The following is a 54,400-nucleotide window of genomic DNA, read 5'->3' on the forward strand; positions in this document are numbered from 1 at the left end:
CGGGCGCAGGGTTTCTGGAGCGCCTGCGGTTATGCCGAGGTGCGTACCCGTGACGGCATCGAACTGGGCCGCTTGCGGCACCGGGTGCGGATCATGATCAAGCCGCTGGCCGAGGACTCGCTGGCCGACTACCTGGCCCTGATGCCCCGCGATCGGCGCGAGGAGCAGGCCCAGGCCACTCCCTACCTGAACTAAACATGCCCCTGCCAGTCCCATGGGGCATCTTTGAGCGACTGGGGAAACACCATGAGAATTGATCTTGCAACGCTCTGCGCCGCGGCGTTGGCTGCGAGCCTGCCCGTGCTGGCGCAGGCGGCCGAGCCCAGGGTTGCCGAGCCGGCCTACCAGAGCCAGGTGGCCCGCTACCAGTGCGAGGGCAACGTGCGTATCGATGCGTCCTACCTGAACATCGACAACGGTTCCTCGTTCGCCACGCTGTATTACAAGGAACAGCTGATTCCCATGCACATTGCGCGTGCGGCCTCTGGAGCGCTGTACGTGGCGGATGACGAGCAGAACAGCTTTCGTTGGCACACCAAGGGCAAGGGTGGCGTGCTGTCGTTCCTCGAGGCTGACCACACCGCCACGGAGCAGGTCTTGCTCAAGGACTGCCAGGAGCTCGACCAGGACTGAACGCCCGGTGTCGGCTTTTGCTCCAGGCAAAAAAAAGCCCGCGGGGAGGCGGGCGAACGTAGTTGCTTGAATGAGCGAGGCGACTATACACAGCGTTTTTGTGTGCCTGGGTGAAACAAGTTTCATCTTCCACCCGGGCCTCGAGCTTGCGCCATCCAGCGTTGCGCCGGTGCATGGGTGTGGTTTTCGCTTCAGCCCCGGCCCGGTAGGGCCCGCAGCTATGCGATCCGAGCTCGGCGCGGGTGGTTAGGGGCGCCTTCAGGCATTGACGAGCAGAGGCTCGTTGTTTTGTCGGCAAACCCCGGGCTGCCGCCGGATCTGTTCTAACCTGAATCAGCGAGTCAAAAATCCCTTCAGGAAGAGAGGTGGGCATGGCAACACAACAGCAACGCCCTTACGAGCGGGAACGCAGCGACGAGACGGCGCAGTACGAGGTTGAACACAAGGAGCCGCCTCCGCAGACCTGGAAGCATCCAGACGATGGCAAAAGCCTGTCGGAACTGGATGAAGAGCGTCCCTTGAAACCCTGACCCACAGCCCCGCCATCGAGCGGGGCTGACGTTTGTGGCGGGGCCTGGCCGGAGCTCTGTTACCATCCGCGGTTTTGCCGCCCCGGCGTGCCGGGGCCGGTGGTTCGTTCAAGGGAGAAACACATGATTGTCACCACCACCGCGCATATCGAAGGCCGGGAAATTGCCAGCTACCTGGATATCGTCAGCGCTGAATCCGTCCACGGCATCAACGTGGTTCGCGACCTGTTCGCCGGCATGCGCGACTTTTTTGGCGGCCGCTCCCAGACCCTGGAGCGCGCGTTGAAGGAAGCACGGATCCAGGCCACCGACGAAATCAAGGAGCGCGCTCGGCAGTGCAACGCCGACGCGGTGGTCGGCGTGGATTTCGAGATCAGCATGCCCGCGGGCCGCGGCGGCATGGTGGTGGTCTTCGCCACCGGCACCGCAGTCAAGCTCAAGTAGCTTTCAATCCCGCCTTCAATCCGGCTTTCAATCCAATCAGGCGCTCAAGGTGCGATCGGGCTGCACAGCTCCACCAGGGTGCCGTCCGGGCAGCGCACATAGGACACCGTCTGCCCCCAGGGTTTGCTAGTGGGGGCGGCCAGTTCCCGGGCGCCCTGTTCCAGGGCCCGGGCATGGGCGGCGTGCACATCGCGGGTGACCAGCCCCAGCTCCATGCCCAGCGGCTTGGGCGAGGAATGAGCGGCGATGTGGCCCCCCTGGAAATTCATCTCTGCCAGCCCGTGATCGGCAAAGGCCAGGGTGGTGCTGCCGGTTTCCAGCTCGCCATAGGTGCCGGATTCGTGGAGAAAGCGCCGTTTGAAACCGAAGGCCTGTTCGAAGAAACACAAGGAACTTTCGACATCGGGCACGTAGATGATGGTGTATCCGAGCTGCATGGTTTGACACTCCCTGTCCAAGGATTAAGAGGGCGCGAATTTAGCACGAAGTTGCCGTCGCGCAGGGCCTCGGTTGTAAACCTCTGTTTCATTGTTGCTGCGCCCTCAGGTGCCAGCCCGATGCTGACCATTGCCACTCGTGGGTTGGCGCCAGGGCCTGGATAAAGTCCTGGTCGTGAGAGGCCACCACCAGGGCGCCGGGAAAGTCTCGCAGGGCACATTCGAAGGCCTGTACCGACTCCAGGTCCAGGTGATTGGTGGGCTCATCGAGCAACAGCAGGCGGGCCGGGCGGCCTCCCCACAGCGCCAGGGCCAGGGCGGCTTTCAAGCGCTCGCCGCCACTCAGTTGCGCGCAAGGTTGCAGCACTCGTCGGGCGTCCAGTTGCAGGCGCGCCAGCCGGGTCCGCAGGGCGCTTTCCTCCAGTGGCGTGGCGGTGGTGCCCAGTTGCTCAAGCAGCGAGCGCAGGGGGTCGAGCTGCAGCAGGTGCTGGTCCAGGTAGGCGCTGGCCACGCTCACCTGGCACTCGCCGCTCAGAGGCTGCAACTGGCCGGCCAGCAGCTTGAGCAACGTCGACTTGCCGCAGCCGTTGGGGCCCACCAGGGCGATGCGCGCCGGGCCGTTGACGTTGCAGGTCAGCACGCTCGCCGGGGCCCGAGGGTCGAGCCAGGGCAGTTGCGCCTGCCGCAGGTTGAACACCGGCTGGCCGGCTTGCAGGGTGGTGGCGGGCAGGGTGAGCAGGGTCGGTTGCTGCGGGCCGACCCGGGCATAGGCATCGCGCACCTGCTCGTCGAGGGCGCTCTTGTGCCCCTGATGGGCATGGCGCACCTGGCCCATGATGTCGCGCGCGGCGCCGAGCAGCTTGGCCCGCTCGAAGCCGGAGACGTTGGCGGTCTTGGCGTAGCGGCGGGATGCCGCGGCGTGGCGCTGGATGGTGTCATGTTCGCGTTGCAGGCGCTTTTGTTCGCGGCTGCGCTGGGTGCGGGCATGTTCCAGCGCGGCCTGGGCCGCCTCGTCGTGGGCCTGGCGCTGCGCCTGGTACAAGGCGTAGTTGCCGCCGTAGACCTGGGCGCCCAGGGGGCCGAGCTCGACGATGTGTTGCACCTGCATCAGCAGTTGGCGGTCATGGCTGACCAGGATCAGGCCACCGCGCCAGCCTTGCAGTTGCTCGGTCAGCCAGTGGCGGCCGTGGCGGTCCAGGTGGTTGCTTGGCTCGTCGAGCAGCAACAGGTCGGCGTTGCTCAGCAGGGCGCCGATCAGCACCACGCGAGCCAGTTGCCCGCCGCTCAACGTGGCCGCCGGGTGCTCTGGCGCCACCTGCTCCAGGCCGGCGTCGTCCAGGGCCTGGCGCAGGCGCTGCGCCAGGTCCCAGCGGTCATCCACCTCGTGCAGGTCTTCGAGGCTGGCGGTGCCGGCGGCCAGGCGCTCCAGGGCGCACAAGGTCTGGGCGAGGCCGGCGACCTGGGCCACGCTCTGGCCTGGCTGCACCTGCGGGTCCTGGGGCACATAGGCCAGCCTGGCGCTGTGGCAGATGCTGCCGGAAGAGGGTTGCAGCTCGCCGGCGATCAGGCGCAGCAGCAGGGATTTGCCCACGCCATTGCGCCCGACGATGGCCGTGGGCTGGCGATCGAAACTCAGGTTCAGGGCATCGAGCAGGGTTTCGCCATTGGCGAATTGGTAGGTCAGCTGGTTCAGGGAAACCAGTGCGGGCAGCCGGGTGACGTGAGTCATCAGCACCTCCGGAAAATGTGGCAACAGGCCAATGAGCGCTTGCAGGGCTCATCGCGAATACATTTTTGGAAGGCTTAGTGGTTCACGTCGGCAATCGTCCTGGGACGGGAAAGAAGGGGCGTAGCCTAACGGCGCAATTATCTGCCTGGCAAGTGCGCTGATTCGCCGGTGGCCGCTTTCAGGCTGCTTGCCACCCTGTTTCAGGCGTCGCAGAAAGCTTATCGAGGCAGCAGGCTCTTCTTTGTTGGCTACGCCAGGACCGCCACCGCCTTGATCTGCGCCCAGAGTTGCTGCCCGGGGTGCAGTTGCAGTTGATCCCGGGAATAACGGGTAATGCGCGCCAGCAACGGGCTGCCGGCCGCGTCCAGGCGCACCAGCACATGAGCGGCGTTGTCCGCCGGAATCTCGTCGCGCACCGTCACCGGCAGGCGGTTGAGGATGCTGCTGTGCCCGCTGTCCTCCAGACTCAGGCTGACGTCCCGGGCCTGGACCTTGAAGCGCAGGGCTTTGCCCGGCGCCAGGGGGTGATGGGCCACGCGCATGTTCAGCAGGCTGCCGGGCAGTTGCAGGGTCAGCAGTTGATAGACCGGGTCGTATTGGCTGACCCGGCCTTCGATCACCACGCCTGCGTCGTCGCCCAGGGCCAGCGGCAGGTCCAGGCGGGCCAGGGTCTCGCCCACCGGGCCGCTGGCCAGGGCCCGACCATCGCTGAGCAGGACGATGTGGTCGGCCAGCCGCGCCACTTCATCCTGGGAGTGGCTGACGTACAACACCGGGATATCCAGCTCGTCGTGCAGACGCTCCAGGTACGGCAGGATCTCGCTTTTGCGTTTCGAATCCAGGGCCGCCAGGGGTTCGTCCATCAGCAGCAGCCGCGGGCTGGTGAGCAGGGCGCGGGCGATGCCGATGCGCTGGCGTTCGCCGCCTGAAAGATGCTGCGGGTGGCGCTGCAGCAGATGGCCGATGCCCAGCAGCTCGGTGGCCTGGGCCATGTCCACCCGGCGCTGCGCCTTGGCAATGCGTCGCAGGCCGAACTCCAGGTTGGCCTGTACGGACAGATGCGCGAACAGGCTGGCCTCCTGGAACACATAGCCCAGGGAGCGCTTGTGCGGTGGGACGAACAGCTTGCGCGGGCTGTCCTGCCAGATTTCGTCGTTGATCTGGATCCGTCCGCGGCCGGCCTTTTCCAGGCCGGCGATGCAGCGCAGGCAGGTGGTCTTGCCCGAACCGGAGTGCCCGTACAGCGCGGTCACGCCGCGTCCGGGCAATTGCAGGTCGAGGTCCAGGGTGAAGTCGTGGTAGCCCAGGTGCAGCTTGACGTGAATGCTCAATGGCTCAGCTCCAGCCGGCTTTGGTCTTGCGGCTGGAGTACAGCGCCAGCAGCACCAGGAACGAGAACACCAGCATGGCTCCGGCCAGCCAGTGGGCCTGGGCATATTCCATGGCCTCGACGTGATCGTAGATCTGTACCGAGACCACTCGGGTCTTGTCGGGGATGTTGCCGCCGATCATCAGCACCACGCCGAACTCGCCGACCGTGTGGGCAAAACCGAGAATCGAGGCGGTGATGAAGCCCGGTCGCGCCAGGGGCAGGATCACCGTGAAAAAAGTGTCCCAGGGGTTGGCGCGCAAGGTTGCGGCCACTTCCAGGGGGCGGCTGCCAATCGCCGAAAAGGCATTTTGCAGCGGCTGTACCACGAAGGGCATGGAGTAGATCACCGAGCCCAGCACCAGCCCGGCGAAACTGAACGTCAGGGTGCCCAGCCCCAGGGACTGGGTGAACTGGCCGAAGAAGCCATTGGGCCCCAGGGCCAGCAGCAGGTAGAAACCGATCACCGTGGGCGGTAGAACCAGAGGCAGTGCCACCACCGCGCCGATGGGGCCGCGCAACCAGGAGCGGGTGCGCGACAGCCACAAGGCTATCGGAGTGCCGACCACCAGCAGGATCAGCGTGGTCAGGGACGCCAGCTTGAGGGTCAGCCAGATGGCGGAAAAATCGGCACTCGACAGGCTCATTTACAGTTGATAACCGTAGGACTTGATCACCGCGGCAGCTTTTGGCCCCTTGAGGTAGTCAACCAGTGCCTGGGCGGCCGGGTTGTCCTTGCCCTTGTTGAGGATCACCGCGTCCTGCTTGATCGGGTCGTGCATCGCCGCCGGGACGATCCAGGCCGAACCGCTGGTGAGCTTGCCGTCCTTGTAGATCTGCGACAGCGCGACGAAGCCCAGCTCGGCGTTGCCAGTGGAGACGAACTGATAGGCCTGGGTGATGTTCTGGCCTTCGACGATCTTGCCCTTGACCTGTTCGGTCAGGCCCAGCTTGGCCAGCACCTGGGTCGCGGCCAGGCCATACGGCGCGGCTTTCGGGTTGGCGATCGACAGGTGCTGGTATTGGTTGTCCTTGAGCACCTGGCCTTTGGCGTCGACGTAGCCGTCCTTGGCCGACCACAGGGCCAGGGTGCCAATGGCGTAGGTGAAGCGCGAGCCCTTGACGATGTCGCCTTCGCTTTCGAGTTTTTGCGGGGTGCTGTCGTCGGCGGAGAGGAAGACCTCGAAAGGCGCGCCATTCTTGATCTGGGTATAGAACTGCCCGGTTGCGCCGTAGGCGGCCACCAGCTTGTGCCCGGTGTCTTTCTCGAAGTCGGCGGCAATCGCCTGGATCGGCGCGGTGAAGTTGGCGGCCACGGCCACCTGGACTTCAGCGGCCTGGGCCGAACCCAGGGTGAAGACTGCAAGCAGGGTGGCAAGGCAAGTCGGGGCAAAACCTGAGGCGCGAAGGTTCATCAAACAGCTCCATTGGGGGCGGATGCGTTGGGCAGTGAGTGATTGGAAGGCGTCTGCACCAAGGCGAGGGGGAATCGCTATATAGCGGAATATATAGCGATTTGTCGATGAACGAAACTCTGCGGCTGGTCCTCGTTGCACGGGCCGCGACACCGATCGCGGCCCGGGTGAATCAGCGCTTGCGCAGTTGCGCCAGGGCTTGCTCGGCCAGGTGCAGGGTCAGTTCGTAGGTCGGCAGTTCCACGCCCAGGCGCAGGGCCTGGCCGGACCAGAGGTTGGCAAAGTCCGCTTCGTCCTTGGCGCGCAGCGGCATCAAGGCGCCGCCAGCGCGAGGGAAGGCCGGCGCCAGTGAGCTGATGGGGCCGATTTCGCGCATGACCCGGTTGACGATGCCCCGGGCCGGGCGCCCGGTGAACAGGTTGGTCAATGCGGTCTGGCTTTCCTTGGCATGGCGCAGGGCATGGTGGTGGGCGGCGCTGACCTTGGCTTCCGGGGTGAACAGGTAGGTGGTGCCCAACTGCACTGCCGATGCGCCCAGCGCCAGTGCCGCGACAATCCCCCGGGCATCACCGATACCGCCGGCGGCAATCACCGGCACCTGCACGGCGTCGACGATCTGCGGCACCAGGGCCAGGGTGCCGACCTGGCTGTTGAGGTCGTCGCTGAGGAACATGGCCCGATGGCCGCCGGCTTCGTAGCCCATGGCGATGATGGCGTCGCAGCCACGCGCTTGCAGCCAGAGCGCTTCATCGACGGTGCTGGCCGAGGACAGAATCTTCGCCCCGGTGGCCTTGACCCGGGCCAGCAGCGTCGGCTCCGGCAGGCCGAAGTGGAAACTCACCACCTCGGGCCGCAATTCCTCGACCTGTTGGCAACTGCTTTCATCGAAGGGCGCGCGGTTGCTGACCGGGGTCGGGGCGTCGAAGTCCACCCCCAGCTCCTGGTAGTAGGGCTTCAGGGCGTCCTTCCAGCGGGCTTCCCGCTCGACATCGACAGCGGGCATCGGGTGGCAGAAGAAGTTCAGGTTCAGCGGATTGCCGGTGGCGGCGCGGATGGCCTGGACTTCCTGACGAATCTGCTCGGGGCTGAGCATGGCGCAGGGCAGGGAGCCCAGGGCGCCGGCCCGGCAGGCGCCGATCACCATGGCGGAGCCGGTGGCACCCGCCATGGGCCCTTGAATGATTGGCAGGTCGATGCCCAGCAGGTCTAACAGGCGGCGATCAGTCCATTGGCTCATGTGCAAGAATTCTCCGTCGGCAGGATTAGACAATGAAGCCCGTGGTTTTTAGCAGGAGAAGGCGTCTCGAGGCCAGCTGACTTTTTCCATGCGGGCTCAATCCCGGGCATTTGCAACCGATTCAGGGGCTGCTGTCGGTGCTATCGATCCGGCGCTAGACTGCGCCGATATTTTTCCCCATCGCCCCCCTAAGGAAGGCTGACCATGGATGTAAAACGGCGCGAAGTTCTGCCATTCACTGTTGCAGGCCTGCAAGTACGTACCCTCAACGCTGCGGAACGACAGGCTGACAGCGCCCGGATCGGGCCGATGTGGCAGCGTTTCTATGTCGAGGGCCTGTTCGACAAGATCGGCCCCCGCCAGACCGACTCGTTCGTCTATGGCGTCTATTCCAACTACGAGTCCGATGCCAGCGGGCATTTCGATGTGACGGCCGGCGTGGCGCTGAGTGGCGACTGCGCCGAGTACCCGAGCGTGGCGATCCAGGGCGGCGAGTATCTGGCATTCAGTGCCAGGGGCGCGATGCCCGACTGCGTGATTCAGGCCTGGGGGCTGATCTGGGCCTATTTCCAGGACAACCCGCAGGTCCGTCGCGCTTTTGCCACGGATTTCGAGGTCTACAGCAGCGCCGATTCCGTGGCGATCTACATCGGCATCGAGGCTTCGGACGCGGCTTCGCGCTCGAGCAACTGACGTTTGCGCTCCACTCCCCAACGGTAGCCCGAGAGGCTGCCGTCGCTGCGCACCACCCGGTGGCAGGGGATGGCCACGGCCAGGCTGTTGGCCGCGCAGGCCTGGGCCACGGCGCGCGTGGCCTTGGGCGCGCCGATGCACTGGGCGATCTCGGCGTAGCTGGCGGTACTGCCCGGCGGGATGTTCCTCAGGGCCTGCCACACCCGCTCCTGGAACACCGTGCCTTGCAGGTCCAGGGGCAGGTCCAGGCCAATGGCCGGGGCTTCGATAAAGCCCACCACCTGGGCGATCAAGCGTTCGAAGTCGCGATCGGCGCCGATCAGGTTGGCCCGGGGGAATTTGTCCTGCAGTTGCTCCAGCAGCGGGCCGGGCTCGTCGCCCAGGAGAATGGCGCACACCCCGCGCTCGCTTTGCGCCACCAGGATTGCCCCGAGGGAGCACTGGCCCAGGGCGAAGCGGATATCGGTGTTGGGGCCACCGGCGCGGTAGTCGCTGGGCTTCATGCCGAGCAGGTGGTCGGCGGTTTCGTAGAAGCGACTGTTGGAGTTGAAGCCGGCGTCGTACAGGGCAGCGGTGACCGATTGGCCGTTTTCCAGATGGGAACGCACTTTGCGTGAGCGCTGGGCGTTGGCATAGGCGCGCGGGGTCAGGCCGGTGGCGGCCTTGAACACGCGGTGGAAGTGATAGCTGCTCATGCCCGCATGCTGTGCCAGTTGCCCCAGGCTGGGGGGCGTTTCGGCGTTCTCGATCTGCCGGCAGGCCAGTGCCACCAGCGTCGCGTGATGCGCGGCAACCTGGGTCTGGTCGCTGGCCAGGCGCTTGCTCGGTCGATAACCGGCGGCTTCGGCTTGCTCGGCGCTGTCGAAGAACTCGACATTCTCTGCCTTGGGCAAGCGCGACAGGCTGCTGGGGCGGCAATAGACGCCGGTGGTGCGCACGGCGTAGACGAAGCTGGCGTCGGCGCTGGCATCGCGCTTGAGCACGGCTTGCCAGCGCGGGTCCTGTTCGGTGCGGTGTTTGCGTGACGAAGCGGTCATGGTCGGTACTCGGTAAGCGGTGGCGGCCAGGTTAACCAGGGGCGGGCGGCTCGGCACTCCGGGTCTTGCGCTCGAATTGCCCGGGTCAGCCGGCCTGGCGCAAGGTCAGGTTGATCCGTTGCCTGCCCAGTAGCGGGTGCTGGCCGTCCTTGAGGGCCAGCACCCCGTGATAACGCAGGCGGTCCACGCCGCCCCACACCACCACATCACCATGCAGCAGCGGCACTCGCTGAGTTTTGCCGTTGCGCTGCTGGCCGCCAAAGAGAAAGGTCGCCGGCAGGCCCAGGGATACGGAAACGATGGGGGCCGTGTAGTCGCGCTCGTTCTTGTCCTGGTGCAGGGACATTTTCGCTCCGGGCCGGTAGCAATTGATCAGGCAGGAGTCCGGGGCGAACCCCGGGAAGCCAGCAGCCTGCGCCGCCGCTTCGGCCAGCTCGCGGAACACCCCGGGCATGGCCGGCCAGGGCCGCTGGCTCTGCGGGTCGATGGGGCTGTAGCGATAGCCGTGGCGGTCGGTGGTCCAGCCCAGTTGCCCGCAACTGCTGAGGCCGACCGACATGGTGAAGCCGCCAGGGGTCTGCATCTGGCGAAAGGGCGCTGCGCCAAGTACGGCATGGAGTGGCGGCAACAGCGCTTCGATCCAGGGCAGGGCGAAGCCGCGCAAGACCCTCGATTGCGGGCCCAGCAGCTCGATGCGGGCCGGCTGTTGCAGGTCGCTGTCACTGAACAGGCCGAGGTTGGCGGGGCCGCCATCACTACAGTGCATCGTGAAAAATCACTCCAAGGGTATGACGCTGGCCACTGTGAACACGACTGACGCCGTGGCGCAAGGTCACCCGATAGGGGCCGCGCGCTCCGGCTACCGGGCGATGATGCACGGCGAATACCAGGCCATCACCCTGCTTCAGACCAATGACCTGCGGCCGTGATTGCATGCGCGGGCGCTGTTCGGTGAGCACCAGTTCGCCGCCGCTGAAATCGGTTCCCGGCTGCGAGAGCAGGCAGGCCACTTGCAGAGGAAATACGTGTTCGCCGTACAGATCCTGGTGCAGGCAGTTGTAGTCCCCAGGGCCATATTGCAGGAGCAACGGGGTTGGGCGACGTTGCCCGGCGCCATGGCAGCGCTGGATGAACGCGCCGTGCTCCGGCGGATAATGCACGTCGATGTTCATCAGGCGGTTCCAGCGGTTGGCCTGGTCGACAAGGCGCGGGTAGAGCAATTGGCGCAACTGCGCCACCGGCTCCGGTAGCGGATACCCGAAGTACTGATACTCGCCTCGGCCGAAACCATGGCGGGCCATGATGACTTTCGAACGAAACAGCCCGGGGTGCTGGTAAAGGCGGCTGATGGCCTGGCACTGCTGCACCGTCAGCAGGCCTTCGAGCCGGGCGCAGCCGTCCTCGTCAAGGGCCTGCTCGATGCGGGCCCAATCCAGGTGTTGCAGGCGATCATGGAGCGATGAGGCGGGCATGGCGAGAGTGTCCTGGGCAGTAGAGAGCCCGGCCAGTCTGCGGCTCGGGTGCCTGCTGGACACTCCGTTGCTTGCGCTTGAATCGGTCGCGGGGAATGGCCTCTACAGCGCCTTGCTGACGCTGACGTCGCTGATGACATCGTCGGATTGGCCATGCAGCGCCTCGAGGGCGGCCCGGGCTTCTTCTTCGGAGCCGGTTTGCAGTTGGGCGAATTCGAAGCGGCGCTCACCATTGAGCTTGTATTTGATGACGTACTTGGTGGTCTGGGGCACGGGGCTACCTGTTGTCGCGAGGGGAGGGCTTAGCGCAGTTTCGAGCTGGAACGACGAATGATGCGGATCGAATGCGTCAGGTTCGGCTTGCGGGTCACACTGATGGCCCGGCGGTTGACGGTATCGATGGTGATGTTCCAGAAGCCGGTGCTGGGCGCGGTGATTTTCGCCGGAAACTTGTCGAAGGCGCCGCCGTGGTAGGTGTGGCGGCCGCCGTTCTTGAAGCTACGGAAGTTGGCGTCGCTCATCAGGCGAATGTTGCAGACCTGGGAGCATTCGATGACGACAATGTCGTCTTCGTTCAGGTGCTCGCGCTGGTGGATGAATTTCATGGGCGCCTCCAGAAGGGCTATAGCTACAAAAGCAAAAAACGTTTGCGTGGGCGATGGCGCAGTTTATCAGGAGCCACGGGTTATTATTCGGTGCCGGCATCGGGCTTTGACAATTTAAAACAGTTATTTGGATTTTTATCGGCGATAAAGCCGTGCCTTCGGAGAAAAACAGCGTCTTTGCTGTCGGAGGGACTTTCTTGGAGATTTCATATGAAGCGCTGGGTGTGGGTTCTGGTCTTGGCAATCGGCGGTTGCGCAAGCGTCTCGGATATTAACCAGACGCCGCCGACCCTGAGCGTGATTTCCGGCAAGAAGCCTCAGGAGTACGCCAAGTGCCTGAGCGACAAGCTTTCCGCCAGCCGTGGCGCGCTGCAGGTCGAGCCACACAAGGATGGTTTTCGGGTGATAGTGCCGCAGAGCCTGTCATCGGCTCCGGCGGCGGTGTTCTACATCGAAGGGCGCTCTGGCGGCAGCAGCATCAAGCTGCACGAGCAGATGAACAACAACCCCTTGCGGCCTCAGGATGTACGCAAGGCCGGTGAGGCCTGTATCTCCGGTTGAGGCTTGTTTCTTTCAGATGGCCGCCAGCGTTGCCCCTGCTTCCATTCTCCAGGCGTTGCCGCAGCCCCGGGTAGCGTCAGCAACGTCGGTCTTTCGCAGCCTCTTGTGCCAGTAGAAGCCTTGTTTCCCTGCGGCGATTAGCCGCTTTTTTTCGCCTGAAAAAACCTTGTCTCGCGCTTCGGTATTCGATAGGCGCGGGCCAATTTCGCGTTGTCCCGGTGGATCAATTGCCCTACTATTTGTGCGCTTATGCCATGCAGGTCTAAGCATATAACTAGAATAATGGAGTTCATATGATCCCACTGGATCGAATGCTATTGAGTGGCCTGATGCTGCTGTTTGTGCAAACTGCCCATGCCGTGGATGGGCAGAAAGTCTTCACCCAGGGGGGTGCTCAGCCGGGGGCGACGGCCTGTCTGGCCTGCCATGGCGCCGATGGCATGGGGTTGGCGCCGGCCGGGTTTCCACGCCTTGCCGGCTTGCCAGCGGGCTATCTCAGCAAGCAACTGCATGATTTTCGCAGCGGTGTGCGCAGCAACCCGGTGATGCAGCCGTTGGCCAAGGCCTTGAGCGAAGAGGAAATCACCGCGGTGACTACCGCCCTGGCCGCAATGCCTGCGCCGAAGCTTTCTCCCGTCAGCCGCAGCCAGGCCGCGACCGGTGTCGGCGAACGCCTGGCGCTGCGTGGCGCCTGGGACCGGCAGGTGCCCGAGTGCGTCAGTTGCCACGGCCCGGGTGGCGTGGGCGTCGGCAGCGCCTTTCCACCCCTGGCCGGGCAACCGGCCAGTTACCTGGTGGCACAACTGAACGCCTGGCGCGAGGGCACTCGGCACAACGACCCCAATGACCTGATGGGGCATATCGCCAAATCCTTGAGCGCCGAAGAAGTGGCCGCAGTGGCGGACTACTTTGCAACCTTGAACGCTCAGGAGGCGCGCCCATGAAGCATCTATTGATTCCAGGGGCACTGTTGAGCGTGCTCGCGACCCAGGTGCAAGCGGCCACCATCGCCATGGAAGACCAGTCGCAGATCCCCGCGCCAAGCGCTTCGGCCCATGTCGAGTACTTCAAGGCACCGGCTGAAAGCGAACTGCCGGACAACGCCTACGGCAAACTGGTGCGCGAAGGTTACGCATTGTTTGTCGATACCAAGCGCCTGGCGCCGAAGTTCGTCGGCAATGGCCTCAATTGCAGCAACTGCCACCTCGACCAGGGGCGCCTGGCCAACTCGGCGCCGCTGTGGGGCGCGTACCCGATGTACCCGGCCTATCGCAAGAAGAACGACAAGGTGAATACCTTTGCCGAACGCCTGCAGGGCTGCTTCCAGTTCAGCATGAACGGCGGCAAGCCGCCGGCGGCGGACAGCCCGGAGATTACCGCGCTGTCGGTGTACGCCTACTGGCTGGCGAGCAAGGCGCCGCTGGGCGTCGAGTTGCCCGGACGCGGTTATCCCGACATAGCGCAGCCGGCCAAGGGCTACGACCTGAAGCAGGGCGCGGCGGTGTATCAGGCGCAATGTGCGGTCTGCCACGGCGACAATGGCCAGGGCCAGAAGGCGGGCGCGGATTACGTGATGCCGCCGCTCTGGGGCAAGGACTCCTACAACTGGGGCGCCGGGATGCACCGGATCAACACCGCGGCCTCCTTCATCAAGCACAACATGCCGCTGGGCAAGGGCGGCAGCCTGAGCGATCAGCAGGCCTGGGACGTGGCGGCTTTCGTCAACAGCCATGAGCGGCCACAGGACCCGCGCCTGGTGGAGGGTTCCATCGAGAAGACCCGGGTCAAGTTCCATGCCAATGACGGGGTAAATTTATACGGTCAGACGGTAGAAGGCGTGCTGATAGGCCAGGGCATCCGATAAACTATCGCCCATTGTCACCGGTGCCGTCCGGGCTCACGCCCTGGCGGCATCGATTTTTTGGGAGAAAGCATGAAGCGGGAAGACGTCAGGGAAAAGCATGCAGAGGGCTTGATCTCTGCCACCCATGTGATTCAGAACCCGGCCAATTCGGGTGAGTGGATTGTATTTTTCAAGAAAAGCGCTGGGCGCAGCTACTTTCTGGTGGATGACAGCGACGAGGTGGAATCCTTCTGCCGCCTCGACGACCTGATCGAAACCATTCGTGGCCTGGGCATCAAATTCGCCGAGATTCATATGTAGAAGGCGTTCGCCTTCTATTTGCAGACCACCACCACGCTGCGGCTTTTGTAGTTGCCGACATCGACCCCTAGGGTCTTGTCGCTTTCCTTGGGCGCTGGTGTGCCTTCAGTGCTGACGATCCGATAGCCGGTGCCGGCGCAGGACGTATCGGCTTTCTCATAGCAGCTGGCCCAGGAACTGGCTTCCCCGGAGCAATCGATGCTCAGGCCTTGCTCGCCGTTGGTCAGGTAGGTGTTGGAGGCGGTGGCGCATCCGCTCAGGGCCAGTACTGCGGTGACGGTAAGAAGTCTGTTCATGGGCGATTTCGTCGTCTGAAGGGGAAGGGGAAGGTATAGGACGGCGCGGCGCGGCGATGCTATAGCTAATGGCCATTTCGGTACAGCGCATCACCTTAGTCTGCGGCCGGCCTGCAAAAGTGCCGTAGCCTCTGTAGGGGGGCATTTGGCGGCTACCTGGGGTGTTCCGGCCTGCTTGCGCAGGGGCCGGTTTGCAAGCGCTGCGCGGTGACGAAGGTTTACCTGAGGGGCTATCTGGAGGATGCTGCGGAACTATCTGGCACTTTATTTCTCTATGATGGCATCGGTTAGCCAGTGCGGGGCATTGTAAGGCGCTCGCGCCCTCATTAGACTGCGCCGAAACTCGTACACACAGCCTTTTTAAGGACTCATATGATCAAGAAATGCTTGTTCCCAGCAGCCGGTTACGGTACTCGCTTCCTGCCAGCGACTAAAGCCATGCCTAAAGAAATGCTGCCGGTGGTGAACAAGCCACTGATCCAGTACGGCGTTGAAGAAGCGCTGGATGCCGGATTGACTGAAATCTCCATCGTGACCGGCCGTGGCAAGCGCGCCCTCGAAGACCACTTCGACATCAGTTACGAGCTGGAAAACCAGATCAAGGGCACCGACAAGGAGAAATACCTGGTCGGTATCCGCAAACTGCTGGACGAGTGCTCGTTCTCCTACACTCGCCAGACTGAAATGAAAGGCCTGGGCCACGCGATTCTGACCGGTCGCCCACTGATCGGTGACGAGCCCTTCGCCGTGGTGCTGGCGGACGACCTGTGCGTCAACCTCGAAGGCGACGGCGTACTGACCCAGATGGTCAAGCTGTACAAGCAGTTCCGCTGCTCGATCGTGGCCATCCAGGAAGTCGACCCGCAGGAAACCAACAAGTACGGCGTGATCGCTGGCGAGATGATCCGTGACGACATCTACCGCGTTCACAGCATGGTCGAGAAGCCAAAGCCGGAAGATGCGCCGTCGAACCTGGCGATCATCGGTCGTTACATCCTGACCCCGGACATCTTCGACCTGATCGAGCAGACCGAGCCAGGCAAGGGTGGTGAAATCCAGATCACCGACGCCTTGATGAAGCAGGCGCAGAACGGCTGCGTGATGGCCTACAAATTCAAGGGCAAGCGCTTCGACTGCGGTGGTGCTGAAGGCTACATCGACGCGACCAACTTCTGCTTCGAAAACTTCTACAAGACCGGCAAAGCTTACTGATAGCGGCTGTACGGGTTTGTCGGGAAAGCCACCTTCGGGTGGCTTTTTCATTGGTCGCCCTTATGTAAAAACCTCTGCGCTGACCCGCGCGTTATCTGCGGTTATGCTTGTCAGCCTGCCTGGGAGAGTGAAATGGCCTACGATTTTGATCTTTATGTAATTGGCGCCGGTTCCGGCGGTGTGCGTTGCGCGCGATTCGCGGCGGGTTTTGGCGCGAAAGTCGCGGTCGCGGAAAGCCGCTATCTGGGAGGTACCTGTGTCAACGTCGGCTGTGTGCCGAAAAAGCTGCTGGTATACGGCGCGCACTTTGCCGAAGACTTCGAGCAATCCGCGGGCTTTGGCTGGTCCCTGGGTGAAGCGAATTTCGATTGGGCAACCCTGATTGCCAACAAGGACCGCGAGATCAATCGCCTCAACGGCATTTATCGCAACCTGCTGGTCAACAGTGGCGTGACCCTGCATGAAGGCCACGCCAGGCTGATCGATGCGCATCAGGTGGAAGTCAACGGCCAGCGTTACACCGCCAAGCACATCCTTATCGCGACGGGTGGCTGGCCGCAGATTCCGGACATTCCGGGGCGTGAGCATGCCATCAGCTCCAATGAGGCCTTCTTCCTCAAGGCGCTGCCCAAGCGCGTGCTGGTGGTGGGTGGCGGCTACATTGCGGTGGAGTTCGCCGGGATCTTCCATGGTCTGGGCGCCGACACTCAGTTGCTGTATCGCGGCGATCTGTTCCTGCGCGGTTTTGACGGCGCGGTGCGCAAGCATTTGCAGGAAGAGTTGACCAAGCGCGGATTGGGGCTGCAATTCAACGCGGACATCGAGCGTATCGACAAGCAGGCTGACGGCAGTCTTGAGGTCACGCTCAAGGATGGTCGCAAGCTGGTCGCCGACTGCGTGTTCTACGCCACTGGGCGCCGGCCGATGCTCGACAACCTGGGGCTGGAAAACACCGGAGTCAAGCTCGACAAGCGGGGCTTCATCGAGGTGGATGAGCAGTACCAGAGCAGCGAGCCGTCGATCCTGGCGATTGGCGATGTGATCGGCCGCGTGCAACTGACGCCGGTCGCCCTGGCCGAAGGCATGGCCGTGGCTCGGCGTCTGTTCAAGCCAGAGCAATACCGCCCGGTGGACTACCAGATGATTCCTACGGCGGTGTTCAGCCTGCCGAATATCGGCACCGTCGGTCTGACCGAGGAGCAGGCGCGGGAAGCGGGGCACAAGGTGCAGATCTTCGAGAGCCGTTTCCGGCCAATGAAGCTGACCCTGACCGACTGCCAGGAGCGCACGCTGATGAAGCTGGTGGTCGATGCCGACAGCGACAAGGTGCTGGGTTGCCACATGGTGGGGCCGGATGCCGGTGAAATCGTCCAGGGCTTGGCGATTGCCCTGAAGGCCGGGGCAACCAAGCGTGACTTCGACGAAACCATCGGCGTGCACCCGACGGCCGCCGAAGAGTTCGTCACCATGCGTACACCTGTCGCGGGCTGATCAGGCGTCCGTGGACGCGTCTGGCTGCGCCCTGGTTGCCGCCGCCAGACGCAGCGCCTCAAGGCCGGCCTCGGCCTTGGTGGCGCGCAACTCCATCTCTTTGCTTAGGCGGGCCTGCTCGTCGGCTCGCTCCTTGAGTGTCTGAATTTCCTGCGTGGCAACGCGCAAGCGTTCCTGGAGCAGGGCGCTTTCGCTGTCCTGGCGGGCGACTTGCTCGCTCAGCCTGACCTGCAGTGCCGAATTTTTGCTGGCGGCATCCTCGGCTTTCTTGAGCTCTTTGTGGACGGCTCGTTGTTCGCTGAGCAGGCGTTCGTTATCGCGATGCAGCTGGGTAATTTCGTCCTGGCGTACCAGGGCGCTCTGCTGAGCCTGGCGCAACTCCATCTGGATCTGTTGCAGTTGCCCCTCGTGGCGACGCTGCTCCTGTTCGCGCTGTTCCTTGCTGGCGGCGCGGTAGTGCTCCAGCGCATCCCGGGCGTGCAGGTGCTTTTCTTCCAGGGAGTGGATCTGCTGTTCCTTGTCCTCCAGGCGTAACTCAAGGCCCTTGATAGCCTGGTTCAGCTCGGCATTGCGGGTCTGTTCGCTCTGCAGCATGGAGCGGGTGTCTTGCAGGGCGGCGCTTTCGCCGGCCAGGGCGCTGGCCTGGATCTGCAGTTGCTGCTGCAGTTGTTCCTGGTGCTGGCGAGCATCATTCAGCTGGCGCTCAAGCGCCTGCTTCTGTTCCTCGAAGCGGGCGAGGGCTTGCTCCAGAGGCTCCTGGGCCTGTTCCTGCAGGCGTTGCGCCAGGCGCCCCACCAGTTCGCCCAGCTCTTCATCCAGAGGCAAGGGCCCGCTGTCGCGCCGGCTGGCGCCATCGTCCAGCTCCTTGAGGTAGCGATGGATGGTGGTTTTCGAGCCGGTATTGCCCATTTCGATGCGTACGGCGTCGATGCTGGGGTGTTCGCCACGGGCAAGAATCGCCTGGCGCGCTTTCTTCACCACCGCCTTGTTTATGCCTCCGCGAGCCATGCGTCCTCCGATGATTTTGTACTGTGATATGTAGTATGTAATTGGCGTGTATTGTACAGATAAAAGCAAATTCCTTATAGCTCAAAATTGACATGGGATATTATGGTATTACCCCGTGTGATAGGCGCCGTGAGCGGTTTTCGCTTCCAGCCGCCGTACCTTTGCCTGAGTTGAACTGCCATGAGTGAGCTGGATCGTTATCTGCAAGCGGCCACCCGCGACAACACCCGTCGCAGCTACCGGGCGGCGATCGAGCATTTTGAGGTGCAGTGGGGTGGTTTCCTGCCGGCAACGGCGGAGAGCGTGGCCCGCTACCTGGCCGCTTATGCGGGGGAGCTGTCGATCAACACCCTGCGGTTGCGCCTTTCGGCGCTGGCTCAGTGGCACAGCAGCCAGGGGTTTGCCGACCCGACCAAGGCGCCGGTAGTGCGCCAGGTGTTCAAGGGGATTCGCGCCGTGCATCCGGTTCAGGAAAAGCAGGCTCAACCGCTGCAGTTGCAGCACCTGGAGCAGGTCGTTGCCTGGCTCGAGGAGGAGGCTGCTGGCGCTGCTGCTGAAGGGCGTCAAGGGGACTTGCTGCGTGCCCGGCGTGATCGGGCGTTGATCCTTCTGGGGTTCTGGCGAGGGTTTCGCAGTGATGAGCTGTGCCGCTTGCAGGTCGAGCATGTGCAGGCGGTCGCCGGATCGGGCGTCAACCTTTATCTGCCTCGCAGCAAGAGTGACCGCGATAACCTCGGCCGGACCTTTCACACCCCGGCCTTGCAGCGGTTGTGCCCGGTGCAGGCGTACATCGAGTGGATCAACAGTGCGGCGCTGGTACGTGGCCCGGTGTTTCGCGGTATCGACCGCTGGGGGCACTTGAGCGAGCAGGGCTTGCACGCCAATAGCGTGATTGCGCTGCTGCGCCAGGCATTGGCGCGTGCCGGTATCGACGCCGAACACTACACCAGCCATTCCCTGCGCCGGGGCTTTGCCACCTGGGCTCATCGCAGTGGCTGGGACCTGAAGTCGCTGATGAGTTATGTCGGCTGGAAGGACATGCAGTCTGCCATGCGTTATGTCGAGGCCAATCCGTTCATGGGCATGGCGCGCATCGGTGAAAAGCCGGTGCAGCAGTAGATAAAGGTTTCTTCTATTAATAGTGACGGTTGATAGGCAAAGCCAATCGACAGCATCAGGTTTGCCAATGAGCCAAGCAGCGATGCGTTGGTTAGGATTCTCCCCATCAAGTTTTCACCCAACGTTTTCAATCACTGATGGAGAGTCACCGATGCCTATCATCAACAGCCAAGTAAAACCCTTCAAAGCTACCGCATTCAAAAACGGTGCATTCGTTGAAGTGTCGGACGCCGATCTGAAAGGCAAGTGGTCCGTAGTGTTCTTCTACCCGGCTGACTTCACTTTCGTCTGCCCAACCGAGCTGGAAGACCTGGCCGACAACTACGCCGAATTCCAGAAACTGGGCGTTGAGATCTACAGCGTTTCCACTGACACCCACTTCGCCCACGCTGCCTGGCACAACACTTCGCCAGCCATCGGCAAGATCCAGTACACCATGATCGGCGACCCGACCCTGGCCATCTCGCGTAACTTCGACGTGTTGATCGAAGAAGCCGGTCTGGCTGACCGTGGCACCTTCGTGATCAACCCGGAAGGCCAGATCAAGATCGTTGAGATCAACGACGGCGGCGTAGGCCGTGACGCTTCCGAGCTGCTGCGCAAGATCAAGGCCGCTCAGTACGTTGCTGCTCACCCAGGCGAAGTGTGCCCAGCCAAGTGGAAAGAAGGCGAGGCCACTCTGGCTCCGTCCCTGGACCTGGTCGGCAAGATCTAAGTCCATGCATTACCCAAGGGCGGTCATCCGCACCTAAGTCAGCTGCACCGCCCTCAAATAACGCCCGGGCGAGATTCGCTCGGGCGTTGTTTTTTCTACCGAATCAAAGGAAATCGCCCGTATGTTGGATGCCAATCTTAAAGCTCAGTTGAAGTCATACCTGGAACGGGTCACCCAGCCGATCGAGATCGTCGCCTCCCTCGACGACGGTGCGAAATCCCAGGAAATGCTCGCGTTACTCAAAGACATTGTCAGTCTTTCCAATCAGATTACCTTGCTCGATGACGGCACCGATGCGCGCAAGCCTTCGTTCTCGTTGAATCGCCCGGGGAGTGATATCAGCCTGCGTTTCGCCGGTATCCCCATGGGGCACGAATTCACTTCCCTGGTGCTGGCCCTGTTGCAAGTAGGGGGGCATCCCTCCAAAGCCAGCGCTGAAGTGATCGAGCAGATCCGCTCGCTCAAGGGCGAGTTCAATTTCGAGACTTATTTCTCGCTGTCCTGCCAGAACTGCCCGGATGTGGTCCAGGCGCTGAACCTGATGGCGGTGCTCAACCCCAACATCCGTCACGTGGCCATCGACGGCGCGCTGTTCCAGGCAGAAGTTGATGAACGCAAGATCATGGCGGTGCCCAGTGTCTACCTCAATGGCGTGAACTTCGGCCAGGGACGCATGGGCCTGGAAGAAATCCTCGCCAAGCTGGATACCGGTGCGGTCGAGAAACAGGCGCAAAAGCTCAATGCCAAAGAGGCCTTTGATGTGCTGGTGGTCGGCGGCGGTCCTGCTGGGGCGTCGGCAGCCATTTATGCCGCTCGCAAAGGCATTCGTACCGGGGTCGCCGCCGAGCGTTTCGGCGGCCAGGTGCTGGACACCATGGCCATCGAGAACTTTGTCTCGGTGAAGGAAACCGAAGGGCCGAAGCTGGCCGCGGCCCTCGAAGAGCACGTCAAGCAATACGATGTCGACATCATGAACCTGCAGCGCGCCAGCGCCCTGGTGCCGGCCAAGGAAGTGGGCGGCCTGCACGAGATCCGGTTCGAAAGCGGTGCCAGCCTCAAGGCCAAGTCGGTGATCCTCGCCACCGGTGCCCGCTGGCGTGAAATGGGCGTGCCGGGTGAGCAGGAATACAAGGCCAAGGGCGTGTGCTTCTGCCCGCACTGCGATGGCCCGCTGTTCAAGGGCAAGCGTGTGGCGGTAATCGGCGGTGGCAACTCCGGTGTCGAGGCCGCCATCGACCTGGCGGGTATCGTCAGCCACGTGACCCTGCTGGAGTTCGACAGCAAGCTGCGGGCCGATGCGGTGTTGCAGCGCAAGCTCTACAGCCTACCCAACGTCAAGGTCATCACCAGTGCCTTGACCAGTGAAGTGAAAGGCGACGGCCAGAAGGTGACTGGCCTGGCGTACAAGGATCGCGATTCGGGCGAGTTCCACGCGGTGGACCTGGAGGGCATCTTCGTGCAGATCGGCTTGCTGCCCAACACCGACTGGCTCAAGGGCACCGTCGAGTTGTCGCCCCGCGGCGAGATCATTGTCGATGCCCGTGGCGAGACTTCGCTGCCTGGCGTGTTCGCCGCCGGAGACGTGACGACGGTGCCATACAAGCAGATCGTGATCGCCGTAGGCGAGGGCGCCAAAGCATCTCTCAGTGCCTTCGATCACCTGATCCGCACGTCAGCCCCGGCATGATTGGAGGCTGAAAAAACAAAACCCCATGAGCCTGGGCTCATGGGGTTTTTTATTGCCGCTCTGTAGGTCTTGGCTGGCCGGCGAAGGGGGCAACGTCTTCGCTGGCAAGCCTGCGCCTGGGCGGGTTTACAGCGGGGCCGGCTGGATGATCTCGACCCAGTAGCCGTCCGGGTCCTTGATGAACGCCAGGCTCTTCATCCGGCCGTCGTTCAGGCGTTTCTGGAAGTCGCAGCCCAGCGCTTCGAAGCGCTCGCAGGCGGCGACGATATCCGGCACCGAGATGCAGATGTGGCCGAAGCCGCGTGGATCGCTGTTGCCGTTGTGGTAAGCGAAGGCCGGGTCGTTCTCGGTGCCGTGGTTGTGGGTCAGTTCAAGAATGCCAGGGATCGATTTCATCCACTCGGTACGTGCGGCGGCGTCGGCAGGGATCTGCGCCTTGTCCACCAGGGCGAGGAAGTACAGGCTGAATTCAGCTTCGGGGAAGTCGCGTTTTTCCACCAGGGAAAAGCCCAGGACCCGAGTGTAGAAGTCCAGCGAGCGAGTGATGTCCTTGACCCGCAGCATGGTGTGGTTGAACACGAAGCGGGCGGTGGCCGCGTCCGGTTGGGCGGTCACGCCGGGAAAGGTGTTGAGTTCGTTAAGGCTCATGGGCCCTCCAGAAGTAAGTGCGGCCAAGGCTGTGCTCGGAGGCGAGCGGCCTTGGCGGGCAATGGTTCGGACATCCTTGGAATGGCGCAATGATACGCAACTGGGTTGGGCGGCGCCAAACCCAAAGCTCCTGATCTATTGCCCAATCCTGGCGCCGGGCTCAGACTTCCAGGCCCCATCCCTTAGTGTGCAAACGCATGATCGAGTCGTTCAAATTCCCCGTCGCGGCCCTGTTTCTTCTGGCTCTGGCTGGTGTGGCCCGGGCCGAGTCGCCAATAGCCTGGCCCCAGGGCTGGACAGTGGAGCCGCTACCCGCCCAGCAGGCGAGCGAAGCCGCCAAGGTCTCCCGACAAAGAGCGGTCAAGATGGATGCGGCCGGTAACCCACTGATGGTCATGGAGTTGACCATGAGCCAAGTCGACAGTGGGCATGTAGTCAATCTGCAAGGGGTATTGCTGGAGATGCGCAAGTCGGTACAAAAGGACTTTGCCCAAGGTGGTTATCAGAGTGTCTGTAACAAGATTCACTCCGCGCAATTGAGTCGCCTGGACGCCCTGGAGACCACTTGCACCATTACCCAGAATGGCCGGCATGTGCTTTCGCAAACATTGGTGGCGGCGCTGGATGGGGATAAGGCTTATGTACTTTCATACGCCGGTCAGGCCACAGCGTTTGCCGACAGCCAGGATGAAATACGCGCTGTACGAAATAGCCTTAAACTTTAAGGAAAAATCTGAAACACTCGGTTGGTTTTTCGCTGCTTGGCTGTTCGTTATCGAAAAGGTACTAAGTGCGAAGTTGGCTGGGCATCAGAGGTTAATAGGCAGCCTCGGGCTCGGCGCTGTATCGGGTAGAGGAAGGGGCGGGGTGTCGCTGAATCCCAACCTTAGATGCAAGTCGTAATAAGAATATTCTTATAAATGTAAAAGGCCCCGCATATGCAGGGCCTTTTTCAGGTAGCGGCTTTGCTCAAGCGCGCAACCAGGAATCCACAGTGGCGGCGCCGTACTGTTCTTTCCAGGCTTTCAGGCCGCGGTGGTTGCCGCCCTTGGTTTCGATCAGTTCACCGGTGTGCGGGTTCTGATAAACCTTGACCACACGGGCGCGGCGCTGTTTAGGGGCGTTGGCCTGTGGCAGGCCGGTCTTGCCCAGGTTCGGGTCAAGAATGGCGATGATATCTCGCAGGCTCTTGTCGTAGGACTTCATCAGGGCCTGAAGTTTTTCTTCGAACTCGATTTCCTTCTTGAGTCCGGCGTCATTTTTTAGGGATTCAAGCTGCGCGAGCTGTTCTTGAAGTGCTTTCTCTGCAGCACGAAATTCAGCAAGTCTGGACAATATCTTCACTCCAATAGTCTATTTTGGCTGATACAAACCACAAACAAAGCTATAAGCCATAAGCCGGTTAAGGCTTGATTAAGTGGCCTACCTGTGAATCTTGTACAGGCGGTAAAAATTGTAGTAGTTAATGCGCCAAGAGTAAATCAGGTTGTTCTTGTTCAAGCTCGATATTGCTCATTTGATACAGATTGGTGCAGCACTCGAGTTGTTAGAGCGATTGTCTTTCGTTCTGGTATGGCTATTTAATGGCGCGCTAGCGCAGTAACAAACTCAGCACTGGGCATGGGGCGTCCGAACAAATAACCCTGCAGGAAATCCACCCCCTTGGCCGTCAGGTAATCCCGCTGTTCTGCAGTTTCAATACCTTCGGCGACTATACCCAGGTCGAGTTTGGCCGAGAGTTCGATAATGCTGTCGAGTATATGCAGCGACAGTGCATCGGCGCCGATCATGGCGACGAAACTCTGATCGATTTTCAAATAGTCGACATTGAACTGGCGTAGATAACCCAGGCTGGAATGCCCGGTGCCGAAGTCGTCGATGGCAATCATCACCCCCAGTTCATGCAGCTCGGCGAACAGTTGGTGGGTCACGGCCGTGGGCTCGATCAGTTCGCGCTCGGTCAGTTCCAGCACGAGGATCACCTTGCCCTCCGGGAAACCGGCGAGGAACTCGCGGCAGTCCTCCAGCAGTTGCAGGTCCTGGCAATGGCTGGCACTGATGTTGATGCCGATATGAAAGCCGTCGCTGAAGTGCTCGGCGTGGGGAGCCAGGGCTTGTTGGGTCTGCTGCATCAGCGAACGCGTCATGGGCACGATCAGCCCCGAATGTTCGGCGAAGGGGATGAACAGGTCGGGGCGCACCAGCCCCTCTTTTGGATGCCGCCAGCGCATCAGCACTTCAATGCCGGCCCACTGCAGGGTGTCGCCACGGACCACCGGTTGAAAGTACGCAATGAACTCCTGGGCCCCCAGTGCCCGTTGCAGTTCGTGGGTCGGCGAGACGGAGCGCTTTTGCAGCCAGTGGGCGAGCACGCCCGCCGCCGCGCCGAAAAACACCAGCAGGCTGAACAGGGCCGGGTACTGGCTCTTCATGTAGTTCCAGACATCGCCTGCGGGGAAGCCCGAGCTGACGCTGTAGGGGTAGCGCGATGAACGCAGGTGCTGGCTGGCGACGGCCTCCAGCGGCGGGGAGCCGTCATGCACGGTGCCGTCCCTGGACAGCCAGTGCCCGCCGACCTGCAGTTGCAGATGGGCGAAGCGGCTGATCAGGCGCAGGGCATTGGTCAAGTGATAGCCGTCAATGGTCGCCAGGGCGGCGCGATCGCCCTCGCTCCAGCGATAGACCAGCAGCGCAGTGTCGGGGGTGATGGGGTTGCCGTTCATCAACCAGAGGCGGCCGTCCACGTAGTCCTGGGGGTTGAGCGGCACCGCGAAGTTACCGAGCAAGGAGCTGCAATAGTTGATGTTGCGCCACACCAGGTTGGTCGAGCGGACGAAGGGCCGCCGCGTGACCTGCTCGCGCAGCGCCAACTGCCGGACTTCATCGCAATCGCGGCCCACCTGGGGCAACAGCGTCCTGGCGGCGAGGTCGGTGTTGTCGAGCATCAGGTCGAATTGGCGGATGGCCTCCTCGGCGGTTTCCAGGCTGCTGTGCATCAGCGCGCGTTCGGCCTGGGCGTAGAGAATCAGGGCGCCGAGCCCGATGGGAAGCAGTATCGCCAGTAAGGTCCAGAACATGCGGGTCGAGCGTTTCAGTGGACCTTTGGCGGTCAGGGGCATGGATCGAACCTGTCGGCGGAGGAGGGGCGGTGCACAGGTCGTGGCCCCTGGCACGGTCTTGATGATCGCAGGATAGACGGCTTTTAGCGGCGATACAGGCGTTGCGCGTGCTGGATGAAGGCCAGGGTCGCCGGCGACGCCTGACGCCGGTCCAGCACCGCGATCGCCACTTGGCGACGCACCGCCGGAGCCAGGGGCCGGCTCACATAACGCGGGTCCACAGCCTGGGGCAGCGACAGTTCGGCGACGACGCTCAAGGCATCGCCACGGGCCACGGTCTCCAGGGTGCTGAGCAACTGTGAACTGCGATAGCGGATGTTGGGGTGCAGGCCGGCACCGATGAACAAGCGTGAAACCAACTCCGCCGACCCGGCTTCGGTGAGCACGAAGGGGTCATGGCACAGCTGTTCCAGGCGCAGTTGCGCTTCGCTGGCCAGGGCGTGGCCGGCCGGAATCAATGCCAGCAATTGGTCATCGACCAGAGCAAAGGTGTCGAAGCGTTCCTGGGGCAGCACCACGAAGCCCAGGTCGATCCGACGCTCTTCCAGCCACTGCAGGACCTGGCGATCGGGGCCTTCGTCAATGTGCACTTCGATGCCCGGGTGCTCGCGGCGATAGTCATCGAGGATCCGCGGTAACAGGCGGATCGAGGCGGTGGGGCCGAACGAGCCGATGCGCAGGGTGCCACGCTTCATTCCCCGGGCATCCGCGGCTTCCTCGGCCAGGGTCGCGGCCAGACCGAGCATGGCCCGCGCGCGCTGGAGCAATTGAGCACCGATGTCGGTAAGTTCGACCTGAGCCTGATGCCGGCGAAACAACGCCACCTGCAACTCCTGTTCCAGGGACTTGATGGCGTGGGACACCGCCGACTGGGTGATGCCCAGGCGCGTGGCGGCGCTGGTAAAGCCCTGGAGTTCGGCCACCAGGGAAAAGATCTCCAGTTGGGTAAGAGTCATGAGTAAAAGCTCATTTTACGATGATCAGGCATTAGACAAAAAATGGCCGTGCAGCACAAATCCATTGCCTCAGAGCGTCTTGACCATGAGTGAAAGCAACATCAGCGGCCCCCTGGCGGCCGAATACCGGGACCTGGCGGTGTATGCCCGCCTGGCGGCAGTCACCACGATCTGGGGCGGCACCTTTGTCGCCGGGCGCTATCTGGCCGGCGGGCTCACGCCCTTGCTCGCCGCCAGCCTGCGCTTTCTCCTGGCCAGCCTGGCCTTGCTCGGCTTCATGGCGCTGGCGCGCATTCCCCTGGCGCGGCCCAACCTCAGGCAGTTTGGCCAACTGGCGCTGCTGGGTTTCTTCGGGATCTTCTTCTACAACCTGTGCTTCTTCCTCGGTCTGCAGCAGGTCAACGCTTCCCGGGCGTCGTTGATCGTGGCGCTGAACCCTGCGGTGATTGCCCTGGCGTCCTGGGCGCTGTTCAAGGAGCGTCTGGGGCGGCGCCAGCTGCTGGGGATTGTCCTGTGCCTGAGTGGCGCGGCCCTGGTGATCTGCAGTCGCGACCCTTCGGCCCTGGCGGTGCAGGCCGGTGGCTGGCGCGGCGACCTGCTGATTCTTGGCTGTGTCCTGGGTTGGGGCGTGTACTCGCTGTTTTCCAAGGGCTTGAACCACAGCCTGGGCCCCTTGCAGACGGTCACCTATTCGATCCTCCTGGGCACCTTGATGCTCTGTGTTGCCACCCTGGCCCGTGGTGAATTCGAATGGCAGGCGCTGGCCCGGCTCAATTTCGCCCAAGGCCTGAGCCTGCTGTACCTGGGCGTACTGGGCTCGGCGCTGGCCTACATCGGGTACTACGACGGTTTGCGGCGCATCGGTGCCACCCGGGCCGGGGTGTTCATCGCGCTCAACCCGCTGACGGCGGTGATTCTCGGCGCGCTGCTGCTGGAAGAACAGGTGAGCCTGGTGATGGGGTTGGGCGGGGCGTTGATTCTGGGCGGCATCTACCAGTGCAACAAACCCCTTGCGGGCAGGGCAAAAAAGGCGATTTTATAGAGAATGCGGACAAAGGCTTTTACGCTGTGTAGAATCCGGTTACGCATACAATAATAAAGTCTTCTGGCAGCAGAAGCCTCGCCCCCCAGCCTGTAAGACAGGGTCGAAATGAAGATTCTCGGGTTTCAACTGATCTATGGTGACTTCCTCGCCCGCAGCGTGCGGGGTATCTCCTGCGCGCCACCGTCCTTCCTCAGCATTGCTAGCAACTAACGATCCGTTAATTCTAAAAATATGATGAGGCGCCAACCATGGCAGATATCTTCGAAAACCCAATGGGCCTGATGGGCTTTGAATTCATCGAATTCGCATCGCCTACCCCCAACACCCTCGAACCGATCTTCGAGATCATGGGTTTCACCAAAGTCGCGACCCATCGCTCAAAAGACGTGCATCTGTATCGCCAGGGCGCGATCAACCTGATCCTCAACAACGAGCCCCACAGCGTCGCTTCGTACTTCGCGGCCGAACACGGCCCGTCGGTGTGCGGCATGGCGTTCCGGGTCAAGGATTCGCAGAAGGCCTACAAGCGTGCCCTGGAACTCGGCGCCCAGCCGATCCACATTGAAACCGGCCCGATGGAACTGAACCTGCCGGCCATCAAGGGCATCGGCGGCGCGCCGCTGTACCTGATCGACCGTTTCGGCGAAGGCAGCTCGATCTACGACATCGACTTCGTGTTCCTCGAAGGCGTGGACCGCAACCCACAAGGCGCGGGCCTGAAGATCATCGACCACCTGACCCACAACGTGTACCGCGGGCGCATGGCCTACTGGGCCGGCTTCTACGAGAAGCTGTTCAACTTCCGCGAGATCCGCTACTTCGACATCAAGGGCGAATACACCGGCCTGACCTCCAAGGCCATGACCGCCCCGGATGGCATGATCCGCATCCCGCTGAACGAGGAGTCGTCCAAGGGCGCCGGGCAGATCGAAGAGTTCCTGATGCAGTTCAATGGCGAGGGCATCCAGCACGTGGCCTTCCTCACCGACGACCTGGTGAAGACCTGGGACGCGTTGAAGAAGATCGGCATGCGCTTCATGACCGCGCCGCCGGACACCTACTACGAGATGCTCGAAGGCCGCCTGCCGAACCACGGCGAGCCGGTCAAGGAGCTGCAAGCGCGTGGCATCCTGCTGGACGGTTCTTCGGAAGCCGGCGACAAGCGCCTGCTGTTGCAGATCTTCTCGGAAACCCTGATGGGCCCGGTGTTCTTCGAATTCATCCAGCGTAAAGGCGACGATGGTTTCGGCGAGGGCAACTTCAAGGCGCTGTTCGAATCGATCGAGCGCGACCAGGTGCGGCGTGGCGTACTCGCCACCGAGTAACCCCCGGCACGCTTGAGCCAGCGGCCCGGTCAGGGAAATCCTGACCGGGCTTTATTTTGCCTGTCGGTTGGCGATTGTGAATGTGTTAATGTTTCGCCCCGATTCCCAGCCGCTGACCGACGCCTCGATGAAAACACCCAGACCTTCCCTGACCTTGACCCTGCTTCAGGCCCGTGAGGCCGCCATGGCATTTTTCCGTCCTTCGCTGAACCAGCACGACCTGACCGAGCAGCAATGGCGGGTGATCCGCATCCTGCGCCAGAACGGCGAACTGGAAAGCCACCAGCTGGCGAAGATGGCCTGCATCCTGCCGCCGAGCATGACCGGTGTGCTGACCCGCCTGGAGCGCGACCAGTACGTCAGCCGGCGCAAGTCCCCGGAGGACCAGCGCCGCCTGTTCATCACCCTGACCGACAAGGGCCAGGCCTGTTTCGAATCCATGAGCGGCGACATGGAAATCAACTACCAGAAGATCCAGCAGCAGTTCGGCGAAGACAAGCTGCAAGCCTTGCTGGCCCTGCTCAACGAGCTGAAACAGATCAAGCCCTGAGCCCCGGCGGGCGCGCGGCTCAGTTGCGGCGCTGGCGCAACAGGTGCCGGACCCCTTCAAGCACCAGCACCAGCACCGCCAGCCAGACCGGCACATAGGTCAGCCATTCCCCGGCCTTGATGCTTTCCCCCAGCAGCAGTGCGACAAACAACAGCAACACCGGCTCGACATAGCTGAGCAGGCCGAACAGGCTGAACGCCAGCAAGCGGCTGGCGATGACGTAGCACGCCAGTGCCGAGGCGCTGATCACCCCCAGCAGCGGAATCAGCAGGTACAGGCCGGGGTGGTTGTCGACCACGGCAAAGCCTTGCTCGCCGCCTTGCACAAACCACAACGCCGCCGGGATCAGCAGGGCCATGTCCAGCCACAGGCCACCCAGGTGATCGGTGCCCAGGCGACGGCGCAGGACGAAATACACCGGGTAGCCCAAGGCCACCACCAGGGTCGCCCAGGAAAAACTGCCGACCTGATACAGCTCGTTGAGCACCCCGAGGCAGGCCAGTAGGGTGGCGACTTTCTGCAAGCGCGACAGGCGCTCGCCATAGACGATGCGCCCGGTCAGGACCATGGTCAGCGGCAGCAGGAAATAACCCAGGGACACGTCCAGGCTGTAGCCGTTGAGCGGCGCCCACATGAACAGCCAGAGCTGCACCCCCACCAGGGCCGCCGACAGCAGCAGCGCCAGGCTCAGCAGCGGTTGCCTGGCCACCTGGCGCAGCACTTGGCCGACCCGGTGCCATTCGCCACTGACGATCATGAACAGGGTCATGCAGGGCAGGGTCAGGAGCATCCGCCAGCCAAAGATCTCCACCCCGGTCAGGGGCGCCAGCAGCGAGGTGTAGAAATACATGACGGCAAACAGCACCGATGCCAGGACCGATAACGCAATACCTTTAGACACACTGTCCTCGTAATACCCGAACGCTCGGGACACATAGAAATAAGGAGGGAGAAGCGAGGGGGGAATATAGAGGGTTGATCGCGGTTTTTTTGCTCTGATTGCGCCATCGCGGCGGGATTTTTTCTCGTTTATGGCGACAGTGGCGCAGAGCCTGCCACAGCCGGGGCCGGTGGCGCGCGCCTTTGCGCCGCCACCGGCCGGGTTCAGCCCAGGTGCGGAAAACGACCGGAGACGAAATGGCTCACGTCGTTGAAGCCGGGGGTCGAAGCGTGTCCCGGGCTCACCAGGGCGTCGATGAAGGCCTCGTCCTCGGCGCTGATCTTCACGTCCAGGGCGCGGGTGTAGGCGTCCCACTGGGCTTCGGTGCGCGGGCCGACAATCGCCGAGCTCACCGCCTGGTTGTTGAGCACCCAGGCGATGGCGAATTCGACGATGCCGACCCCGCGGCCTTGGGCGTACTCCTGGATCTGCTGGGCCATGCGCAGGGACTCGACCCGCCACTCGGTCTCCAGGATGCGCTTGTCCTGGCGCCCGGCGCGGCTGTTGCTGTCCGGGGCCACGTCCGGCGCGTACTTGCCGCTGAGCACGCCCCGCGCCAGCGGGCTGTAGGGCACCACGCCCAGGCCGTAAGCCTTGGCCGCGGTGATCTGTTCGGCTTCGGCCTGGCGGTTGACGATGTTGTACAGCGGCTGGCTGATCACCGGGCGGTCCACCCCCAGCTGGTCGGCGAGGCGAATCGCCTCGGCAATCCGCCAGCCGCGGTAGTTGGACAGGCCCCAGTAACGGATCTTGCCCTGGCGCAACAGATCGCCGATGGCCGAGATGCTCACCTCCAGCGGCGTGTTGTGGTCTTCGCGGTGCAGGTAGTAGATGTCCAGGTAGTCGGTGCCCAGGCGGGTCAGGCTGGCGTCGATGCCGTTGAAGATGTGCTTGCGGCTCAGGCCGCTGCGGTTGGGCACGCCATCCGCCGGGCCGAAGCCAACCTTGGACGCCAGCACCCACTCATGGCGATGGCTGGCGATGGCCTCGCCGACGATCTCCTCGGAGCGGCCCTGGGTGTAGACATCGGCGGTGTCGATGAAGTTGATCCCCTGGTCCCACGCCTTGTCGATGATGCGCAGCGAGTCTTCGGTGTTGGTCTGCTCGCCGAACATCATGGTGCCCAGGGTCAGGCTGGAAACCTTGAGACCGGAATGGCCGAGGATGCGATAGCTCATGGGCGAAATCCTTGTGCTAGAGGGGTGGCCAGGGGATTTCCGGCCATCGGAGGCGACCATCAAATACCATAACGCCCGCCTCCTGCAATGCCTGAGTGGCGCCACCTCATGCCGCTCCGGGACCGGTGCTGGTCAGGGGCACAGCGCCCGACAGCGCTGCAACACAAAGCCGTGCAGCAGCCGCACCCGCTCGGACACTTGCAAGCGATGGGGGCACAGCAAGTTGAACGGCGCCAGCTCCCCCTGCCAGTCGCCGAGCAGCGGCACCAGGCGCCCGGCGCGAATGTCCTCGGCCACATCCAGCCGGGCCTTGTAGACAATGCCGTGGCCGGCCAGGGCCCAGCGTCGGGCCACTTCGCCGTCGTCGCACAGGTAGTCGCCGCGCACCGGCACCTCGCGGGTGTCGTCGCCACGGCTGAAGCGCCAGCTGTCATAAGGCCGGTCGTTGCGCAGGTAGAGCAGGGCGCTGTGCCGCGACAGCTCCTCGGGCGACTGCGGGGCGCCGCAACGGGCCAGATACGCCGGGCTGGCGCAGGCCACGCGCCGATGCTCGGGAAGGATCGGCAGGGCCACCAGGCTCGAATCCTCGGGCACGCCAAAGCGCAAGGCCACGTCCACGGTGTCGCGGAACAGGTCGGCGTGGCGGTCATTGAGCCGCAGTTGCAGGCGCAATTGCGGGTGCTCGGCCTTGAAGTCGTCAAGCCAGGGCAGCAGCGCGTTGCGCCCGAAATCCGACGGCGCCGACAGCTGCAACACCCCGGCCAGGCCCTGGCTCTGTTGCTTGAGCGCCTGCTCGCCATCCTCCAGGGTGGCCAGGGCCAGGCGCACGCTGTCCAGATAGCGCCGGCCTTCCTCGGTGAGCCGCATGCTGCGGGTGGAACGCGCCAGCAAGCGGCAGTCGAGGCGGGTTTCCAGGCGCTTGAGGGCGATGCTCGCGGCGGCAGCGGTCAGGCCCAGGGAGCGGGCGGCGGCGGAAATGCTCCCGGCATCGGCGGTGCGCACGAAGATTTCCAGGTCGAGGATCGAGCTCATTGATAAAAATCCTTTAAAGATCTTTGCGTTTTAGCTGGATTTTTCCTCGATTGGCAAGCTGGGAAGATGCAATCACTTTCAATCGCAGCAGGTGATCGCAATGACTCTTTCCAATTTAAGCTTGTCCCGGCAAACCGTGGTGGTGATCGGTGCCGGCAGCGGCATTGGCGCCGCCGTGGCGCGTCAGGCCGCCGCTCGTGGTGCGCGGGTGGTGCTGGCCGGGCGCAACCTCGACGCCCTGCAGCGCCAGCAGGCGCAACTGGCGGAACCGGCGCGCAGCATGGCCGTGGACATCACCGATGCCGCCAGCCTCCAGGCCCTGTTCGCTGCCGTGGGCAGCTTCGACCACCTGGTGATCAGCGCCGGCCCGGCCATCGCCGCCAAGCCCCTGGTCGACACCGACCTGATGGACGCCCAGCGCGCCTTCGAGGTGAAGTTCTGGGGCGTGTGGCGCGCGGTGCAGGCGGCGCTGCCGACGCTCGCGCCCCAGGGCAGTATCAGCCTCACCTCGGGCCTGCTGTCGCGCAAGATGGTCCCCGGGCAGGTGCTCAAGACCACCCTCAACGCCGCGCTGGAAGCCTTGGGCAAGCACCTGGCCAAGGAGCTGGCACCGCGCCGGGTCAACGTCATCAGCCCTGGGGTCACCGCCACCGAAGCCTATGCCGGGATGCCCGAGGAGGCGCGGCAGGCAATGTTCGCCCGCACCGCCGCGAACCTGCCGGTGGGCCGTGTCGGGCAGCCGGACGAGGTGGCGGCGGCCTTTATCCTGGCCATGGAAAACGGCTTTATCAGCGGCAGCCTGATCGACGTCGATGGCGGTGGCCTGCTGTGAACTGGCGCTTCGATCACCTGGCGTTCAACTGCGACCAGGGCCAGGCGTTGCAACAGGCGTTCGCCGATCTGCTGGGGTTGCAACCGGGGCGGCGGCCACCGTTTCCCTTTCCCGGGCGCTGGCTGTACCAGGACCGGCAGGCGCTGGTCCACGTCATCGAACAGGCCGATAACCCCGAGCCGCAACTGAGCCACATCGCCTTCAGCACCGAGGAGGCGGCCGACGCGGTGTTGCGGCGGGTGCAAGCCAGTGGCCTGGAGCATCAGGTGGCGCAGGTGCCGGAAGACGGCCTCTGGCAAATCTTCGTCCGCCTGCCCGGCGGCCTGCTGCTGGAGCTGGATGCCCCGGCGGCGGGGGAGTTGGCCATCAGCCACGACTACACCCGGCACGCGGGTGCGCCGGACTGACGCCAGCGCTGAAAAAAGCCCGTTCCAGCCTAGGCTCGAACGGGCTTTTGGCGTTGCCGCGGCTTAGCGTTTCAGGGGGCGGGTCATGCGCAGCGCCAGCAGGCTGCCGCCGACAATCACCGCCGCCAAGAGGTACAGCGCGGCATCGGTGGAGCCGGTGCTGTCCTTGACCCAGCCGACGATGTAGGGGCTGAGGAAGCCGGCCATCTGGCCCATGGAGTTGATCAGCGCCAGGCCCCCGGCCGCCGCGCCGGCGCTGAGCAGCGCAGTGGGCACCGGCCAGAACATCGGCAGGCCGGTGAGGGCGCCCATGGTGGCGAGGGTCAGGCCGAAGATCGCCAGGGCCGGGTTGGCGGCGAAATTCACCGCGATCAGCAGGCCCACCGCGCCCATCAGCATCGGCACCACAAGGTGCCAGCGGCGCTCCTTGCGCAGGTCCGCCGAGCGACCCACCAGCAGCATGAACACCGCCGCCAGCAGGTAGGGAATGGCGCTCAGCCAGCCGATCACTAGGTTGTCGGCAAAGCCCAGGTTCTTGATGATCGACGGCAGCCAGAAGTTGATCGCGTAGACCCCGCTCTGGATGCAGAAGTAGATCAGGCCGAACGCCCAGATCGCCGGGTTCTTGAACACCGCGGCCAGGGAGTCGCTGGCGGTCCTGGGCTGGTTGGCGAGGTCCGTTGCCTGGTCGGCCTCCAGCACTGCGCGTTCAGTGGGGGTCAGCCACTGGGCGTGGGCGAAGCTGTCGCTGAGCAGGAAGAATGCCAGGGCACCGAGAATCACCGTGGGAATGCCTTGCAGCAGGAACATCCACTGCCAGCCGGCGAGGCCGCCCTGGCCGGCGGCGAAATGGTTGAGGATCCAGCCGGAGAACGGGCTGCCGAGCAAGCCGGAGACCGGGATCGCCGACATGAACAGGGCCATGATCCGGCCCCGGCGGAAGGTCGGGAACCACTGCGAGAGGTACAGCACCACGCCGGGGAAGAAGCCGGCTTCGGCGGCCCCGGTGAACAGGCGCAGGGTATAGAACTGGGTCGGCGTGCTGACGAACAGCAGGCAGGTGGAGAGGGTGCCCCAGGTGATCATCATCAGCGCGATCCAGCGCCGCGGGCCGAACCGGTTCAGCGCCAGGTTGCTCGGCACGCCGCACAGCACGTAGCCGATGAAGAAGATCCCGGCACCCAGGCCGTAGACCGTTTCGCTGAATTTAAGGGCATCGAGCATCTGCAACTTGGCGAAGCCAACGTTGACCCGGTCCAGGTAGTTGAACAGGTAGCAGACGAAGATGAAGGGGATCAGGCGCAGGGTGATGCGCTTGTAGACGGCGTTCTTGTCGTCAGTCTGGGCCAGTGCGGCAGCGGCGCTCTGTGACATGGTGTGTCTCTCTTTATTATGATTTTTCGCGGTGCAAGGGTAACGTTGACCGCCCTGAGAGTCTCGGCCAGCGGGGTGGGCCTGTCTTTGTGCCGGCGCACAGCGATTGGCCCCGGGCCCTGTGCCACTGAACAATGTTATTGAGCGCGTTACTCAACGCGTTACTGAACGACGTTAATTAATAACGTCACTGCCGCGCCACGTGCGGCCCGTCCCAGCTGCTGCAGTCGTCAAGGATCATCCCCCATGTTCGAACTGGATCACGACCTGGCGCAGGATATCGTCGACCGCACGATGGCGATCCTGCCCTACAACGTCAACGTCATGGACAGCCAGGGCCTGATCCTCGGCAGTGGCGAGCCGGAGCGCATCAACACCCGGCATGAAGGCGCGCAACTGGTGCTGGCCAACGGCCGGGTGGTGGAGATCGACGAACCCACCGCGCGCCAGCTCAAGGGCGTGCAGCCGGGGATCAACCTGCCGTTGCTGCACGACCGGCGGCTGATCGGGGTACTGGGCATCACCGGTGATCCGGCGCTGTTGCGCACTTACGCCGAACTGGTGCGCATGACCGCCGAGATGCTGGTGGGCCAGCGCCACCAGCAGGCCGAGCAGCAATGGCGGCGCCAGCGCTGCGACGACTTGCTGGCCCTGCTGTTGAGCGACAGCGGCGACTCGCCGCGGCTGGAGGATGAAGCCCGGCAGATGGGCCTCAAACCGCAACTGGCACGCACGCCTTACCTGTTCGAACTGGGGCTGGAGGCGGCCGCGGGGCAGGGTGTCGAGAGCCTCAGCGCCTGGTTGATGAGCCGTTACCCGGACAGCTGGTGCGTCAGTTCGTCGAAGACCTCCCTGCTCTGGTGCCGCCCGGCGAACCTCGGCCTGGACAACCCGCGCCTGCTGGAAAAGCTCGACGGCCTGGGCTGGAACATCCAGCGGGTGGCCGTCGGCGGGCAGGCCGATGGCCTGGCGGGCTTGCGCCGTTGCTATCGCCGGGTCGGCGACCTGCTGGCCTACGGCCGCGACCTCTTGCCGGACTCGCGGCTGCTGACCCTCAACCGCTACCGCCTGCCAGTGATGCTCTGGCGCCACCGCAACGACGACGCCCTGGACGAACTGCTGGCGCCGTTGCGCAAGGTCCTGGCCAAGGACAGCAACGGTCAGCTGCTGGCGACCCTGCGCAGCTGGTGCGAGCACGATGGCCAGAGCCAGGCCTGCGCCGATGCCCTGGGCATCCACCGCAACAGCCTGCGCTACCGCATGGAGCGCATCGCCGAACTCAGCGGCGTCGACCCCTTGCGCCTGGACGGCATGCTGGCCCTGTACCTGGGGGTGCAATTGCTGCCCCGCAGCGCCGAATCGTCCTGACCCCTCGTTGTCGCCGCGGCTGAGCCGGCGAAGGTCCGCAGGACCTTGCTTGAGGGTCTCCCGCCGACCCCTTCACGCCCTTGCAATCAACAGCGTCGTCCGGCCAATCTGCCGCCCTTGTAGCAATGAACAATAAAGCCCCCCCGGACTTGTGCAGCGGCCCGGGGTCAGCGCCTGCGCCAGATGGCAGCATGGCGGCACAAGAACCGGAGAACGCCCCCATGAAAATCATCATCGCCCCCGACTCGTTCAAGGACAGCCTGAGTGCCGCAGGCGTGGCCCAGGCCATTGCCCAGGGGCTGGCCGAGGTCTGGCCCGATGCCGAGCTGTGCCAGTGCCCGATGGCTGATGGTGGCGAGGGCACCGTGGAGTCGATTCTCGCCGCCTGTGACGGGCAACTGCGCCGCCATCGGGTCCAGGGGCCGCTGGGGGCGGCGGTCGAAGCCCGCTGGGGCTGGCTGCCCCAGAGTCACACGGCGATCATCGAAATGGCCGAGGCCAGCGGCCTGCAATTGCTGGCGCTGGAGCAGCGCGATGCCTGCAACAGCAGCACCTTCGGCACCGGGGAGCTGATCCAGGCCGCGCTGGATGCCGGGGCCCGGCGCATCATCCTGGCGATTGGCGGCAGTGCCACCAACGACGGCGGCGCGGGTGCCCTGCAAGCCCTGGGCGTGAAGTTGCTGGACCGCCAGGGCCGGATACTGCCCCGTGGCGGCCTGGCCCTGGCTGACCTGGCCGCCATCGAACTGGGCAGCATGGACCCGCGTCTGGCCCAGGTGCGTTTTGAAATCGCCGCCGACGTCAACAACCCGCTGTGCGGCGAACAGGGCGCTTCAGCGATCTTCGGTCCGCAGAAAGGGGCTTCGGCGCAGCAGGTGCAGCAGCTGGACCAGGCCCTGGGGCACTTTGCCAACCTGTGCGCCGAGGTGCTGCCCAAGGATGTGCGTGACGAACCTGGCAGCGGTGCGGCGGGTGGCCTGGGGTTTGCCGCCAAGGCCTTTCTCGCCGCGCAGTTTCGCCCGGGCGTGGAAGTCGTGGCGGAACTGGTGGGCCTGGAACGGGCCATGCGCGGGGCTGATCTGGTGATTACGGGTGAAGGGCGTTTCGACGCCCAGACCCTGCGGGGCAAGACGCCGTTTGGCGTGGCGCGGATTGCTCGGGAGCAGGGCGTTCCGGTGATTGTGATTGCTGGCACGCTGGGTGAGGGTTATCAGCAGCTCTACTCGCACGGGGTGGATGCGGCCTTTGCTCTGGCCAGTGGTCCCATGAGTCTGGAGCAGGCTTGCCGTGAAGCGCCGCGTTTGTTGCGTGAACGTGTGGTTGATATTGCCCGGGTTTGGTGTCTGGGTAGCAGTGCCCGTTAGTGAGTGGGGTGGGGTACATATCCGTTGCTGCGGTAATGGCGGCTGGCGGTTTCGCTTTTACAGCGACTCACTTTTGAAAAGCGCAAAAGTAAGCAAAACGCTTCTGCCCCTCCACTCGGCGCCTCGCCTAGGCTCGGCATGCCCTCTCTCCGGCATTGATCCGTGGGCCGCCGCCACCGGCCGTCCCTGGCCGGATGGCGGCTAACCCGGCGTCCTGCCGGGTTACCCACGGCTCAATGCCTGCGTTCGGCCATCGTGTCTAAGGGGGCAGGAAGATCAAAATCAAAATCTGACGGCGGCCTTGCGGCCGGCCTGAAGCGGGAGTGGGGTGTTACCTGTGAGCTGGTTGGCCAGCGAAGAGCCCTTCGAGCATTGCAGTGCCCGCCGGGCCGCCAGCCATCGCCCGTCAGTAGACCCCGCCGTCGCGGGTGGGGGTGTCCAGGGTCTTGTACTGGCCGACCAGGCTTTGCAGGCCCTTCATCAACACCGTGGTATCCACCCCCACGGCCACGAAGTTCGCCCCCAGTTCGATGCTGCGCCGGGCCAGGCGCTGATCGGCGCTGAGAATCCCCGCCGCCTTGCCTGCGCGGCGTATGCGCACGATGGCGTCCTCGATGGCCGCGGCGACATCCGGGTGCCCGGGGTTGCCGCGCTGGCCCATGGCCGCGGACAGGTCCGCCGGGCCGATGAATACGCCGTCAACGCCGTCCACCGCGAGGATTTCATCCAGGTTGCGCAGGCCTTCGAGGTTCTCGATCTGCACCAGCAGGCACATTTGTTCATCGGCGCGGTCCAGGTAGTCGGCGATGCTGTTCCAGCGCGATGCCCGGGCCAGGGCGCTGCCCACGCCACGCACCCCGAGTGGCGGATAGTGCATGGCTCGCACCAGCTGGCGCGCCTGCTCGGCGCTTTCGACCATGGGGATCAGCAGGGTCTGGGCGCCAATGTCCAGCAGTTGCTTGATCAGTGCGGTGTCGCCGATCGGCGGGCGGATGATGCCCTGGGCTGCGTAGGGGGCGATGGCCTGCAACTGCGCCAGCAGGCTGCGCAGGTCGTTGGGGGCGTGTTCGCCGTCCAGCAGCAGCCAGTCGAAACCGGCGTTGGCCGCCAGCTCGGCGCAGTAGCCGTCCGCCAGCCCCAGCCACAGGCCGATCTGCGGCTCGCTCTGGTGCAGGCGTTGCTTGAACAGGTTCAGTGGCATGTCCATGGCGTTCTCCTCAGACAAAGCGGCAGGCAATGCTGCCCAACTGATCGTAGTCGACGTGGAAGACATCCCCGGGGCGGGCCGCCACCGGGCGGGTAAAGGAGCCGCCGAGAATGATCTGCCCGGCTTCCAGGCCGACGTCGTAGGCCGCGAGCTTGTTGGCCAGCCAGGCCACGCCCTTGGCCGGGTGGTTGAGCACCGCCGCGGATACCCCGGATTCCTCGATCACGCCATTGCGGTAGAGCACCGCCGGCACCTTGCGCAGGTCCACATCCCCGGGGCGCACGGCGCGGCCGCCCATCACCACCCCGGCGTTGGCGGCGTTGTCGGAAATGGTGTCGAAGACCTTGCGCGTGGCCTGGGTCTGCGGGTCCACCTGCTGGATGCGGGCGTCGATGATCTCTAGGGCCGGGATCACCCAGTCGGTGGCGTCCAGCACATCGAACAGGGTGCAGTGGGGGCCTTTCAAGGGCTTGCCGAGGATGAACGCCAGTTCCACCTCGACCCGCGGAACGATAAAGCGCTGGAACGGAATGTCCGTGCCTTCATCGAACAGCATGTCGTCCAGCAGGGCGCCGAAATCCGGCTCGGTGATGTTCGACGACACCTGCATCGCCCGCGATGTCAGGCCGATCTTGTGGCCCACCAGCTTGCGCCCGTCGCGGATCTTCTGTTGCACCCAACTGCGCTGGATGGCGTAGGCATCCTCGATGCTGATGTCGGGGTATTGCAGGGACAACTGGCCGATCTGTTCGCGGCTGCGTTCGGCGGCATTCAGGCGCGCCGCGGCTTCCTGGATATCCGAGGGGCTGAGCATGGTTATTTCTCCCGAGGGTTGACGATATGGGCCGGCACCTGGAGCACCAGCCAGGCGCCCAGGGCGATCAGCAGGGCCAGGGCATAGAGGGCCAGGCTGGCGCTTTGCGTGGCGTCACGCACCACGCCGATCAGATAAGGGGCCAGGAAGGCGGCAACGCTGCCGAAGGAGCTGATCAGGGCAATGCCCGCCGCCTGGGCGTTGCTGGCCAGAAACGCTGGCGGCAGTTGCCAGAACATCGGCAACGCGGCGCTGGCGCCCATGCCGGCCACCAGCAGGCCGAACATCACCAGCCACGGGTTGCCCGGGGCCAGCCCGGTGAGGATCAGGCCGAGGCTGGACATCAGCAGCGGTATCGCCAAATGCCAGCGGCGTTCGCGCAGGCGGTCCGAAGAGCGGCCGATGCCGAGCATGAACAGGCAGCCGGCCAGATAGGGCAGGGCACTGAGCATGCCGACATTGCTGTCCCGGGCGATGCCGGCGTGATGGATCAGGGTCGGCATCCAGAAGGCGATGGTGTTCACCGCCAGCATCACCGCGAAGTACACGCACACCAGCAGCCAGACGTGGCGATCCTTGAGGATGCCGCTGAAGCGGGTGATGGACTTGTGCTGTTCTTCCTGTTGCAGGGCCTGGCGCAGCCAGGTTTTCTGCGCCGGGGTCAGCCAGTCCACCTGCTCGATGCTTTCCGGCAGGGCCTTGAGCACCACCAGCCCCAGCAGGACCACCGGCAGGCCTTCGATCAGGAACATCCACTGCCAGCCGCGCAGGCCGCCAAAGTCGTGGAAGCTTTCCAGGATCCAGCCCGACAAGGGGCCACCGATGACCCCGGCCATGGGCACCGCGATGGCGAACAGCGCGGTCACCTGACCCCGGCGGCGGGCGGGGAACCAGCGGTTGAGCAGCACCAGGATGCCGGGGAAGAAGCCTGCTTCGGCAACCCCCAGCAGAAAGCGCAGGACGTAGAACCCCCAGGCGCTGTCCACCAGCATCAGGGCGCTGGACAGCAGGCCCCAGACCAGCATCAGGAAGGCGATCCAGCGCCGTGGGCCAACCCGGTCCAGGGCCAGGTTGCTGGGTACGCCGAACAGCGCATAGGCGACGAAGAACAGACCGGCGCCGAGGCCGTAGACGCTGTCGCTGAAGCCCAGGTCCTGAGTCATCTGCAGCTTGGCGAAACCGATATTGATGCGGTCCAGGTGGGCGAAGATGTAACAGACGAACAACAGCGGCATCAGCCGCCAGGTGATCTTGCGATAGCAGTCGTCGACCTCGGCGCGCGAGGTCTCGGCGATGGTGGCGTGGGGCATGGCAAGGGTCTCGTTATTGTTCTTGTGTGGGGCGCCGGCCTGCTGGAGCCGGCTTGCCGACGACAGGGCCGGCACGTGGCTCAGCTCTGTCGGCGCAGGAACTCGTGCACGTTGTTGTGCTTGAAGTTCAGCTCGGCCTCCAGCTCGCTCATCTCGAACGACAGCGCCAGCAGGCGCTGGGCCTGCAGCGCGGCGAAGTGCGCCTTGATGATTTCGAACAGGCCTTCGGCGACCTCGCGTCGGGTCGCCAGGTCGCGCCCGGCCCCCACTTGCAGGCGCATGTGGACGAAGGCGTAGTCGTGCTTGCCATCGGCCATGCGCCAGGTGTCCAGGCGCACTCCGCGGCTGCGAATGCCGCCCAGGGGGAACACGCCCGTGGCGCCCAGGTAGTCATGAACCTTGGTGAACAGCCCCGGCAGGTCGGCGGCCTGTTCGATGTTGTCGGTGTACTCAGCGATGAAATGTGGCACGGAGGCCTCCTTCGGAGGCAGCAGCAAGCGGCAAGCTACAAGCTGCAAGAGGGTTCTCTTGCGGCTGTAGATTGGCGACTTGCCGCTGCTGTCGATGTGGTCTTGCAGCTTGAAGCTGGAAGCTTGCCGCTGCTGCTAGAAAATGGCGTTGATCTGGCCGGTGCCGGAGCTGCCGAACAGCGGCGTGACGATCTCGGCCGGGCGGTTGTGTTCAGGCCCGCCCAACAACCCCAGGAGCATTGCCGTATCGTGCATGCCGCCCTCGCCGTGGCAGCTGCTGGCGTAGTCCGGGAGCATGGCGCAGAACTCGCGAAAGCGGCCCTGCTGCCACAGTTCCACCACGCGCTGGTCGACCTGCTTGTCGAATTCCCGGGTCCAGTTGTGGATGTTGGCCTCGGCTTCGCGGTCGTTGGAGAAACGGTGGGACAGCGAACCGGACGCCAGCACCAGGACCTTGCGGTCGCTCTTTTCGATCGCCCGGCGCACCGCGGCGCCGAAGGTGAAGCTGTCTTCCAGTTTGTGCCAGGCACACCAGGCCGCGATCGACACCACCTTGAAGTGCTCGGCGGCGGGCACGTCCATGTGCATGTAGCGCATGGGCACCAGGGTGCCGTATTCCAGCTCCAGGCTGGGGATGTTGTGGGCCAGGGTACGCACGTCGGCGGCGTTGGCCTCGGCGGCGATCAGTTCCCCCAGTTCCGGGCAGCCCTGGTAGTCGTAGGTCATGTTCTTGATGAAGTGCGGCAGCTCGTTGCTGGTGTAGGTGCCGTTGAACACCTCGCCGCAATTGATGTGGTAGCCGCTGTTGACCAGCCAGTGCACGTCGAACACCACCGCGGTGTCGGCCCCCAGCGCCCGGGCGCGGCGGGCGATTTCCTTGTGCCCGGCAATCGCCGCCTCACGGCAGCCGTGGTGCTTGCCCGGCAGTTCGGACAGGTACATCGATGGAACGTGGCAGACCTTGGCGGCCATGACGACTTCGCCCATGGTGCTTCTCCTGAAACATCTTATTGTTGGCGTGATCCGGGACGGTTCTGAACCTTACACGCCCCAGCGCGGAATGGGGTGACTGCCCATGGAGAGGCAGACGTTCTTGATCTCGGCAAACACCTCGAAGCTGTACTCGCCGCCTTCACGGCCGGTGCCCGAGCCCTTGATGCCCCCGAACGGCTGGCGCAGGTCACGCACGTTCTGGCTGTTGATGAACACCATGCCGGCCTCGATGCCCCGGGCCAGGCGATGGGCCTTGCCGATGTCCTGGGTCCAGATGTAAGAGGCCAGGCCGTACTCGGTGTCGTTGGCCAGCTGCAGGGCCTGGGCCTCGTCCTTGAACGGGATCAGGCACACCACCGGGCCGAAGATCTCTTCCTGGGCGATGCGCATCTGGTTGTCGACGTCGGCGAACACCGTGGGCTGAATGAACTGCCCACGGGCCAGGTGCGCCGGCAGGTTGGCCGGGCGTTCCAGGCCGCCGGCCAGCAGGGTCGCGCCTTCCTCGATGCCGATGCGGATGTAGCCGGTGACCTTGTCGTAGTGGGCCTGGGTGATCATCGAGCCGACCTGGGTCTTGGGGTCCTGCGGGTCACCGACGATCAGGCGCTTGGCCCGGGCGGCGAACGCCTTGACGAACTGCGGGTAGACGCTTTCCTGGATGAAGATCCGGCTGCCGGCGGTGCAGCGCTCGCCGTTCAGGGAAAAGATGGTGAACAGCGCGGCGTCCAGGGCCCGCTCCAGGTCGGCGTCCTCGAAGATCAGCACCGGCGACTTGCCGCCCAGTTCCATGGAGTACTTCTTCAGGCCGGCGGTCTGCATGATCTTCTTGCCGGTGGCGGTGCCGCCGGTGAAGGAAATCGCCCGCACGTCCGGGTGGCGCACCAGGGCATCGCCGGCGGTGGCGCCGTAGCCCTGGACGATGTTCAGCACCCCGGCGGGAATTCCGGCTTCCACCGCCAGGCGGCCCAGTTCGTTGGCGGTCAGCGGCGACAGTTCGCTCATCTTCAGCACTGCGGTGTTGCCCAGGGCCAGGCACGGCGCGGTCTTCCAGGTGGCGGTCATGAACGGCACGTTCCACGGCGACACCAGGGCGCAGACGCCCACCGGCTGGTACAGGGTGTAGTTGAGCATCTGGTCGTCCACCGGGTAGCTGTGGCCATCCATGCGGGTGCAGACCTCGGCGAAGAAGTCGAAGTTGTGCGAGGCCCGGGGAATCAGCACGTTGCGGGTCTGGTGGATCGGCAGGCCGGTGTCCAGGGTTTCCAACTCCGCCAGGTGCGGCACGTTTTCCTCGATCAGCGCGCCCAGGCGGCGCATCAGCCGGGCGCGTTCCTTGGCCGGGGTATTGGCCCATTTCGGGAAGGCGTCCTTGGCCGCCGCCACCGCCTGGGCGATTTCCCCGGCGCCGCCGCTGGCCACCTCGCCAATGGCTTCACCGGTGGCGGGGTTGTAGTTGGTGAACACTTCACGGCTTTCGACTTCGCGACCGTTGATCCAGTGCTTGATCATTTATGCGTGCTCCTTGGCCGCGGTGGTGGGTTCTGGTTGGGCGTGATGGGCGAAGAATTCGCTTTCGCTGACGATGCGGTTGACCAGCCGGCCGACGCCTTCGATCTCCACCACCACTTCATCGCCGGGCACCACGTCGGACAGGCCTTCGGGGGTGCCGGTGGCGATCATGTCGCCCGGTTGCAGGGTCATGAAGCCGGACAGGTATTCGATCAGGTAGGGGATGTCGAAGATCATGTCGGCGGTGCTGCCTTGCTGGCGCAGCTCGCCGTTGACCCAGGTGCGCAGGGTCAGCTTGTTGGGCTCGGGCACCTCGGCCGCGTCGATGATCCACGGGCCCACCGGGGTGGTGGCGTCGCGGTTTTTCACCCGCAGGTTGGGCCGGTAGTAGTTCTCCAGGTAATCGCGGATCGCGTAGTCGTTGCACAGGGTGTAGCCGGCCAGGTAGTTGAGGGCGTCCTCGCGCTTGACGTTGCGCGCGGTCTTGCCGATCACCGCCACCAGCTCGCACTCGTAGTGCATGTAGGCGACGTTGTCCGGGCGCCAGGTCACCTGCTTGTGGCCGGTGTAGGTGCCCGGCGACTTGATGAACACCAGGGGCTCGGTGGGCGGCTTGAAGGCCAGCTCGGCGGCGTGGTCGGCGTAGTTCAGGCCCAGGGCGAACAGGGTCCCGGTGGCCGGCGGCAGCCACTGCACCTGGTCTTCGGCCAGGACCCGGCCGTCCTCCAGTTGCAGGGTGTTGGGGCCGGTGACGAGGGCTTGGTGGACCTGCCCCTGATAACGAATGCGTGCCTGTTTCATGTCGGTTCCTTATTCGGCCACGATGGTGTTGGCGAGGCGGCCCAGGCCGCTGATCTGCACGTCGACCCGGTCGCCGGGGCGCACGTCGACCCGGCCTTCGGGGGTGCCGGTGATCAGCACGTCGCCGGGGTGCAGGGTCATGAACTCGCTGATCTCGGCGATCAGCTGGGGAATGCTGCGCACCAGGTTGGCGGTGCTGTTGTGCTGCACCCGCTGGCCGTTGACGAACAGTTCCAGGCTCAGCGCGTGGGGGTTGGCCACCTCGGCGGCCGGCACCAGCTGCGGGCCCAGGGCGCAGAAGCCGTCGCGGCACTTGGCCTTGACCGCCGGGCGGTAGTAGCTGTCTTCCGGCAGGCTGAACTCGTTGACAATGGTGTAGCCGGCCACATGGTCCATGGCCTGTTCCAGGCGCACCCGGCTGGCGCGCTTGCCGATCACCACGCCCAGCGCCGGGCCCGGCTGCAGGCGTTCCACGCCCTGGGGAAAGACCACCGGCGCTTCATGGCTGTTGCGGGTATTGGGGGTCTTGATGAACAGCACCGGCTTCACCGGCGGCTTCTGGTAGGGCGGCTGGGTGAAGCTCTGCAGATGGCTCTGCAGCAACCCCTGATAGTTCAGCGCAACGCCGAACAGGGTGCCGCCGGCGTGATCGTTCAGTGCACGGCTCATCGGGCTCTCCTGGTGTTCGTTCCCGTGGCGGCTTGCCGCTGGTGGGTCGATTTCGTTAATGTGTTAACGTTATATTTAATATGTTAACGATCGTCAAGCGACGACCTTGCAGGTTCCAACCCGAAGTGGCGGGCAAGCCGCGAATCACGCAGGATGCGCAGGGTCCGCGTGGATGAAAATAAAAACAGAAGGGCGCCATGAACCCACGCCAACCGATCCCCAACATCAACATCGGCCAGGTCTACGACCAGCGTTACGCCGATGCCCAGGTGCATTACGACAAGCTCAGCAACCTGGCCGGCTTCTTCGGCCGCAACATGCCGGTGCACCGCCACGACCGTTTTTTCCAGGTGCATTACGTGCAAAGCGGCGCGGTGCGGGTCTACCTCGATGACCAGCAGTACCTGGAGTCGGGGCCGATGTTCTTTCTCACCCCGCCGACCATTCCCCATGCCTTCGTCACCGAGGCCGACAGCGAGGGCCACGTGCTCACCGTGCGCCAGCAGCTGGTCTGGGAACTGATCGGCGCCGACCCGGCCCTGGCCCCGGCGCCGCTGGTGCCACCGGCCTGCGTGGCCCTGGCGCGGCTGGGGCCGCCGTTCGCCGGCGAGGTGCGGCGCCTGGAGTGCCTGTTCCATGAGTTGCAGCAGGAAGTCGCCGGGCAGGACGCGGGGCGCGAGCCGGCCCTGGAAGCCCTGACCCGGCTGCTGATGATCAGCCTGCTCAGGCTTTCGGCGAATTCCCTGACGGCGCGTCCGGCGCGCCATGAAGACCTGCAGATCTTTCACCGCTTCAACGAGCTGATCGAGGCCCGCTACCTGGAACACTGGCCCCTGGGCCGCTACGCCAGCAGCCTGGGGGTGACCGAGGCGCGGCTCAATGACGTCTGCCGGCGCATCGCCGACCTGCCGTCCAAGCGCCTGGTGTATGAGCGGCTGATGCAGGAGTCCAAGCGCCTGCTGCTGTTCACCGGCAGCTCGATCAACGAGATCTGCTACCAGCTGGGCTTCAAGGACCCGGCGTATTTCAGCCGCTTCTTCCAGCGTTACGCCAAGACCGCGCCGGGGGAATACCGCGCGCGCCAGGGCCAGACGAACCCGCCAGGGGCCGACGCGCCAGGCCCTTGAGCGCTGGCGCCGGGTCGGGCCGTTCGGCGCGGCTGCGATGCCTCGCCCGGGGCGCTGGCGATGGCGGTATTCGAACCTGGCCGAGCGTGGCAGAATCCGCGCCTTTGTCTGACCAGGAGCGTCGTCATGCTGCGTCCCGCTGTGCTGTCTTTGCTGGTGCTTGGCGCCGCTCCCTGCCTGGCCCAGGAGCTGCCGGAACTGACCCCGCTGTGGGTGCAGCAGCAGGGCTGGATCAGCGCCTGCGACAACCGCCGCGACTGCCAGCTGCTCTACACGCCGAACATCGGGTTTGCCGAGCCGGTCAACCACCTGACCCTGATCATCCGCAGCCAGGCCGGTCCCGAAGGCCGGCTGCAGCTGCAACTGGAGCACCAGGGCGCGCCTATCGAGCCCAACGCGCTGCGCCTGGACGGCCGGCCGCTGGAGCCCGCCTTGCTGGCGGCGCTGGTGCAGGAAGTGGAAGCCCCCGACAGCACCCGGCAGCAGCAGTATTACCGGGTTGACGATCAGGCCCTGGCCCGGCAATGGCTGGCGCGGTTGCGCAGCGGGCAGGTGCTGGAGCTGCCGGGGGCGCAACCGGCCCGGGTGCTTCTGACCGGGCTGGCCGAATTGCTGCAACAGGTCGATCAGGTGCAGCACCGCCAGGGCACGCTCAGCGCCCTGGCCACGCCCGGCGAACAACCGGCCAGCGCGGTGCCCAGGGTCCAGGCGGCCCCGGCGTTGCGCCCCTATCCCGGGGTGACGCCGCTCAGTGCCCGGGAGCGCAGCGGGCTGCGGGCGGCGGTGCAGAAAACACTGCCAGCGCCTAAGTCGGAAGAGGACGACGACTACGTCATGCCTGCGCGCATCGAGCTCTATCCGCTGACGGCGCAGCAGGCGCTGGTGTTCGAGTTCTCCGACTGCGGCGCCTATATCTGCCTGTTCGACATCAGCAGCCGCTCGCGCACCGCGCCCTATGCGCTACAGCCCCTGCAGATGCAGGCATTGCCGGACGGCAGCGTCGACCATGCCGGCGGCATCAACTATGACCCCGAAACCGGGACGCTCAGCAGCTTCCTCATGGGCCGCGGGATCGGCGACTGCGGGGAAATGGCCAGTTGGCACTTCGACGGCCAGGCCTTCCAGCTCACCGACTACCGGCGCATGCCCAATTGCAGTGGCCTGGGCTACGACAACTGGCCGGTGCTCTGGAGTGCCGAGGCGCCGAAGCGCCCCTGAACCCTGAACCCTGGCCTCAGGCGCACGCGTGGCCCTGGGGCTCGGTGCTTGGCTGTGGCAGTGACGAGCCCAGCAGCAGGTCGGCGGCCTTTTCCCCGATCATGATCGCCGCGGCATTGGTGTTGCCGGTGATCAGGCTCGGCATGATCGAGGCGTCCGCCACCCGCAGCCCCTGCAGGCCGTGGACCCGCAGTTGATCGTCGACCACCGCCAGTTCGTCATGGCCCATCTTGCAGCTGCCCACCGGGTGAAACACCGTGCCCAGGTGCTGGCGAATCCATTGTTCGATCTGCTCCTGGCTCTGCACCTGCGGGCCGGGCACCAGCTCGCCTCGCAGGCGCTGGGAAAAGGCCCGGGTCGCGGCCAGCTGGCGTACCAGGCGCAAGCCGGCCACCAGTTTGCGCAGGTCCTCCGGGTGGCTGAGGAAGTTGGCCTCGATCAGCGGCTTGTCGTGCGGGTCGGCAGAATTGAGACGCACCCGGCCACGGCTTTGCGGGTGCATCACCGCCACGTGCAGGCTGATGCCATGGCCCACGGGGATCAGGCGCTGGGGCTGGTTCTTCAGGGCCGGGGCGACGATCAACCCCAGCTCCGGCACCGGGTCTTCGGGCGTAAGGCGCAGAAAGGCCCCGGACTCCACGGTGTTCGACGTCAGCGGGCCCCGGCGCCGGGTCAGGTACTGCCAGGGCGAACGGGCCAGGGGCAGCAGGCCCTTGGGCGAAAGGCCGTAGCCCAGCTCGGGGTCGCTGCGGTACATCAGCACGATGTCCTGGTGGTCCTGCAGGTTGAGGCCGACCCCCGGCAACGGGTGGCGCGGCAGGATGCCGTGGGGTTTGAGTTCCTCCGCCGGGCCGATGCCGGAGAGCAGCAGCAACTGCGGCGAGTTGATCGCCCCGGCGCACAGGATCACTTCCCGGCGCGCCTGCAATTGCCGCACCTCGCCGTTCTGGCTGATCTCCACGCCGCTGGCGCGGGTGCCCTGCAGCAGCACCCGGTGGGTCAGGGTGCTGCTCAGGACGCTCAGGTTCGGCCGCTGCAGGATCGGGTGCAGGAAGGCCCGGGCCGCGCTGCAACGCTCGCCGTTGATCTGGGTGACATGGAACGGCCCGAAGCCTTCCTGTTCCGGGCCGTTGAAATCCGGGTTGTAGCTCCAGCCCAGTTCCGTGGCCGCCTCATAGAACACCGGGTTGACCGGGCTCGGGCTGCGCTGTTCGGCGACGTTGAGTTCGCCGTGCTGGCCGTGCCAGGGCGAGGCGCCCGGTTCGAAATGCTCCGAACGCTTGAAGTAGGGCAGCAGCTCGTCATGGCTCCAGCCCTGGTTGCCGGCGGCGGCCCAGCGGTCGAAGTCCTGGCGATGGCCGCGGATATAGATCATGCCGTTGATCGCGCTGGAACCGCCCCAGACCCGGCCGCGGGGGCAGGGGATCGGCACGTCGCCGCTGCTGGCCTGGGGGCTGAACCGGTGCATCCAGTTCCAGCGCGGGTTGGCGATCAGGCGGATGATCCCCGCCGGCGTGCGCACGTAGGCCGCCGGCAGCAGGCTGCGGTCGCTGGGGCCGGCCTCGATCAGGCAGACCTGGACCTTGGGGTCGGCGGACAGACGGTTGGCCAGCACGCAGCCGGCGGAACCGGCGCCGACCACGATGTAGTCGAAGCGCTGCGGGGTTGTTTCATTCATCGGGGGTACCTCGTTGGCAGTCACAGGAATCCATTTCAGAGCCCCAGCAGCGAGCCGACGTCGAGGGTCACTTGCAGGCCGACGACAAAGCCGTTGCCGCTCAGCTCGCGGGCATCGGGGTTGTAGAAGTTGTCCGGGTTGATCAGGTACTGGACGCTGGGCTCCAGCGCCAGTTGCCGGGTCAGGGCGATGTGGGCGTTGGCTTCCAGGGCGTAGACATTGCGCTCGCCCAGGCGCGGATCGCCGCCGTTGGCGGTGCGTGCCTGTTGCTGGAAACGCAGTTGATGATCGTTGAGGCGCAGGTAGCTGGCCTTGAGGTTGAGCTTGTCCCGGGGCCGGTCGAAGGGCGCCAGGTAGGTCAGGCCGGCCTCGGCGAACTGGCTGAAGGGCTGCTTGTCATCGGCCGCCGCCGACAGCGAACCGAACAGCAGCAGGGCCTGGGGCGCACTGCCGGTGCCGGCGTCGGCACGCCACAGCGCCTGCTGGAACTTGAAGAAGGCGCCGCCGCTGCCGAATGCCGTGGCCCCGGTCAACGGGTCCACCTGCTTGGAGGTGTTGTAGTAGCCGTTGAGCTCGTAGTGGGCGCTGTAGGCAGAGCGGTCCTGCCTACCGACGCCCAGCAGCAGGCTGGTGCCGCTGGCGTCGTCGGTACTGAAATCCAGGCCCTTGCGCTCTTTCAGGTAGTCCACCGGGTTGGATTCGAAGGCGCCACCGTGCACGTACCACTGGGGCGTCAGCTGGTACTTCAGGTAACCGCCCCAGCTGCCGTAGGGCGGCGGCAGGATGCCGGTGGAGGCGTCGATGATCGGGTCGTTGCAGGTCACCGTGCTTTCGCAGTTGTAGATATAGAAGTAGCGCCGGGCGTTGGTCCGTCCCAGGCTCAGGTCGACCTGGCCATCGAGCCAGGTCTGCTGGTAGGTCAACAGGCTCAACTGGTTGCTGGTGAGGTCGTTGTGGATCGGCGCGCCACCAAAGTAGCTGCCGGCGGCGCCTTGCCAGTTGCGCGAGGTGGGCACGCCGGTCTGGTGGTCGAGGATGAACAGGGTCTGCTCGACGTGCAGCGCCGCGCCGTCCAGGCCGGCGAAGGTCCCCAGGTCGATATCGGCGCCGACGAACAGGTCGCCGCTGTTGCCGAAGCTGTGGGGCCGGGGGCCGGTGTCGAGGTTTTTCATCGACAGGCTGAGAAACTGCACATGGGGCGTGATGCCCCGCTCGGCCAGGTAGTCGCCCAGGTCGGACAGCGGCCCGCTGCGGGGCGCGGTCGGCGCCTGGGCAAGGCAATCCAGAGGCAGCAGCAAGGCTGCCAGCAAGGGGCACAGCGCATAGGAAGTGTTCATGTCGGGTACTCGTTTCTTGTTGTTTTTGTCTTGAGTGTCTGGAGCACGGCGCCGGTTCAGGCCTCGGCCAGGGCCGGGGTCGGGTTGACCAGCACCTTGATCTGGCGCTTGTCCTGCAGCAGCACCTGGAAGCCCTGTTCCACCGCCTGCTCCAGGGCCAGGCAGCGGGTTACCGCGCGGGTCAGGTCCAGGCGCCCGCTGGCCAGCAGCTCGATCAGCTCGGGGTAGACGTGGCGGTAGCCGACGCTGCTGAGCAGGCGCAATTCGTTGTTCACCAGGTGGAAGGCGTCGAACTGCACGTTGCCCATCAGGCCCACCAGTACCGCTTCGCCGCCCTTGCGCAGGCAGTGCAGGGCATGGCCCAGGGTCTGCTGGCTGCCGGCGGCCTCGAAGGCTGTGTCGATGCCGCCAGCGCTCAGTTGCCGCAGGCGCACCTGCAACGCTGGGTCGGCACCGTCCAGGGCGGCCAAGGCGCCGAACTCAAGGGCCAGGCGCCGGCGCTCGGGGTCCAGGTCCACGGCGTAGATCCGCTCCACGCCGCGCAGCCGCGCCAGCCGCACCAGCAGCAGGCCGATGGGCCCCAGGCCAAACACCACGCAACTGTCGCCGGCCATCAGGCTGCTCTGGTTCAGGGCGTGGCAGGCCACTGCCGCCGGCTCCAGTACGGCGGCCTGCTTGAAGCTGACGCTGTCCGGCAGCCGGTGCAGCATGTAGGCCGGCACCACCGCCTGTTCGGCGAACCCGCCGTCGCCCATCAGGCCGATAAAGCCCATGGACTGGCACAGGTTGTACTGGCCCATGCGGCAGTACGGGCACTCGCCGCAGCGGTACTCGGGCTCTACCGCCACCCGTTGCCCCAGCAGCTGTGCATCCACCCCGTGCCCCAGGGCCACGACCTGGCCGCAGAACTCGTGGCCCAGGGTCAGCGGCGCCCGGCAGCCGGACAACGGGTGGGCCTCCTGTTGGGGAATGGAGTGGGGGCCGTTGGCGTATTCATGCAGGTCGCTGCCGCAAATACCGCAGTAAGCCACTTGCAGCAGGACCTCGCCGGGGCCGGGCTGGCGCACTTGCACTTCGCTCAGGCGCAGGTCGCGGGCGGCATGCCATTGCAGTGCTTTCATCCGTGGGTTCCTCCCAGGTTCGGGTTGGGGGCAGGCTGTGTCGCGGCTTGCCGACGTTGTTGGCGGGCCAGCACCGCCGGCGCGGTTTCCTTGAGGAACAGGGCCAGCACGGCGGCCAGCAGGGCGCCGCCGCAGGACATCCACATGACGATCGACAGGCCGAAGCGGTCGGCGGCGAAGCCGGCGAGGGTCGGGGCGATGAATCCCCCCACCAGTTCGCCGATGCCCATGATCATGCCCAGGGCGGTGGCCATGACTTCGCGGGGCACGGTTTCCGCCGGGATGGTGGCCATGAACAGGGTGAAGCAGCCCAGGCCGGTGTAGGTCAGCAGCATCAGTGCGCCGAGGGTCCACGGCGAGCTGGCGTAGAGCAGGGCGATCGGGCAGCAGGCGGCGATCAGCGAGAACAGCACCAGGGTCGGGCGCCGGCCAAGGCGGTCGGAGATCGCCGGCACGCCGAACCCCCAGAGCACCCAGGCGCCGCCCAGGCAGCTCATGACCGTGCCCATGCTGGCCGGGCTGTAGTCGCGGACCTTGACCAGGAAGGTCGGGGTAAAGGAAATCAGGATGATGAACCAGGTCAGGAACACGCAGCTGATCAGGGTGCACAGCACGATATTGCGGCTCTTGAGCAGGGCCAGGCGGTGCACGCCAGCCTCCACCACGGCCGTCTGCACCCGGGGCTGCTGCCGGGGCGGGTCGGGCTGCACGAAGCGCCAGATCAGCAGGGCGATCAGCAGCCCGGGAATCAGCGAGAGGATGAAGGCATGCCGCCAGCCATAGGCTTCGGCCAGGCCAATCAGCACCGGCGGGCCGATCACCGCCCCCAGCAGGCCCGCCGCCGAACCTTGCAGCAGGCCCATGTTCAGGCCCCGACGGTGGGGCGAGGAGGCTTCCACCATCAAGGATTGCGAGAGCGGCAGGATCGGCCCCTCGGCCAGCCCCATGATGGCGCGAAACAGCAGCAGGCTGAGGAAGCCGGTGACCAGCCCGGACAGTGCCGAGCACAGGGAAAACAGCACCACCGCGATGATCAGCAGCGGCTTGCGCACGCCGCGGCGGTCCGACCAGGCGCCCACCAGGGCCCCGGACACCGCCCAGGCCAGGGCCAGGATCGATGACAGCATGCCCAGGTGGCGGTTGCTCAATTGCAGCTCGTCGGCCATGAAGGGGAACAGGAAGGACAGCGCCAGACGATCGAAAAAGACGAAGCCGAAGGCCAGGAACAGCACCCCCAGCAAGGTGTTCTCGTAACCGGCCTTGTTGTTTTTATAAGCCATGGTGGTTCTCCGAAGGAGGCGTGGGCAGCGCGGGTCAGCGGAACAGGGTGTCGATGTGGGCGGCGCCCAGGCCGATCTTTTCGTAGTGCGCGCGGCACAGGGCGATGTAGGAGTGCACGTCGAAATAGCCGTCCGGCTCGCCTTGTTCGTCGAGCCAGATCAGTGGGCCCTTGACGATGAAGAACACCCGCATCGGTTGTTCATGCTCGTAGGCCACCAGGGTGTGGCCTTCGCCTGGGGTCTCGTAGACGAAATCCCCGGCGCTGGCGGTCCATTCGTGCTCCAGGTAGCCCCACTTACCGGACAGGGTGTAGGCGAAGACTTCGTGGGGGTGGTAATGGCGGTTCACCAGCCCGGCACCGCGGGCCATGAGAATGTCGCACCAGCGGTTTTCACTGGGGGAAATCCACAGCGGCCGCGAGGACACGGTCTCGGTGAAGGGCACGTACAGGCTCAGGTCGTCGCTGGCGGCGTTCGGCAGGTAGACCTCCGGCTTGGCATCGGGCTTGAAGCAGTTGGCGATGGGTTGCAGGTCTTTCCAGAATTCACGGTGGGCGGCTTCGGGCATGGTCGGCCTCAGTTGTTGTTATGGGGGGCACGGGGATGACTGAGGCGACTTTAGGCCCACGGCTGGGTGCCGGTTTGATCGAATCGGACCGGATTGTTGCCTGTTTCGGACGAGGATTTTTCCTACCGCAAATACCGACGTCGTGAGGCCATTCTGGCGAACTGCTCCCACTGCATTCGAAGTTGACAGGCCATATAGTTCAGATGTTAATGAATGGCCGCGACCCGCAGATCATGCGGCCCCAGGTATCCGGACACAGCCTTGCCGTCCGGGGAATATCCCGCTGCCCATGAGAAGAACAACAAT

At 64.3% G+C, this 54,400-nt stretch carries 59 protein-coding genes (2 of these 59 only partly in view); 25 read left to right on the forward strand and 34 right to left on the reverse strand.

Translation table 11 applies throughout. The features are described 5' to 3' along the window. The 4 genes from LXM55_RS01230 to LXM55_RS01245 all read left to right on the forward strand — a co-directional run. A protein-coding gene (locus tag LXM55_RS01230) for a GNAT family N-acetyltransferase (RefSeq protein ID WP_233317827.1) crosses the window boundary here: on the forward strand, positions 1-195 show its end. It extends 363 nt beyond the left edge of the window; the window shows 195 of its 558 coding nt (coding positions 364-558); the start codon falls outside the window, past its left edge; its stop codon occupies positions 193-195. Positions 196-246: 51 nt separating this feature from the next. After that, the gene (locus LXM55_RS01235; protein ID WP_233317830.1) at positions 247-633 is read left to right on the forward strand and encodes an MliC family protein; all 387 of its coding nucleotides are present in this window, start codon (positions 247-249) and stop codon (positions 631-633) included. Between the two features lie 371 nt (positions 634-1,004). Further along, positions 1,005-1,163 (forward strand): hypothetical protein, encoded by a 159-nt coding sequence (locus tag LXM55_RS01240; RefSeq protein WP_233317832.1) that lies wholly within the window; start codon positions 1,005-1,007, stop codon positions 1,161-1,163. 123 nt (positions 1,164-1,286) lie between these two features. After that, on the forward strand, positions 1,287-1,607 hold the full coding sequence (locus LXM55_RS01245) for a YbjQ family protein (RefSeq protein WP_233317834.1): 321 nt from the start codon (positions 1,287-1,289) through the stop codon (positions 1,605-1,607). Positions 1,608-1,651: 44 nt separating this feature from the next. Here LXM55_RS01245 and LXM55_RS01250 read toward each other — a convergent pair whose 3' ends face one another. From LXM55_RS01250 to LXM55_RS01275, 6 genes are all read right to left on the reverse strand, one after another. Continuing rightward, entirely contained in the window at positions 1,652-2,044 is a 393-nt protein-coding gene (locus LXM55_RS01250; RefSeq protein WP_233317835.1) for a VOC family protein, read from the reverse strand. 88 nt (positions 2,045-2,132) lie between these two features. Next, positions 2,133-3,773 (reverse strand): ABC-F family ATP-binding cassette domain-containing protein, encoded by a 1,641-nt coding sequence (locus LXM55_RS01255; RefSeq protein ID WP_233317837.1) that lies wholly within the window; start codon positions 3,771-3,773, stop codon positions 2,133-2,135. 248 nt (positions 3,774-4,021) lie between these two features. After that, positions 4,022-5,104, reverse strand: a complete 1,083-nt coding sequence (gene modC / locus LXM55_RS01260; protein WP_233317839.1) for a molybdenum ABC transporter ATP-binding protein — start codon at positions 5,102-5,104, stop codon at positions 4,022-4,024. Between the two features lie 4 nt (positions 5,105-5,108). Beyond that, positions 5,109-5,789 carry a molybdate ABC transporter permease subunit gene (modB, locus tag LXM55_RS01265; protein WP_233317841.1) on the reverse strand — a complete coding sequence of 227 codons (681 nt, stop codon included), beginning with the start codon at positions 5,787-5,789 and terminating at the stop codon, positions 5,109-5,111. Then, positions 5,790-6,557: a molybdate ABC transporter substrate-binding protein gene (modA, locus tag LXM55_RS01270; RefSeq protein ID WP_233317844.1), complete on the reverse strand. Its 768-nt coding sequence runs from the start codon at positions 6,555-6,557 to the stop codon at positions 5,790-5,792. It lies immediately after the preceding gene. A 172-nt stretch (positions 6,558-6,729) separates the two neighbouring features. Further along, a complete protein-coding gene (locus LXM55_RS01275) occupies positions 6,730-7,794 on the reverse strand; it encodes an NAD(P)H-dependent flavin oxidoreductase (protein ID WP_233317847.1) in 1,065 nt (354 codons plus the stop codon). A gap of 204 nt (positions 7,795-7,998) precedes the next feature. Between LXM55_RS01275 and LXM55_RS01280 the strand changes: the two genes are divergently transcribed. Beyond that, positions 7,999-8,487, forward strand: a complete 489-nt coding sequence (locus LXM55_RS01280; RefSeq protein ID WP_233317850.1) for a GyrI-like domain-containing protein — start codon at positions 7,999-8,001, stop codon at positions 8,485-8,487. Here the strand turns inward: LXM55_RS01280 and ada are convergent. The 5 genes from ada to LXM55_RS01305 all read right to left on the reverse strand — a co-directional run bounded on the left by ada (position 8,439) and on the right by LXM55_RS01305 (position 11,601). After that, positions 8,439-9,524: a bifunctional DNA-binding transcriptional regulator/O6-methylguanine-DNA methyltransferase Ada gene (gene ada / locus LXM55_RS01285; RefSeq protein ID WP_233317851.1), complete on the reverse strand. Its 1,086-nt coding sequence runs from the start codon at positions 9,522-9,524 to the stop codon at positions 8,439-8,441. The genes LXM55_RS01280 and ada overlap by 49 nt on opposite strands. A gap of 85 nt (positions 9,525-9,609) precedes the next feature. Beyond that, positions 9,610-10,290: a DNA oxidative demethylase AlkB gene (alkB, locus tag LXM55_RS01290; RefSeq protein WP_233317852.1), complete on the reverse strand. Its 681-nt coding sequence runs from the start codon at positions 10,288-10,290 to the stop codon at positions 9,610-9,612. Further along, complete coding sequence (locus LXM55_RS01295; RefSeq protein ID WP_233317855.1) at positions 10,280-10,996, reverse strand: 2OG-Fe(II) oxygenase; 717 nt, start codon at positions 10,994-10,996, stop codon at positions 10,280-10,282. Before LXM55_RS01295 ends, alkB begins: the two co-directional genes overlap by 11 nt. A gap of 102 nt (positions 10,997-11,098) precedes the next feature. Then, complete coding sequence (locus tag LXM55_RS01300; protein ID WP_015635890.1) at positions 11,099-11,269, reverse strand: hypothetical protein; 171 nt, start codon at positions 11,267-11,269, stop codon at positions 11,099-11,101. Positions 11,270-11,298: 29 nt separating this feature from the next. After that, on the reverse strand, positions 11,299-11,601 hold the full coding sequence (locus tag LXM55_RS01305) for a DUF1883 domain-containing protein (RefSeq protein ID WP_233317856.1): 303 nt from the start codon (positions 11,599-11,601) through the stop codon (positions 11,299-11,301). A gap of 210 nt (positions 11,602-11,811) precedes the next feature. Between LXM55_RS01305 and LXM55_RS01310 the strand changes: the two genes are divergently transcribed. The 4 genes from LXM55_RS01310 (at position 11,812) to LXM55_RS01325 (ending at position 14,326) form a co-directional block, all read left to right on the forward strand. After that, on the forward strand, positions 11,812-12,162 hold the full coding sequence (locus LXM55_RS01310) for a hypothetical protein (RefSeq protein WP_233317858.1): 351 nt from the start codon (positions 11,812-11,814) through the stop codon (positions 12,160-12,162). Between the two features lie 293 nt (positions 12,163-12,455). Beyond that, the gene (locus tag LXM55_RS01315; RefSeq protein WP_233317861.1) at positions 12,456-13,106 is read left to right on the forward strand and encodes a c-type cytochrome; all 651 of its coding nucleotides are present in this window, start codon (positions 12,456-12,458) and stop codon (positions 13,104-13,106) included. A gap of 68 nt (positions 13,107-13,174) precedes the next feature. Then, entirely contained in the window at positions 13,175-14,026 is an 852-nt protein-coding gene (locus tag LXM55_RS01320; RefSeq protein WP_442799731.1) for a c-type cytochrome, read from the forward strand. A gap of 69 nt (positions 14,027-14,095) precedes the next feature. After that, the gene (locus LXM55_RS01325; RefSeq protein WP_233317865.1) at positions 14,096-14,326 is read left to right on the forward strand and encodes a hypothetical protein; all 231 of its coding nucleotides are present in this window, start codon (positions 14,096-14,098) and stop codon (positions 14,324-14,326) included. Positions 14,327-14,340: 14 nt separating this feature from the next. Here the strand turns inward: LXM55_RS01325 and LXM55_RS01330 are convergent, their stop codons facing one another. Next, a complete protein-coding gene (locus LXM55_RS01330; RefSeq protein ID WP_233317867.1) occupies positions 14,341-14,622 on the reverse strand; it encodes a hypothetical protein in 282 nt (93 codons plus the stop codon). Between the two features lie 372 nt (positions 14,623-14,994). Here LXM55_RS01330 and galU point away from each other — a divergent pair, with 372 nt between their 5' ends. Both galU and gorA read left to right on the forward strand, forming a co-directional pair. After that, on the forward strand, positions 14,995-15,834 hold the full coding sequence (galU, locus tag LXM55_RS01335; protein ID WP_003182953.1) for a UTP--glucose-1-phosphate uridylyltransferase GalU: 840 nt from the start codon (positions 14,995-14,997) through the stop codon (positions 15,832-15,834). Positions 15,835-15,966: 132 nt separating this feature from the next. Continuing rightward, a complete protein-coding gene (gene gorA, locus LXM55_RS01340) occupies positions 15,967-17,325 on the forward strand; it encodes a glutathione-disulfide reductase (RefSeq protein ID WP_233317869.1) in 1,359 nt (452 codons plus the stop codon). Here the strand turns inward: gorA and LXM55_RS01345 are convergent, their stop codons facing one another. Further along, positions 17,326-18,333 carry a DNA-binding protein gene (locus tag LXM55_RS01345; protein WP_233317873.1) on the reverse strand — a complete coding sequence of 336 codons (1,008 nt, stop codon included), beginning with the start codon at positions 18,331-18,333 and terminating at the stop codon, positions 17,326-17,328. It abuts the gene before it with no gap. A gap of 180 nt (positions 18,334-18,513) precedes the next feature. Between LXM55_RS01345 and LXM55_RS01350 the strand changes: the two genes are divergently transcribed. The 3 genes from LXM55_RS01350 to ahpF all read left to right on the forward strand — a co-directional run bounded on the left by LXM55_RS01350 (position 18,514) and on the right by ahpF (position 21,854). Further along, positions 18,514-19,452, forward strand: coding sequence for a site-specific integrase (locus LXM55_RS01350; protein ID WP_233317877.1), 939 nt, complete (start codon positions 18,514-18,516; stop codon positions 19,450-19,452). Positions 19,453-19,603: 151 nt separating this feature from the next. Next, positions 19,604-20,167, forward strand: coding sequence for an alkyl hydroperoxide reductase subunit C (ahpC, locus tag LXM55_RS01355; protein WP_011061677.1), 564 nt, complete (start codon positions 19,604-19,606; stop codon positions 20,165-20,167). 121 nt (positions 20,168-20,288) lie between these two features. Next, positions 20,289-21,854, forward strand: a complete 1,566-nt coding sequence (ahpF, locus tag LXM55_RS01360; protein ID WP_233317878.1) for an alkyl hydroperoxide reductase subunit F — start codon at positions 20,289-20,291, stop codon at positions 21,852-21,854. A gap of 126 nt (positions 21,855-21,980) precedes the next feature. On the opposite strand, the gene gloA is transcribed toward ahpF, so the two are convergent. Continuing rightward, complete coding sequence (gene gloA, locus LXM55_RS01365) at positions 21,981-22,502, reverse strand: lactoylglutathione lyase (protein ID WP_233317880.1); 522 nt, start codon at positions 22,500-22,502, stop codon at positions 21,981-21,983. Positions 22,503-22,699: 197 nt separating this feature from the next. Between gloA and LXM55_RS01370 the strand changes: the two genes are divergently transcribed. Then, positions 22,700-23,227 carry a DUF4946 domain-containing protein gene (locus LXM55_RS01370; protein WP_233317882.1) on the forward strand — a complete coding sequence of 176 codons (528 nt, stop codon included), beginning with the start codon at positions 22,700-22,702 and terminating at the stop codon, positions 23,225-23,227. Between the two features lie 244 nt (positions 23,228-23,471). Here the strand turns inward: LXM55_RS01370 and LXM55_RS01375 are convergent, their stop codons facing one another. The 3 genes from LXM55_RS01375 to LXM55_RS01385 all read right to left on the reverse strand — a co-directional run bounded on the left by LXM55_RS01375 (position 23,472) and on the right by LXM55_RS01385 (position 26,577). Continuing rightward, complete coding sequence (locus LXM55_RS01375) at positions 23,472-23,837, reverse strand: histone-like nucleoid-structuring protein, MvaT/MvaU family (RefSeq protein WP_161757328.1); 366 nt, start codon at positions 23,835-23,837, stop codon at positions 23,472-23,474. Positions 23,838-24,082: 245 nt separating this feature from the next. After that, positions 24,083-25,621: an EAL domain-containing protein gene (locus tag LXM55_RS01380; RefSeq protein WP_233317885.1), complete on the reverse strand. Its 1,539-nt coding sequence runs from the start codon at positions 25,619-25,621 to the stop codon at positions 24,083-24,085. Between the two features lie 83 nt (positions 25,622-25,704). Continuing rightward, positions 25,705-26,577, reverse strand: coding sequence for a LysR family transcriptional regulator (locus tag LXM55_RS01385; protein ID WP_233317889.1), 873 nt, complete (start codon positions 26,575-26,577; stop codon positions 25,705-25,707). 85 nt (positions 26,578-26,662) lie between these two features. Between LXM55_RS01385 and LXM55_RS01390 the strand changes: the two genes are divergently transcribed. The 3 genes from LXM55_RS01390 (at position 26,663) to hpaR (ending at position 29,497) form a co-directional block, all read left to right on the forward strand. Next, on the forward strand, positions 26,663-27,619 hold the full coding sequence (locus tag LXM55_RS01390; RefSeq protein ID WP_233317892.1) for a DMT family transporter: 957 nt from the start codon (positions 26,663-26,665) through the stop codon (positions 27,617-27,619). Between the two features lie 251 nt (positions 27,620-27,870). After that, entirely contained in the window at positions 27,871-28,947 is a 1,077-nt protein-coding gene (gene hppD, locus LXM55_RS01395) for a 4-hydroxyphenylpyruvate dioxygenase (protein WP_016968663.1), read from the forward strand. A gap of 127 nt (positions 28,948-29,074) precedes the next feature. After that, positions 29,075-29,497 (forward strand): homoprotocatechuate degradation operon regulator HpaR, encoded by a 423-nt coding sequence (gene hpaR, locus LXM55_RS01400; RefSeq protein WP_233317895.1) that lies wholly within the window; start codon positions 29,075-29,077, stop codon positions 29,495-29,497. Positions 29,498-29,516: 19 nt separating this feature from the next. On the opposite strand, the gene rarD is transcribed toward hpaR, so the two are convergent. From rarD to LXM55_RS01415, 3 genes are all read right to left on the reverse strand, one after another. Next, positions 29,517-30,398, reverse strand: coding sequence for an EamA family transporter RarD (gene rarD, locus LXM55_RS01405; RefSeq protein WP_233317896.1), 882 nt, complete (start codon positions 30,396-30,398; stop codon positions 29,517-29,519). Between the two features lie 203 nt (positions 30,399-30,601). Then, positions 30,602-31,615 carry an aldo/keto reductase gene (locus LXM55_RS01410; protein ID WP_233317898.1) on the reverse strand — a complete coding sequence of 338 codons (1,014 nt, stop codon included), beginning with the start codon at positions 31,613-31,615 and terminating at the stop codon, positions 30,602-30,604. Between the two features lie 132 nt (positions 31,616-31,747). After that, entirely contained in the window at positions 31,748-32,647 is a 900-nt protein-coding gene (locus tag LXM55_RS01415) for a LysR family transcriptional regulator (protein WP_233317900.1), read from the reverse strand. Positions 32,648-32,747: 100 nt separating this feature from the next. Between LXM55_RS01415 and LXM55_RS01420 the strand changes: the two genes are divergently transcribed. Both LXM55_RS01420 and LXM55_RS01425 read left to right on the forward strand, forming a co-directional pair. After that, positions 32,748-33,479, forward strand: a complete 732-nt coding sequence (locus tag LXM55_RS01420; RefSeq protein WP_233317902.1) for an SDR family oxidoreductase — start codon at positions 32,748-32,750, stop codon at positions 33,477-33,479. After that, entirely contained in the window at positions 33,476-33,886 is a 411-nt protein-coding gene (locus LXM55_RS01425; RefSeq protein WP_233317904.1) for a hypothetical protein, read from the forward strand. The genes LXM55_RS01420 and LXM55_RS01425 overlap by 4 nt, the downstream gene beginning before the upstream one ends. A 63-nt stretch (positions 33,887-33,949) precedes the next feature. On the opposite strand, the gene LXM55_RS01430 is transcribed toward LXM55_RS01425, so the two are convergent. Continuing rightward, a complete protein-coding gene (locus tag LXM55_RS01430) occupies positions 33,950-35,260 on the reverse strand; it encodes an MFS transporter (protein WP_233317906.1) in 1,311 nt (436 codons plus the stop codon). Positions 35,261-35,506: 246 nt separating this feature from the next. On the opposite strand from LXM55_RS01430, the gene LXM55_RS01435 reads away from it, so the two are divergent. Together LXM55_RS01435 and LXM55_RS01440 are read left to right on the forward strand one after the other, a co-directional pair. Next, the gene (locus tag LXM55_RS01435; RefSeq protein WP_233317908.1) at positions 35,507-36,628 is read left to right on the forward strand and encodes a sugar diacid recognition domain-containing protein; all 1,122 of its coding nucleotides are present in this window, start codon (positions 35,507-35,509) and stop codon (positions 36,626-36,628) included. A gap of 221 nt (positions 36,629-36,849) precedes the next feature. After that, positions 36,850-37,992 (forward strand): glycerate kinase, encoded by a 1,143-nt coding sequence (locus tag LXM55_RS01440; protein WP_233317910.1) that lies wholly within the window; start codon positions 36,850-36,852, stop codon positions 37,990-37,992. A gap of 406 nt (positions 37,993-38,398) precedes the next feature. On the opposite strand, the gene hpaI is transcribed toward LXM55_RS01440, so the two are convergent. The 8 genes from hpaI to LXM55_RS01480 all read right to left on the reverse strand — a co-directional run bounded on the left by hpaI (position 38,399) and on the right by LXM55_RS01480 (position 45,765). Beyond that, positions 38,399-39,199 (reverse strand): 4-hydroxy-2-oxoheptanedioate aldolase, encoded by an 801-nt coding sequence (hpaI, locus tag LXM55_RS01445; protein ID WP_233317912.1) that lies wholly within the window; start codon positions 39,197-39,199, stop codon positions 38,399-38,401. 10 nt (positions 39,200-39,209) lie between these two features. Further along, complete coding sequence (hpaH, locus tag LXM55_RS01450) at positions 39,210-40,013, reverse strand: 2-oxo-hept-4-ene-1,7-dioate hydratase (protein ID WP_233317914.1); 804 nt, start codon at positions 40,011-40,013, stop codon at positions 39,210-39,212. A gap of 2 nt (positions 40,014-40,015) precedes the next feature. Beyond that, a complete protein-coding gene (locus LXM55_RS01455) occupies positions 40,016-41,323 on the reverse strand; it encodes an MFS transporter (RefSeq protein ID WP_233317917.1) in 1,308 nt (435 codons plus the stop codon). 80 nt (positions 41,324-41,403) lie between these two features. After that, on the reverse strand, positions 41,404-41,793 hold the full coding sequence (locus tag LXM55_RS01460) for a 5-carboxymethyl-2-hydroxymuconate Delta-isomerase (protein WP_233317919.1): 390 nt from the start codon (positions 41,791-41,793) through the stop codon (positions 41,404-41,406). Between the two features lie 135 nt (positions 41,794-41,928). Then, positions 41,929-42,780, reverse strand: a complete 852-nt coding sequence (gene hpaD, locus LXM55_RS01465; RefSeq protein ID WP_233317921.1) for a 3,4-dihydroxyphenylacetate 2,3-dioxygenase — start codon at positions 42,778-42,780, stop codon at positions 41,929-41,931. A gap of 54 nt (positions 42,781-42,834) precedes the next feature. Further along, positions 42,835-44,295 carry a 5-carboxymethyl-2-hydroxymuconate semialdehyde dehydrogenase gene (gene hpaE, locus LXM55_RS01470; RefSeq protein ID WP_233317923.1) on the reverse strand — a complete coding sequence of 487 codons (1,461 nt, stop codon included), beginning with the start codon at positions 44,293-44,295 and terminating at the stop codon, positions 42,835-42,837. Then, complete coding sequence (locus LXM55_RS01475; RefSeq protein ID WP_233317926.1) at positions 44,296-45,096, reverse strand: fumarylacetoacetate hydrolase family protein; 801 nt, start codon at positions 45,094-45,096, stop codon at positions 44,296-44,298. A 9-nt stretch (positions 45,097-45,105) separates the two neighbouring features. Then, positions 45,106-45,765, reverse strand: coding sequence for a fumarylacetoacetate hydrolase family protein (locus LXM55_RS01480; RefSeq protein ID WP_233317928.1), 660 nt, complete (start codon positions 45,763-45,765; stop codon positions 45,106-45,108). A 197-nt stretch (positions 45,766-45,962) separates the two neighbouring features. Here LXM55_RS01480 and hpaA point away from each other — a divergent pair, with 197 nt between their 5' ends. After that, positions 45,963-46,892, forward strand: coding sequence for a 4-hydroxyphenylacetate catabolism regulatory protein HpaA (gene hpaA / locus LXM55_RS01485; protein WP_233317930.1), 930 nt, complete (start codon positions 45,963-45,965; stop codon positions 46,890-46,892). 126 nt (positions 46,893-47,018) lie between these two features. Beyond that, a complete protein-coding gene (locus tag LXM55_RS01490) occupies positions 47,019-48,110 on the forward strand; it encodes a DUF1176 domain-containing protein (protein WP_233317932.1) in 1,092 nt (363 codons plus the stop codon). A 16-nt stretch (positions 48,111-48,126) separates the two neighbouring features. Here LXM55_RS01490 and LXM55_RS01495 read toward each other — a convergent pair whose 3' ends face one another. Genes LXM55_RS01495 through LXM55_RS01515 form a run of 5 tightly spaced genes read right to left on the reverse strand, consistent with a single transcriptional unit; the run spans position 48,127 to position 54,094 of the window. Then, complete coding sequence (locus LXM55_RS01495) at positions 48,127-49,788, reverse strand: GMC family oxidoreductase (RefSeq protein ID WP_233317936.1); 1,662 nt, start codon at positions 49,786-49,788, stop codon at positions 48,127-48,129. Positions 49,789-49,823: 35 nt separating this feature from the next. Next, positions 49,824-51,125: a carbohydrate porin gene (locus tag LXM55_RS01500; RefSeq protein ID WP_233317938.1), complete on the reverse strand. Its 1,302-nt coding sequence runs from the start codon at positions 51,123-51,125 to the stop codon at positions 49,824-49,826. 56 nt (positions 51,126-51,181) lie between these two features. Continuing rightward, complete coding sequence (locus tag LXM55_RS01505; RefSeq protein WP_233317941.1) at positions 51,182-52,246, reverse strand: 2,3-butanediol dehydrogenase; 1,065 nt, start codon at positions 52,244-52,246, stop codon at positions 51,182-51,184. Next, positions 52,243-53,526, reverse strand: coding sequence for an MFS transporter (locus LXM55_RS01510; RefSeq protein ID WP_233317943.1), 1,284 nt, complete (start codon positions 53,524-53,526; stop codon positions 52,243-52,245). Before LXM55_RS01510 ends, LXM55_RS01505 begins: the two co-directional genes overlap by 4 nt. A 34-nt stretch (positions 53,527-53,560) precedes the next feature. Further along, positions 53,561-54,094: a 2,4'-dihydroxyacetophenone dioxygenase family protein gene (locus tag LXM55_RS01515; RefSeq protein ID WP_233317945.1), complete on the reverse strand. Its 534-nt coding sequence runs from the start codon at positions 54,092-54,094 to the stop codon at positions 53,561-53,563. 304 nt (positions 54,095-54,398) lie between these two features. On the opposite strand from LXM55_RS01515, the gene LXM55_RS01520 reads away from it, so the two are divergent. Next, on the forward strand, positions 54,399-54,400 hold a 2-nt sliver of the coding sequence (locus LXM55_RS01520) for a helix-turn-helix domain-containing protein (protein ID WP_233317948.1). Its footprint extends 967 nt past the window's final position; just 2 of its 969 coding nucleotides fall inside the window; only part of the start codon is in view: it crosses the right edge, with 2 bases visible at positions 54,399-54,400; its stop codon lies beyond the right edge, outside the window.

It is taken from the genome of Pseudomonas sp. Au-Pse12 (genome assembly GCF_021341665.1).
In the GTDB taxonomy this organism is placed as follows: Bacteria; Pseudomonadota; Gammaproteobacteria; order Pseudomonadales; family Pseudomonadaceae; genus Aquipseudomonas.

Coding starts and splice junctions, on each gene's coding strand:
- LXM55_RS01235 (WP_233317830.1), top strand. CDS start 247: ATGAGAATTGATCTTGCAACGCTCTGCGCCGCGGCGTTGGCTGCGAGC.
- LXM55_RS01240 (WP_233317832.1), top strand. CDS start 1,005: ATGGCAACACAACAGCAACGCCCTTACGAGCGGGAACGCAGCGACGAG.
- LXM55_RS01245 (WP_233317834.1), top strand. CDS start 1,287: ATGATTGTCACCACCACCGCGCATATCGAAGGCCGGGAAATTGCCAGC.
- LXM55_RS01250 (WP_233317835.1), bottom strand. CDS start 2,044: ATGCAGCTCGGATACACCATCATCTACGTGCCCGATGTCGAAAGTTCC.
- LXM55_RS01255 (WP_233317837.1), bottom strand. CDS start 3,773: ATGACTCACGTCACCCGGCTGCCCGCACTGGTTTCCCTGAACCAGCTG.
- modB (WP_233317841.1), bottom strand. CDS start 5,789: ATGAGCCTGTCGAGTGCCGATTTTTCCGCCATCTGGCTGACCCTCAAG.
- modA (WP_233317844.1), bottom strand. CDS start 6,557: ATGAACCTTCGCGCCTCAGGTTTTGCCCCGACTTGCCTTGCCACCCTG.
- LXM55_RS01275 (WP_233317847.1), bottom strand. CDS start 7,794: ATGAGCCAATGGACTGATCGCCGCCTGTTAGACCTGCTGGGCATCGAC.
- LXM55_RS01280 (WP_233317850.1), top strand. CDS start 7,999: ATGGATGTAAAACGGCGCGAAGTTCTGCCATTCACTGTTGCAGGCCTG.
- ada (WP_233317851.1), bottom strand. CDS start 9,524: ATGACCGCTTCGTCACGCAAACACCGCACCGAACAGGACCCGCGCTGG.
- alkB (WP_233317852.1), bottom strand. CDS start 10,290: ATGCACTGTAGTGATGGCGGCCCCGCCAACCTCGGCCTGTTCAGTGAC.
- LXM55_RS01295 (WP_233317855.1), bottom strand. CDS start 10,996: ATGCCCGCCTCATCGCTCCATGATCGCCTGCAACACCTGGATTGGGCC.
- LXM55_RS01305 (WP_233317856.1), bottom strand. CDS start 11,601: ATGAAATTCATCCACCAGCGCGAGCACCTGAACGAAGACGACATTGTC.
- LXM55_RS01310 (WP_233317858.1), top strand. CDS start 11,812: ATGAAGCGCTGGGTGTGGGTTCTGGTCTTGGCAATCGGCGGTTGCGCA.
- LXM55_RS01315 (WP_233317861.1), top strand. CDS start 12,456: ATGATCCCACTGGATCGAATGCTATTGAGTGGCCTGATGCTGCTGTTT.
- LXM55_RS01320 (WP_442799731.1), top strand. CDS start 13,175: ATGGAAGACCAGTCGCAGATCCCCGCGCCAAGCGCTTCGGCCCATGTC.
- LXM55_RS01325 (WP_233317865.1), top strand. CDS start 14,096: ATGAAGCGGGAAGACGTCAGGGAAAAGCATGCAGAGGGCTTGATCTCT.
- LXM55_RS01330 (WP_233317867.1), bottom strand. CDS start 14,622: ATGAACAGACTTCTTACCGTCACCGCAGTACTGGCCCTGAGCGGATGC.
- galU (WP_003182953.1), top strand. CDS start 14,995: ATGATCAAGAAATGCTTGTTCCCAGCAGCCGGTTACGGTACTCGCTTC.
- gorA (WP_233317869.1), top strand. CDS start 15,967: ATGGCCTACGATTTTGATCTTTATGTAATTGGCGCCGGTTCCGGCGGT.
- LXM55_RS01345 (WP_233317873.1), bottom strand. CDS start 18,333: ATGGCTCGCGGAGGCATAAACAAGGCGGTGGTGAAGAAAGCGCGCCAG.
- LXM55_RS01350 (WP_233317877.1), top strand. CDS start 18,514: ATGAGTGAGCTGGATCGTTATCTGCAAGCGGCCACCCGCGACAACACC.
- ahpC (WP_011061677.1), top strand. CDS start 19,604: ATGCCTATCATCAACAGCCAAGTAAAACCCTTCAAAGCTACCGCATTC.
- ahpF (WP_233317878.1), top strand. CDS start 20,289: ATGTTGGATGCCAATCTTAAAGCTCAGTTGAAGTCATACCTGGAACGG.
- gloA (WP_233317880.1), bottom strand. CDS start 22,502: ATGAGCCTTAACGAACTCAACACCTTTCCCGGCGTGACCGCCCAACCG.
- LXM55_RS01370 (WP_233317882.1), top strand. CDS start 22,700: ATGATCGAGTCGTTCAAATTCCCCGTCGCGGCCCTGTTTCTTCTGGCT.
- LXM55_RS01380 (WP_233317885.1), bottom strand. CDS start 25,621: ATGCCCCTGACCGCCAAAGGTCCACTGAAACGCTCGACCCGCATGTTC.
- LXM55_RS01385 (WP_233317889.1), bottom strand. CDS start 26,577: ATGACTCTTACCCAACTGGAGATCTTTTCCCTGGTGGCCGAACTCCAG.
- LXM55_RS01390 (WP_233317892.1), top strand. CDS start 26,663: ATGAGTGAAAGCAACATCAGCGGCCCCCTGGCGGCCGAATACCGGGAC.
- hppD (WP_016968663.1), top strand. CDS start 27,871: ATGGCAGATATCTTCGAAAACCCAATGGGCCTGATGGGCTTTGAATTC.
- hpaR (WP_233317895.1), top strand. CDS start 29,075: ATGAAAACACCCAGACCTTCCCTGACCTTGACCCTGCTTCAGGCCCGT.
- LXM55_RS01410 (WP_233317898.1), bottom strand. CDS start 31,615: ATGAGCTATCGCATCCTCGGCCATTCCGGTCTCAAGGTTTCCAGCCTG.
- LXM55_RS01415 (WP_233317900.1), bottom strand. CDS start 32,647: ATGAGCTCGATCCTCGACCTGGAAATCTTCGTGCGCACCGCCGATGCC.
- LXM55_RS01420 (WP_233317902.1), top strand. CDS start 32,748: ATGACTCTTTCCAATTTAAGCTTGTCCCGGCAAACCGTGGTGGTGATC.
- LXM55_RS01430 (WP_233317906.1), bottom strand. CDS start 35,260: ATGTCACAGAGCGCCGCTGCCGCACTGGCCCAGACTGACGACAAGAAC.
- LXM55_RS01435 (WP_233317908.1), top strand. CDS start 35,507: ATGTTCGAACTGGATCACGACCTGGCGCAGGATATCGTCGACCGCACG.
- LXM55_RS01440 (WP_233317910.1), top strand. CDS start 36,850: ATGAAAATCATCATCGCCCCCGACTCGTTCAAGGACAGCCTGAGTGCC.
- hpaI (WP_233317912.1), bottom strand. CDS start 39,199: ATGGACATGCCACTGAACCTGTTCAAGCAACGCCTGCACCAGAGCGAG.
- hpaH (WP_233317914.1), bottom strand. CDS start 40,013: ATGCTCAGCCCCTCGGATATCCAGGAAGCCGCGGCGCGCCTGAATGCC.
- LXM55_RS01455 (WP_233317917.1), bottom strand. CDS start 41,323: ATGCCCCACGCCACCATCGCCGAGACCTCGCGCGCCGAGGTCGACGAC.
- hpaD (WP_233317921.1), bottom strand. CDS start 42,780: ATGGGCGAAGTCGTCATGGCCGCCAAGGTCTGCCACGTTCCATCGATG.
- hpaE (WP_233317923.1), bottom strand. CDS start 44,295: ATGATCAAGCACTGGATCAACGGTCGCGAAGTCGAAAGCCGTGAAGTG.
- LXM55_RS01475 (WP_233317926.1), bottom strand. CDS start 45,096: ATGAAACAGGCACGCATTCGTTATCAGGGGCAGGTCCACCAAGCCCTC.
- LXM55_RS01480 (WP_233317928.1), bottom strand. CDS start 45,765: ATGAGCCGTGCACTGAACGATCACGCCGGCGGCACCCTGTTCGGCGTT.
- hpaA (WP_233317930.1), top strand. CDS start 45,963: ATGAACCCACGCCAACCGATCCCCAACATCAACATCGGCCAGGTCTAC.
- LXM55_RS01490 (WP_233317932.1), top strand. CDS start 47,019: ATGCTGCGTCCCGCTGTGCTGTCTTTGCTGGTGCTTGGCGCCGCTCCC.
- LXM55_RS01495 (WP_233317936.1), bottom strand. CDS start 49,788: ATGAATGAAACAACCCCGCAGCGCTTCGACTACATCGTGGTCGGCGCC.
- LXM55_RS01500 (WP_233317938.1), bottom strand. CDS start 51,125: ATGAACACTTCCTATGCGCTGTGCCCCTTGCTGGCAGCCTTGCTGCTG.
- LXM55_RS01505 (WP_233317941.1), bottom strand. CDS start 52,246: ATGAAAGCACTGCAATGGCATGCCGCCCGCGACCTGCGCCTGAGCGAA.
- LXM55_RS01510 (WP_233317943.1), bottom strand. CDS start 53,526: ATGGCTTATAAAAACAACAAGGCCGGTTACGAGAACACCTTGCTGGGG.
- LXM55_RS01515 (WP_233317945.1), bottom strand. CDS start 54,094: ATGCCCGAAGCCGCCCACCGTGAATTCTGGAAAGACCTGCAACCCATC.